Here is a 57,671-nt window from a genome sequence, read left to right as displayed (position 1 = left end):
ATTTAATTTTTCTTCGAAAAGAGATTGGGTTTTCATACCTACTTTTTATCTGGTTCTTTATTATGTAACCACTTATCTGTCAATTCGTAAAAATCATATTTTACCGCAGGTTCTTGGCGTTCTAATACACCGCTCATAAAATTACGCTGTAAAATATCTTCTATTAAGTAATCTTCCTTAACATTCATCGGGTCAAATCCCTCCTTCAATGACAAATCAAACATACTCGCGGTGGTATTATACCAAAATGCAGTCCAGCCACTTTTAAGTTCTTTTAATAAATCAAAGGTTGTTTCACCTGTTTGTCTATGAATAAGCTTAATTAATATTTGTCCTTCTGTTCGAGAGAATTTTTTAAGTTTTTCTGAAAATTCGCCTTCTATATATTTTTGAATCATTTTGGTATAGCGGCGTTTTTCTCCCTTTGTTTTTAATTTTTCTAAGCGCGCATTTAAGGAATCCAATCGGTCTGCCGCCATTTTTGCATACGGATAAACTTTGATAGTTTTCCGTCTTAAAATTAAATATCTAAATCTATCCTCACGACTATCAAACTTTAACTTATTAAGCAGATATACTTCTTTAAGATCGATAGTCTCTCTTGGCACAGAATCGCCTTCAACAATATAATAGTCATACTCAGTTGAATCTTTGACAACAGGATTTCTTTCTTGTGAAAAAACAAGAAAAGGACATAAAAAAATGATATAACGCAGATAACTCATATATACAAAAAACAGCTTTTTTTATTATTCAAAATTAACAATTTAGAGACTTTTAAACTCTTAAAAATTAATAATTATTGTATTTAGTTTTTAAAAGATAGACTTTAGCTTCTATTAAAAAAAATGCGCAAAAAAAATCAAGTTTTTGCGCATTTTTTTGAGAATTAATTGATATCCTAGAATTCTCGTCTGTTATCATCAGACTTGGTGTCAATCAATTTATTATAAGGGTCTACCCCTACTTCTGTTGGCTTTTCATCTACTATAATGCTGAGCTTATTATTAATACTAGTTATTTTATGCTTTTTTAAATACAACACTTTTTCTTTCTTTTTGCCAAGAGAATCCACCTCTTTGGCAAATATACCAATATCAATATAATCTTCTAATGGAACCGATAATTCTGGTTTTTTCATGTTCTCTGTTTGATAACTTAAGGTATCACCCTCTTTTAAACCGTAATATTTTCGTCCTTTTTCATTATTTCTGTACTTGCTCACATTAAATTCCATATCAACTTGGTATTTACCATTGTCTAACTCTTTTGAGCTTACATCAACAATTCTGTTTGAATACAGTGTAATGGTTTCAAACATATCATGAATAACATACTGTAAACTATCTGGCGTTGCTTGCTTAATAAAATTGACCATTTCAACGGAAGTGGTATATGGTGGATCTTGAAATTTTACTTTTTTGACATACTTTTTTAAGGCATTATTTAAGGTGTCTTCACCTATATAATCACTTAATGCATAAAACACAAGAGAGCCTTTTTGGTAACGTATATAGCCTTGTCCATCGTTATACATCAATGGCTTTTCCCGTTTACTTTCAAAGGTACGTTGGGTTAAATAGTCGTCTAATGCTTTCTTTAAAAATTTACGCATCTTGGTTTTTCCTTGTTGATGTTCTAACACTTTTAGGGAAACATACTCTGATAAACTTTCAGACAACATCGTGGCTCCCAATACATCGGCTCCAATAACTTGGTGTGCCCACCACTGATGTGATACTTCGTGTGCAGTTATAGCAAACGGATAATCGACACCGCCTTCATCTGTATCATCTACATCAGCTATAAAACCTACACCCTCAGAATACGGAATGGTATTAGGAAACGATTGCGCAAAACTTCCACCAGTTCTTGGAAATTCAACAATACGTAATTGTTTATGTTGATATGGACTAAAGTTTTTTGAGTTATAATCTAAAGACGCTTTCATACCAGCCATCATTCTATCTAAATTATACTCGTGTCCTTTGTGATAATAAATCTCTAAATTAACATCATGCCATTTGTCTTTTTTAACCTGATATCTAGCCGAATTAAAGGCATAAAAATTTAAAATTTTACTATCCATTTTATAATGAAAATAGTGCCTGTTGTCTTTCGTCCATTCATCTAATAAATAACCAGGAGCGATTGCAATCTGATCTGGAGATGTACTTACGGTCGCTTCAAAATCAATCCAATCAGAATCTTTTGAAATATAAGTATTCCCTAAGGCTGTTGAATCTGTAGGAGCCGGTTTTAAATCATTTTTGGGTAAACCATACTTTTTCCTAACTTCATTATCCTGTAACTCACCACCCGTATTATATCCTAAGGATGGAAACATTTGAAAATTATTTATAAACGTTCCGTTTTCTAAAACTGGTGAATTTTTATTCAACCATGTATTGGTTTTATTATGAACTGTAAAACGCAAAGTTAAAGAGTCACCTGGTTGTAATGCCTCTTTTAATCTGTAAATATTAAATTTATAGACACTGTCTTTGGAAACTAATTCATTAGACTTACTAAACTCAAAAGTACTCGGATAGTCATTGTAATTTAATAACAAACTATCAATAGCCACATCAGATTTATTGACCATAACATAGGTTCCATCTGCATCAAAATTGAGTTGCTTTGGAAATATATTCACATTACAATTTACAGATACAATTCTTGGCTGTATAGCATGTTCATACTTCTTATAGGTTTTTTCAAAAGTAACAGCTTGTTTTTCCTTTTCTTTTGAAGACGTTTGCGTATTAACAATATTGTTTTCATAATATATTAAAGAACCCAAACCAATAAAAGCAGCAAAACATAACATAAAAGCTATCAAAACAAAGCCTTTAAAACGAGAGTTTGCAATAGCTAGTCGTTCTTTAAATGAATGGGGCAACCCTCGAACCCAAAACAAGGCTGAAATGCATAAAAACAGTAACCCATTAAATAGCCAATATAATTTATGGACCACGTAAGGTGTTAGCGTTGAGCCATATCCATTCATATCTGAATATTGAAATCCAGGAGCTTGATTATACTTAAAAATAGACTGCTCAATACCTGCCAATGATAAAAAAGGAATACCAATAGAAATCACTAACAGCACAAACAATCCTAGATATACATTGCCTATAATAATTTGAATAACCAAAGATAACAAGGCCCAAATAACAAAGCCAATAAAATTTAATACATACAATTCATATAAATAATGACCTATTTCAAAATTATAATACCCATGATATATTTGAATTGTCATACCTCCTATCATTATAACCAATAACATGACAACTTGCATTTTTAATAACGCGACAAACTTTGAAACTAATAAGGTCCAATTAGGAATTGGGGTCACATCGATTAAATGATTCATATTATCAAGTTTTCCTCTGTGAACCAACATTCCTGCATATAAAAAAGTTAGAATATTAATGAATATAGAAAACGTATTCCCTGGTATTAGTAGCATTTGCCAGGTAACCGGATAGGTTTTGGTACCAAACAACTCTCCTAATGCCGTAGAAGATATGAGTATAAAAATTAAACCAACTAAAACAATACTAATAAACGGCCAGCTTTTTATAATGTATTTAAAGTCGATATTTGACAGTTTCCAAGTGATTTTTAAATTTTGAATGAAGGAGAAATCAAAATCAACCTTAGGTAATTGAATTCTTGTAATACCTCCAAAATTACTTTTTGTAGACCGCTCTCCTTTTATTTTTTTCCATGAAAACGACAACGCATTTTGAGAAAAGCTAAAGTATTTGTAAACCAATCCGAATACAACAGAAGCAACTCCTAACCATATGAGTCGGTTATAAAGAATAACCCCTTTAACAGGTAACATGAGCTCATTTTGCTCCGCTACCGTCCAATATCTTGTATAATAATTTGCCGCTTGTGACCCAAACGGATCAAGAAGTGCTGAAATTAAGCGATTCTCTGGGTCTGATAGTAAATTCTCTAAAACTCCTTGGATAAGCATCAATAATACAACGATTATAAAACCAGCGGCTATATTTCTTGTATACGTTACCACCGCAAAAACAATAGCTCCAAACAGTAAAATATTAGGAATTATATATACAAAATAAGCCTGTACATACGACATCAAAATAAAAGGACCTACAATATCTTGATTCGTTCCTGGTAACCTAAAACCTATAAATATTCCAAGTCCTATCACTAAAACGATAATTGTGACTATGGTAATACCTGACAAAAATTTAGCAAATAAATAATGTGCTTTTGAAAATGGATACGAATATAAAATAGTGTGCATTTCGGTTTTATAATCTCTATAAATAGAAACGCCGATAATGGAAGGAAATAAAAAGAAAACAAACGTCGTTAGTCCATTAAACAAACCAACAACGCTTGTTGGTGAGTTTACTATTTTTGAAGAACCTGTTGTAACCGTTAAAAAATCAAAAATTCCAGCAGCACTCGCTGAAAAAAACAAAGCCAGCAATAAAAAAATTGCCATGTAAATGTAAAAAGCAGGTTTTTTAAACCAGTATTTTAATTCGTGAATATATATTGTAGAAAACATGTATGTGTGTTTTGATTAGTAAATAATGACTTTAATTAAGCAAGAATAGGTTCTTCTTTTAAAGCAATAAAATACACGTCATCTAACTGAGGAGAAGCCTCTTTAAAATCGGCTGCAGGTTGTTCCATAGCATGAACACGAATGTTTAAAGTATTATCTTGGTTGTAATTAGATGACAACACTTTGTACGCCGTTTCCATAGCTTCCAATTCGTCACGTTCAATCACCTTTGTCCAGATTTGCCCTTTAATTTCTTCTGTTGCCAAAGCAGGCGTTGTGTGTTTTAAAATTTGTCCTCCATTTAAAATAGCCATTTCGTTACACAACTCTTTAACATCATCAACAATATGGGTAGAAAAAATAACCGTACAGTTAGTTCCAACTTCTCGCAATACATTTAAAAACCGATGACGCTCAGCCGGATCCAATCCTGCAGTAGGTTCATCAACAATAATTAATTTTGGATTGTTAAGCAGTAATTGTGCAATACCAAAACGTTGTTTCATACCACCAGAATATCCTGCTACGTCTTTCTTTCTAACATCATATAAATTGGTAATCTCTAAAACCTCTTTAACCAATTTTAACCTGTCTTCTTTTGATTTTACCCCCTTTAAAGTAGCAAAGTAGTCCAGTAATGCTTCGGCCGACATTTTAGGGTATACACCAAATGACTGTGGTAAATACCCCAATATTTTACGGAGAGCCATTTTATCTTCAAGTACATCAATATCACCAAATGTGATTGAACCAGAATCCGGACTTTGCAGCGTCGCTATCGTTCGCATCAACGATGATTTACCAGCGCCATTAGGACCAAGCAATCCAAACATTCCTGCTCCAATTTCTAAATTTAAATTGTCAATAGCTTTAACGCCATTTTTGTAAGTCTTTGTTAAATCTTTAATGATGAGTTTCATAAGGATATTTTATTTTTTAAAGGTCATGTGGTATCGATTTACTCAAATATATTGGTGCTAATTTATCTAAAACAAAAAGATGCCTTCCTTAATGAAAAGCATCTGTATTTTAGGATAATATTTTTTGTTAGTAATTTGATATGACTATTTTAATTAATAATAATTAAGTAGTTAGTGTGAAAATAGTAATTTTTGTTACATTAAACCTTGTTCAATTATTAAAACTGAATAAATCCTCTTATTTTTACATCATAAATCTTTTATAAAACATCCCAAAGAACAGGGAACTAAATAAAATAGTACGTATGTCAAAAAAATCGATATTAAATAAAAAATCAATGGATTTTTTAGAAGCCTATTTAAATAATGCAGCACCTACAGGCTATGAATGGACAGGGCAAAAATTGTGGATGGATTATTTAAAACCTTATGTAGACGAATTTATTACAGACACTTACGGAACAGCCGTTGGTATTATTAATCCTGACGCGAAATACAAAGTAGTTATTGAGGGGCATGCCGATGAAATTTCTTGGTACGTAAATTACATCTCAGACAATGGATTGATTTATGTCATTAGAAATGGCGGAAGTGACCACCAAATTGCACCGAGTAAAGTGGTTAACATTCATACTAAAAAAGGTATTGTAAAAGGGGTTTTTGGTTGGCCAGCGATACATACCAGAGATAAAGCAAAAGAAGAAGCCCCAAAACCTGACAATATTACTATTGATATAGGAGCTAAAGACAAAGATGAAGTTCTTAAAATGGGCGTTCATGTAGGTTGTGTAATTACCTATCCGGATGAATTTCATATTCTTAATGGTGATAAATTTGTATGTCGTGCCTTAGATAACAGAATGGGAGGATTCATGATTGCTGAAGTGGCGCGTCTTCTTAAAGAAAACAAGAAAACATTGCCTTTTGGGTTATACATTACCAATTCTGTTCAAGAAGAAATTGGTTTGCGTGGTGCCGAAATGATAACCAATAGAATAAAACCAAATGTAGCTATAGTAACTGATGTTACGCATGATACGACTACACCAATGATTGAAAGGAAAAAAGAAGGTCATTTAGAAATTGGTTTAGGTCCTGTAGTAGCCTATGCTCCTGCTGTACAACAAAAATTAAGAGATCTTATTACTGATACGGCCGAGACTAACAAGATTCCGTTTCAACGCTCAGCGTTATCGCGTGCCACAGGAACAGATACGGATGCATTTGCTTATAGTAATGGAGGTGTCGCATCTGCTTTAATTTCGTTACCGTTGCGTTATATGCACACCACCGTTGAAATGGTACATAAAGACGATGTTGAAAACGTTATCAAATTAATTTACGAAACCTTGTTAAATATTAAAGACGGAGAAACATTTAGCTATTTTAAATAGTAGTTCGTTCTGGCTTTAATGAATAGTATATTGATTTATAATTATGGTTGATGAATATATTGACATAGTCAATGAAGACGGTACAATTACTGGCAGAAAAACCTTAAAATCTGAAATTCATGCTAAAGGATATTACCATAATACAGCCCATGTTTGGTTGTACACCAAAGATGGTAATATCCTATTAGCACAGCGTTCTGCCTCAAAATCTATTTGTCCGTTGCTTTGGGACGTATCTGTCGCTGGACATGTTGATGCTGGGGAATTAATAATTCATGGTGCTTTAAGAGAAGTTAAAGAAGAAATCGGGTTAACACTTACTCCAAATGATTTACAAAAAATAGGAGTTTTTAAATGTTTTCAATCTTATCCGTCAGGCATAAAAGATAATGAATTCCATCATACTTATATTGCAGAGCTTAATGTGCCGCTTTCCAAACTATCACCCCAAGAGGAAGAAGTTGAAGATTTAAAACTGGTTTCTTTTGACGTATTTCAAGAACTGATAAATAACATAGGAGACAACAATCACTTTGTAGCCAGCAACAAGTCATACTACGAATTTGTATTAAAAAGCATCAAAGAAGTAGTTGAGTAATCGGTTATAAATATGAATTTATTAATCTTTGCATTAGCTCCTGTTCTGGCGATAATCGTCTACATCTATCTTAAAGATAAATACGAGAAAGAACCCAGACGCTTATTGTTTTATAACTTTTTGTTTGGTGCTATTGTAAGTATCATCATTACCACCGTATTATATTTTGTTTTTAATATCATTTTACCACTGCCTGATAAGTACAGTATTTTTCAGCAGTTTATAAAAGCTTTTTTTGTTGTTGGTCTAACTGAAGAATTTAGTAAATACATTATTGTTCGATACTATGCCCAACCAAAATCTGATTTCAACGAGCCTTTTGATGGCATCATCTATGCTGTCATGGTATCCATGGGTTTTGCAGCTATAGAAAATATCACCTATGTTTTTCAAGGCGGAATTCAAACAGCATTATTAAGAGCATTTACTGCGATACCTGCGCATGCTACGTTTGTAATGCTTTAGGGCTGTATAATGTGTGAGTGTTTATTGAGTAAGAAGTAATTAAATGTTTTTTAAAAAATTATTTAATTATCGTTTCTAAGGCTTTTTCTAATAACAAAGTCAAACCATAATCAACACCAACCCTAGTAACTTTATTAATTATATCAATACCTTTATATCTAATTTTTGCAAAACACCAACTTAAAGCATTTTTAATTTGTTTTTGTGTTAATTGGGTAATATTACTATTTAGGTATTTAATTTCTTGGATGATTTCATCATTATCTTCATCACTATCTTCTAATTCAACAACTACTGCATTTAAGAAATTTGTGATTTTTACTTGTTGATTATATTCTAGTGGTTTATCATCATTATCGTCTTCTATGAATTTAAAACTATTGAATATTTCATTTTGATAATGTTTAAGAACATTATTATATGGGTGAATATTTATATTTTGGTAGATTGATACAAGATGTATCCAAGCTTTAATATTATCTTTTATTCTAGTACCAGTTGATTCAGTCGTAAATTTGTTTTCTGAAATTACATTTGAATTTTTAGGGGTATGTGTTATATCATAATATACTTTCCCTTCTTTCAAAACTGGATTTTGAATTGCGTATTTAAATGAAGAATTATAATCAATATCTTCAACCACTATGCATAAATCATCATCAAAAGTTATTCTAACTAAATCGCTATTCAAATTAACTTGACTCCTAATTATTCCAAAAGTTGATTGAATATTATTTAAATACGAATAAGGATAATTTTTAAAATTCATATTTTTCATATGGTTCTATTTATTTAGCCCTAAAGATAATATAAGAAAATACATATGTAAGGGTTTTCTTTTAAACATATTCAACAAGTTTTTAACAATACACCCACAAATTTATTCTACTCATTTGCTTTACTCATGGGCTATTATATGGGGAAAGCTAAATTTTCAAACAACAGAATTTTATTAAATCTTACTGGTTTACTTTTAGCAATCCTATTCCACGGAGCCTATGATTTTTTCTTGTTTATTGATTTTGTTCCGGGTATTGGAATTGGTGCATTTATATCCTTAGCAATTGGCATTATAGTATCTCGTAAAGCTATTAAAAGGCATCAGGAACAAAGTAATTTTAAAATTTCTTAACGGCTTAAACCACAAAACACAATATCCTTCTTGAGTTAAGATATTGATAGTTATAGATTTATAATTATACTATGTTAGTTGTGTTTTAATCTTTATATTTATATCAAACTAAACTTTTATTTCTATGCATTTTAAAGCCACAGTTAACTCAGAAATAGATTTTGACCTTACAGCAAAAGACCTTGAGACGTTAGACATTATTTCAAATTTAGAAAACACGTATCATATTCTTCATCAAAACAAATCGCATCAAGCAGAAATTATACACTCGGATTTCAATGAAAAGCTATATAGCGTCAAAATAAACAATAATTTATATAGTATCAGTATTTCCAATCCTTTAGATCTATTAATTAAAGACATGGGATTTACTTTAAATTCAACAAAACATATTAGTTTAATAAAAGCGCCAATGCCAGGACTTATATTAGATATTAATGTATCGGTAGGTCAAACAGTCAATGAAAATGATGCGCTACTTATTTTAGAAGCTATGAAAATGGAAAATGTTTTAACGTCTCCTAGGCAAGGTATTATTAAATCCATCTCCGTTAAAAAAGGAGATGCTGTAGAAAAAAACACCTTACTAATAGAATTTGAATAGTATGAAAAAAATATTAGTTGCAAATCGTGGAGAGATAGCCATTAGAGTTATGAAAACGGCTGAAAAAATGGGTATTAAAACTGTTGCAGTTTTTTCAACTGCGGATAGACACGCACCTCATGTTAAATTTGCAGATGAAGCCGTTTGTATTGGCGAACCACCATCTACTCAATCGTATTTAAGAGGTGATAAAATTATTGAGGTAGCAAAACAATTGCATGCAGATGCTATTCATCCAGGCTATGGTTTTTTAAGTGAGAATGCCGAGTTTGCGGAATTATGCGAACAAAACAATATCGTATTTATCGGTCCTCGATCAAAAGCTATCAAAATTATGGGTAGTAAACTGGCTGCTAAAGAAGCCGTAAAACATTACAATATTCCTATGGTACCGGGTATAGACGAAGCTATAACAGATATTTCAAAAGCCAAAGAAATAGCCAAAGAAATAGGCTTTCCTATTTTAATAAAAGCATCAGCCGGTGGCGGTGGAAAAGGCATGCGGATTGTTGAAAAAGAAAACGAGTTGGAGTCACAAATGAATCGTGCTATTAGTGAAGCAACATCTGCTTTTGGAGACGGTTCCGTATTCATTGAAAAATATGTAACCTCGCCAAGGCATATTGAAATTCAAATTATGGCTGATAGCTATGGTAATATATTGCATTTTTTTGAACGCGAATGCAGTATTCAAAGACGGCATCAAAAAGTAGTTGAAGAAGCGCCATCATCAATCTTAACACCAGAGCTAAGACATAAAATGGGAGAAGCTGCTGTTTTGGTAGCAAAATCATGTGATTATTTAGGCGCTGGAACGGTTGAGTTTTTATTAGATGCCGATCGCAACTACTATTTTTTAGAAATGAATACCAGACTTCAAGTTGAACATCCCGTTTCAGAAATTATTTCAGGTGTCGATTTAGTTGAACTACAAATACGAGTTGCTCGTGGTGAAGCCTTGCCTATGAAACAAGACGATTTAAAAATTCATGGTCATGCTTTAGAACTGCGAGTATATGCTGAAGATCCTTTAAATGATTTTTTACCAAGTGTTGGTCATCTTGACACTTATAAACTGCCTGTTGGTAAAGGCATTAGGGTTGATAATGGTTATGAAGAAGGTATGGATATTCCTATTTATTACGACCCGATGCTTTCTAAACTTATCACCTATGGCAAATCACGTGAGGAAGCTATTCAATTAATGCTTAAAGCCATAAGTGACTATGATGTTCAAGGTGTTAAAACAACGCTACCCTTTGGCACATATGTTTTTGAACATGAAGCCTTTCGCTCGGGTAATTTTGATACCAACTTTGTGAAAAAACACTATGAGCTAGAAGCAACAAAAGAGCATTTAAAAGTAGAAGAGAAAATAGCTGCTTTAATCGCTTTAAAAAAGTATTTGGAAGACCAGAAATTAGTTCGTTTACCAAATTCATAAGTTTATATATCAGATAAGGAGTCCTTAGAACCTATTAATACACCATTAAATGAAGTCAAAAGAAGACAAAATTAATATGTTGAATGATTACATTGCTCAAGCACATTTGGGTGGTGGACAAGAACGTATTGAAAAACAACATGCTAAGAAAAAACTAACTGCCAGAGAACGCATTGCTTATTTATTAGATGAAGGGTCTTTTGAAGAAATCGGCATTTTAGTAACGCATAGAACGACAGAATTCGGCATGCAAGATGAGATTTATTTTGGGGATGGTGTTGTTACTGGATATGGCACCATCAATACAAGATTAGTCTATATATATGCACAAGATTTTACAGTTTTTGGCGGTTCTCTTTCGGAAACTCATGCAGAGAAAATTTGTAAAATCATGGATTTAGCACTTAAAGTTGGAGCGCCTATTATTGGATTAAATGATTCTGGTGGAGCACGTATTCAAGAAGGTGTTCGTTCATTAGGCGGGTATGCAGAGATTTTCTATAAAAATGTTCAGTCTTCTGGTATTATCCCGCAAATATCTGCTATTATGGGGCCATGTGCTGGAGGTGCCGTGTATTCACCTGCTATGACCGATTTTACGTTAATGGTAGAGCAAAGTAGTTATATGTTTGTAACGGGTCCCAATGTTGTTAAAACAGTAACTAACGAAAATGTTACTTCAGAAGAACTTGGAGGTGCAACAACACATGCCACAAAATCCGGTGTTGCTCATAAAACCTCTGCCAATGATATTGAATGTTTAGAAGACCTTAAAACCCTATTAAGTTATATTCCTCAAAACAATAAAAAAACAACGGAGAATTTACCGTATAAACTGAATGATGAAATAAGAGAGGTTTTATCAAATATTTTACCCGATAATGTTAATAAACCTTATGATATGCATGAGGTTATAAAAGGTATTATTGATGAAGATTCTTTCTATGAAATTCATAAAGATTATGCCGAAAATATTATTGTTGGTTTTAGCAGAATTGCAGGACGAAGTGTGGGTATTATAGCCAATCAACCCATGTTTTTAGCAGGTGTTTTAGATGTAAATAGTTCCAAAAAGGCAGCTCGTTTTACACGTTTTTGTGACAGCTTTAATATTCCGTTATTAGTATTGGTTGATGTTCCTGGTTTTTTACCTGGAACTGATCAAGAATGGAATGGCATTATCGTTCATGGTGCTAAATTATTGTATGCGCTAAGTGAAGCTACAGTACCAAGAGTTACTGTTATTACGCGTAAAGCCTATGGTGGTGCTTACGATGTGATGAATTCTAAACACATTGGAGCTGATTTGAATTTTGCTTGGCCAAGTGCAGAAATTGCTGTAATGGGAGCTAAAGGCGCTAGTGAAATTATTTTTAGAAAAGAAATTGCTTCTGCTGAAAATCCAGATGAAAAATTAGCTGAAAGAGAATCTGAATATGCTGATACCTTTGCTAATCCATATACTGCTGCCAGACGAGGTTTTATTGACGAAGTTATCTTACCAAAAGATACGAGAAGAAAACTTATAAAAGCCTTCTCTATGCTAGAAGATAAAATTATTGAAAAACGCGATAGAAAACATGGAAATATTCCTTTGTAATTTTAATCAAATATAAATTAGCATAATTTGCTATGTTATATCAATTATTTGAGCATTACTCATAAATGAATCTTGCCAACGTTCAAAACGAGTATCAAATTTATTAGAGAAAATAAGATATTGACATCTTTCTATGCTTTCGGGAGTTCTTGAAACATCAGCAAAATTATTGTTCCTAAATAGAAATTCTGCGTCTTCAATAACAAACATTTGAAGCTTATTTAGGTTAATACCGTTTAAATAAAATATTTTATTTAAACGCTTTGGGGTTGCAATAACAATATCGGTTCCTAAGTAAATTTCTTCGCGTTGCAGTTCAATATTATGTTCATCATAAGCACAATAAACCCGCAAATCAGTTCCTTTTTTATATGTATTGAAGAGATCTGCTAAGTCTAATGCAGCTTGCTTATCTTTTACAAAAATCAAAGCTCGCGGCGCATCTTCAAACGCATTTTTTAATTTATTAATGATACTTATTACTATACTTGTGGTTTTTCCTGAATCGTTTGGTGCTATTACAAATAAACTATGACCGCCCTTTATTTTAGAAAGAATTGCTTTTTGAAGTGGTTTTGGCTTCGTAATCGCATTTTGTGTTAAAGCATTTTTAAGTGGCTCTATTAATTTTTTAAAAGGCATAGTTTTTTATATAGAGAACAAAGATAGTCTTTTAAAAATGGCACTTAAAACTTAGAAAACAAAAAAAGCGTTCTGTTAGGAACGCTTTTAAATACTATTAATTAGTTACTCAAATTAAAAGACCAAATCTGATACTAAATCAAATTCGTCATAAATAGCTTTATCTTTTAAATTATCAAAGAAACTGGTAGAACCATATCTTACATCATATTTTGTTCTATCAATTTTTAAAGAAGCAGTGGCTTTACTACCGTAAATTGAAATTTTAAAAGACACTGGGTTTGTTATCCCTTTAATCGTTAAATCTCCAGTAACATCATATGAATTTTTACCTGAAGCTTTCACATCTGTAAACACTAATGACGCAGTAGGATGAGTTGCAACTCCAAAGAAATCATCAGATTTTAAATGACCTTCTAATTTTCCTTTGTATTCACCTTCTAAATCTGTACACACTAAAGATGTCATATCTATTACAAAATTACCTCCAACTAATTTATCCTCACTAAATTCTAATGAACCCGATTCAATACCAATATGACCTTCGTGAGAGCCTGTAACTTTATACCCTTTCCAAACAACTTTACTTTCTTCTGTTTTTACTTCCTTTATCTCTTTTTCAACAGTTGTAAAAGAGAATGCTGCAAATGCAACAATAACTGATGCTGTTTTAAATAAATTTTTCATAATTTTTCTTTTTTTAAATGATTTAAGATTCGTAATACAATTTTTCCTTAATAATTTTTCCGTCTTTCCAATTCTGAACTGCTACCTGAGTAAAGTTTTTAACTCCTAACTCTTTATGTGTATAATCAAAATGCCATTCAACCATTGTGGTTTGTTCTCCAACAGCAAGGTTTAATGGTTTAGCACATCTGAACTCAGTTATGGCAGCGAAAAAATCTTGTTTTCTTTTTCTATTAATTTCTTTCCCAATACATTCTGGATTATCATTTTCTTGAATTACAACATCATCATGATAAAACGCTTCGAAAGCCTCTAAGGAATTTCCTTGAAGAATCATATCATTAATAGTGCTTATTTTTTCAATCAATGTTTTCAAAATACCAGTACTTAATATTATGATACAAAGATCTCGAATAAGTCTAATGAGAAAAATAACGTAGTTTATTAAATGATGTTAATCTAGTTTAACATTTACTGTTCCAAGATGAGTTGGCTCTTTATTTTGCTGAGAAATTCTTTAGTAATACCGAGGTAAGAAGCTATCATATACTGTGGAATACGTTGTTCAATTTTTGGATATTCATTTCTAAAATACAGATACTGTTCCTTTGCAGAAAGACTAAAACTTCTCACAATTCGTTTCTGTGACGCAACTAATCCCTTTTCAACGATTTGCCTGAAGAAGCGTTCTAGTTTTGGTATTCTAATATATAAATCTTCAATAATTTCTTGAGAAAACATAATGAGTTCTGTGTTTTCTAAACATTGCACATTAAAATCTGCTGGCGTTTGGGTTATAAAACTCCCTATGTCTGAGGTCCACCAATCTTCTATAGAAAACATAACAATATGCTCCTGTCCGTCTGAATCCATAAAAAATGTTTTTGTGCAACCCGAAACCACAAAACCTGTGTATTTACAAACATCACCATGTTGTACAATATATTGTCCTTTTAAATACTTTCTATACAACAATTTAGACGAAAGAATATCTTCTTCATCTTTCGATAACGTAATAAAATTGCTCATGTATTTTAAAAGTGGCTCTATATTCATCTTAGAATAAATGGATTAATTGCTGTTGACAAATTTAATAATTAATAAGACTTAATTAGTATTAAAAATATTGAAACCATTACTTTTGCGCCATGCAAACTAAAAACACTTTTGAATATGAATTTATAGCTTTAATGGCCTCTTTAATGGCTATTGTGGCGTTAACTATTGATGCATTATTACCTGCCTTACCTAATATAGGACATTCTCTCGGTGTTACCAAAGAGGTTAACAATCAGCTTCTAATAACTATGATATTTTTAGGAATTGGATGTGGGCAGCTTTTTTTCGGTCCGTTGTCGGACAGCTTTGGAAGAAAACGTATTGTTTTCATAGGGTTTGCTGTATTTTTTATTGCCAGTATTATCTGTGTTACTACCAAAAGTTTTGAGATGATGCTTTTTGGTAGAATTTTGCAAGGTGTCGGGCTGTCCTCTCCGAGAACTATGAGTATTGCTATCGTAAGAGATTCTTATAGTGGAGATTACATGGCTAAAATATTATCTATTGTTGTTATGGTGTTTATTTTAGTGCCCGTAATTGCACCAACATTAGGACAGTTTTTACTTCATTTTTATAATTGGGAATCTATTTTCTATTTTAACTTAATATATTGTTCTATAATTATCTTTTGGTTTTGGAAACGACAACCTGAAACCTTACCCAAAGAAAAACGAATAAAATTTTCATCGCACCTTTTTATTGACGGACTCAAAGAGTTTATAAAATATAAGGATGCTATTGGATTTACCATTATTTCTGGATTTATCACAGGCTCATTTATGGTATATTTAAGTACGTCTCAACAAATCTTTGAAAATCAATATGACTTAGCAGATATGTTTCCCTACATTTTTGCCAGTTTAGCAATTTCCATTGGGTTAGCGACCTATTTAAACAGTGTTTTAGTAGTTAAATATGGTATGATGCAAATGGCATTTGTTTCTGCTATTGCCTATGTAGCAATATCATTATTATATGTGTTTTTGTTTTGGTCTGGCAACAACCCTAGCATATACGTGTTAGTCGGTTTTTTTGCTTTACAGTTTTTTGCCATTGGGTTTTTATTTGGGAATTTAAGAGCCTTAGCCATGGAGCCTTTAGGACATATTGCAGGAATTGGTGCAGCGATTAATGGTTTTGTATCAACTGTTTTAGCAGTTCCTATTGCTAATTACATTGGTAATTTTGTTAAGACTTCTGTTTTACCGTTATTTATTGGGTTTTCTGTTTTTGGGATATTGTCTTTAATAGTATTTATGGTATTAAAGAGAAACACACCTCTTCAAACTGCTTAAATTTAAAGGTAACGCTCTTTTATAATATCCAAATGCCACAACTCATGGCCTAACACAATAAAAGCTGCTGCTCTGGCAGACATATCATTACCACTGGCATTGCCCATTTGTTTTAAATCAATTTCTGTTAAACTTTTTAGTAATACTATAAAACTCTGTCTTGTTATATGATATTCTTCAAGTAATTGTTCTATAGTTTTTTGATTTGCGTTTGATGGTTGTATATAGTCATTTTGCTCAAAACCTGCCAAAGGCGTATGGTCATGTCTTGCGATTCTAAAACAACGATACATAAAAACACGTTCGGTATCTATTATATGCTGAAAGACTTCTTTAATAGTCCATTTATCAGGAGCATATTTATAATTTAATTTATCGTTGGAAATTGCTCTAAAAAATGATGACACCGTATTAAAACCCGTTTCAAACCCTTCAATTAAAACTGTATTTTTCAGTATTTTATTTATATAACCACTGTAAAAGGTTGCATACTCTACTGTTTGCATATCTTGTATAACCATAACTTATATTTTTGCTTGATAGGTATATAAATCATAATAACGTCCTTCTTTTGCTATTAATTGATCATGATTTCCTTGTTCAACAATTTTTCCCGCTTCAATCACTAAAATCTGGTCTGCTTTTCTAATAGTGCTCAACCTATGTGCAATGACTATGGTGGTTCTATCTTTTATTAATTGAGTTAAACTTTTTTGAATTAAAGATTCACTTTGAGTATCTAAATTGGAAGTTGCCTCATCTAAAATAATAATTTTAGGATTTGCTAAAATAGCTCTTGCAATAGCTAAACGTTGACGTTGTCCACCTGATAATTTAACGCCTCGTTCACCTATTAACGTATCTAAACCATCATCAAAACGATCTGTAAATTCGTTTACATAGGCTGCTTTAACAGCATTTTGTAAGTCTTCTTCTGAAGCATCAGGTCTGGGAAACATAATATTTTCCCTTATAGTTCCTTCAAATAAAAACTCATCTTGTAAAACAACACCTAAATACTTTCTATAACTACTTAAATTCACTTTTGATAAATCCTTATTGTCAATGGTAATGATACCAGATTTAGGATTCAAAAACGTTGCTGACAACCCAGCAATGGTAGATTTACCCGAACCTGAACTTCCTACTAGAGCAGTCACAGATCCTGCTGGTGCTTTAAAACTTATATTGTGCAAGACATTTTTACCTGTTTCATAAGCAAACGATACATCGTTAAATGTTATCTCCCCTTTAATGCTTTCTAAATTTATGATTCGCTCTTCATTATCTTCCTCAGCAGTCATATTCATTAACTCTTCGGTTCGGTCTAAACCTGCTAATGCTTCAGTTAATTGGCTTCCTATATTACTCATTTGAACAATGGGAGCTATCATAAAACCAAGTATCAAAGTAAAGAATAAAAAGTCTCCCGTAGTCATTTCACTTTGCATCATATAATAGCCACCAATTCCCATAATACCCGTGGTCGCTATTCCAATCAAAAAAGTTGAGGAACTGGTCATAAATGCTGTAGCTGTCAAGCTTTTTTTAACGTTTTGAAATAACTTTTCAACGCCTGCTTCAAACACGGCACTCTCTTGCGCTTCTGCATTAAAAGCTTTTATAACCCTTACTCCTGCCAATGTTTCGGTAAGTCGTCCCTTAACTTCGGCATTGATTTTTCCTCTATTTCTAAAAATAGGCCGAATATATTTAAACGCTCTTAACGCGATATACCCAAATATTGAAAGCGGCACAAATACAAAAAGCGTCATCCATGGATTTAGCTTTATCAAAATTATTAAAGAAACAATCGCTGTAAATGAACCACCTACTAATTGTACCAAGCCAGTTCCTATCAAGTTTCTTACGCCTTCTACATCACTCATAATACGAGAGACCAAGGCTCCCGATTTAGTATTATCAAAAAAGCTAATGGGCAAAGACAGTACTTTTTTTTGCACTTTAGCTCTCAATTCACTTATTAAAAATTGTGCTTGTACACTTAATATACGGGTTAATAAAAATGATGAAACTGCCTGTACAGAAATCGCGGCTATGACTATGCCTATTAAATAATATAACTGAGTATGATCTTTATTTGGCACGACCTCGTCTAACAATACTTTACTTTGCCATGGCAATATTAAACCTGCCAAACTTCTAATAATAATTAAAATTAGACCAATAAATACCAAATTTTTCCGTGGCCAGATAATAGTTTTAAAAGCCTGAGCCATGGTTACTTTTTGCTTAGATTTATTTTTTGAATCGTTTTTTAAATGTTGCATGAATTTTTTTTTGAAAGAATAGGGGTCAAAAATAACCAATTTTAGCAGGAGCACTATTAATAAAAATAAAAACCACTTTTAAAAAAAGTGGTTTTATTATTAAATGTGTATTACAACTTGCTAAGTTCTTTTTGCTTTTTTAGCTAGTTTTGCTGCTTTTTTCTCTTTTGGAGTTAAAACTGCCTCTTTTTTTACATTTTTCTTAGAGTCTAATGATTTTGCCATAATTGATGCTTTTAAATTCTATGCATAAGATAAACAAAAACTAGATAGGGATTAAAAAAACTTCTTAATTACTTTTTTTATTAAAAGTGATACTCCAAATACCTCTTATCTCATTTTCTTTATAACCTGTAGCTAAATCATTGGGGTAAAGTTTTGATATTCTGTCTTGAACCTCAGGACGTATATCGTCTTTTGTTCCATGACATTTCAAACACATAGTGTTTGTTGGAATTGGAAAATAAAAATGCACGCTATTAGCCTCTTCAATAACTATAGGTTTCGGTTCTTTTTTTGCTAAGGCATTAGCTTTAAATGCTGCTATGTATTTTAATTCTTCTTCGTTGGCTTTATTATTGGGGTTTCTGTTTTTATCGGACACTCTTTTGATATTTGCATCGAATTTAACAGACATACTATCTGTTAAAGGCATTGCTTGTATATTGCAAAACGCTAAAGCCGCTTCAGTTCCTTCCTTTTGAATGGTTCCCATTAAGTTTTTTCCTAATACTTTTTTTGTTTCCAAAGCATATTCCAATCCTATATCTGTATACGTTTTAACCTCATCTTTATTTTGATCTTTAAGTTGGTATCCCATTTGATTATAGTTTGAATTCCCGTGACCTTCCCAATGCGACTTAAACCATTCTGGCTCATCTATTTGATAATCATACATGAAAGCTGCTATTTTCTCAATGGTCTCTTTTGGAAACACTTGTTTTGGCATCACACCGAATTTTTTCACAGCACCAAACATCAACGCTTTTTCTACCGTTGGATTTTCTACAAAATGTCCTACGGCTTGTATAAACTCATCTCTTGAATAGCCTTCCATGTTAATATATCTTGCCTTAATTGCAGCCATAGGAGGAGCAATACGACCCGTTACTTCTGGAGCAATTGGACTATGACATAAATAACAGTTTTTCTCTAGTAATTCTTTACTTTCTCTTGCGTCGTAACTATTTTTTTTTAAAATCACTATCTCTTTTTCAGATGTAGTATTATCTGATTTTTTCCCTTTGCAAGCAGTAACCATTACTACAATAACTAATAAAAATACTATTCTCATCTATTAAATTTTTCTCAAAAATAGAGTCTTAGATTAACGTACTTAGTAACCTTAGTTACAAAGAACTATTATTTTTAAAATGTTATTAAACACTTTAATGTGATACCTTTAATTTAGTATTTTTATTGCTATAATTAAATAGTACTTTTTAAAATGAAAATAATAGGAATTGGAAAAAACTATGTAAGCGATAAAACTGAAATAAAAGGGCTTAAAACAGGAGCTCAAACCATATTTACAAAACCAGAATCATCATTAGTTACAGGTAATAAAAATATTGTGTATCCTAAAGTTACCAAGCAACTTGCTTATGAAGTTGAATTGGTTATAAAAATTGGTAAACAAGGAAAGGATATTGAATTTGAAGATGCTGCATCGTACATTTCAGAGATTGCAGTTGGTATTGATTATACTGCCAAAGATGTACTAAGTGCTAGTAGAGAAACTAAAGGGCCATGGGCATTGGCTAAAGGATTTGATGGTGCTTCTCCCATTTCTAATTTCAAACCAGTTTCAAATTTCCAAGATTTAAATAATATTAATTTTGACCTTGTTATTAATGGAGAGAAAAAGCAAGTTGGTAATACCAGTTTTATGATTTATAACTTTAATGAAATCATTTCTTTTGTGTCTTCTTTTATGACCTTAGAACCTGGAGACCTCATCTTTACAGGAACTCCCGCATCAGGAACTGGTTTAAATGTAAAAGGTGATCACTTACAAGCATCTATTGAAGGTGAGTTGTTATTGGATTTTAAAATAGTTTAATCGTAAAAACTATAGATATTTAGTACTCTCAAGGTTTAAAACACCTTTAAAACGTATTGGGTTAATATAAAAAAAGCACCATAAGAAATGGTGCTTTTTTTAACTTTATTTTAAACTTATTTACAAAGCATTATCAATAATTTCCTGCACAACTTCAGGATTTAGTAAGGTAGATGTATCACCTAAATTACTCATATCTTTACAAGCAATTTTTCTTAAAATACGACGCATAATTTTTCCACTTCGTGTTTTGGGTAGTCCGCTTGTAAACTGAATTTTATCAAGTTTTGCAATCGGTCCGATATGTTCTGTAATAATTTGATTAATCTCATTGCGTACATTATCATGAACCCTTCCTTCTCCAGTTTCTTTCAAAATAACATACCCGTAAAGCGCATTTCCTTTAATATCATGAGGGAAGCCAACAATAGCAGATTCGGCAACGGCTGGATGCTCGTTAATTGCATCTTCAATAGGTGCTGTTCCTAAATTATGACCAGAAACAATAATAACATCGTCTACGCGACCAGTTATTCTGTAATAGCCTACTTCGTCACGTAAAGCACCATCACCAGTAAAATATTTATTTTCATATGCTGAAAAATAAGTATCCTTATACCTTTGATGGTCACCCCAAATCGTGCGTGCTATAGACGGCCACGGAAACTTAATACACAAACGCCCTTCAACCAAATTCCCTTTTAACTCTGCTCCTTCTTCATCCATTAAAGCTGGTTGAATACCTGGAAATGGTAAAGTTGCATACGTTGGTTTTGTAGGTGTTGCAAATGGTATTGGAGTAATCATAATACCGCCTGTTTCAGTCTGCCACCACGTATCAACAATAGGACTGCGCCTTTTTCCAATCGCATCATTATACCAGTGCCATGCTTCTTCATTAATCGGTTCTCCTACAGACCCTAATACTTTTAAAGATGACAAATCATGTTCTTCAGTAAATGAAATATTTTGTTTTGCTAATGCACGAATAGCCGTTGGTGCTGTATAAAATTGGTTGACTTTATGTTTGGCTACAATTTCCCAGAAGCGTCCAAAATCTGGATAATGTGGCACTCCTTCAAACATAACTGTGGTAGCGCCATTTGCTAAGGGACCATAAACGATATAACTATGCCCTGTAATCCAACCAATATCTGCCGTACACCAATACACATCGTCTTCTTTATACTGAAACACATTTTTAAACGTGTAAGCTGTGTACACCATATAACCCGCGGTAGAATGCACCATGCCTTTTGGTTTTCCTGTTGAGCCGGACGTATACAAAATAAATAACGGGTCTTCAGCATCCATGATTTCTGGCTCACAATCTGCAGAAGCTTTGTCTAATAGTGGTTGCAACCAAACATCGCGTCCGTCTTTCATGGTTACTTCTGAATTAATTCTGTTCACCACCAACACATTTTCAACACATGGACATTGCTCTAAAGCTTCATCAACAATACCTTTTAAATCTATGGTTTTTGAACCACGATATGACCCGTCTGCAGCAAGCACCAATTTACAGTCGCTATCATTAATACGCGTTGCTAACGCTGTTGAAGAAAAACCAGCAAACACTACCGAATGAATCGCTCCAATTCTGGCACAAGCAAGTAATGAAACCGCTAATTCAGGAATCATAGGTAGATAAATACAAACACGATCGCCTTTTGAAATACCCTGAGCTTTTAACACATTCGCCATCTTACAAACACGATTGTGCAATTCGTTATATGTGATATATTGTGCAGTTTCATCAGGATTATTGGGTTCGAAAATAATCGCCGTTTTATTACCTTTTGTTCTTAAATGCCTATCAATACAGTTTTCGGTAATATTTAATTTAGCCCCTTCAAACCACTTTATTTCAGGTTTTGAAAAATCCCAACTCAACACATTATTCCATTTTTTGCGCCACATGAAATGTTCTTCGGCAACCTCTTCCCAAAAATTCTCTGGATCTCTAACAGATTTCCTATAAACTTGATAATATTCTTCTAAATGTTTAATGTGATAGTTACTCATGATTTTATTTAATTTGGTTTAATTTTTTGTTGATATGATTATAAGTTGTTAATATGATTGCAGTATTAGTAAATATGTTTCAGAAAAAAAATGAAGTTATCAAAATAGTAACAATAAATCAAATATAAAATATTTAATCACTCCCTTTTTTTCAAATCCTATTTTAATTCTTTGTATTCACTTCAAAAACACTTTACACAAAAAATTTATTACCCACTATTTTATAACTTAGCAGTATGAAAAACTCTATTGCAGATCGTGTTTTTGATTTTTTAAAAAAATATCCTCCTTTTAATCTTTTAAAAAATGATGACTTGTTAGAAATATCAAAACAAGTATCTATTATATATCTAGAAAAAGGAGATACTGTATTTAAAAAAGGTGATGATTTTAATACTGATTTTTATTTGGTTAGAAATGGAGCGGTGACATTATTTCATACTAATAGCAACAATGAACAAGAGGTCTTAAACATTTGTGATGCTGGTGATGTTTTTGGTGTTAGACCGCTCATTACCAAGGAAAATTACAAATTAACAGCTACTGCTAATGAAGAATCAATAATTTACGCCGTCCCTATTGATATTTTTCAAACGGTAACAAGTGATAACGCCAGTGTTTATAAATACTTAATTACAGCGTTTGCAACGAATGCTTACGATCCATACACGGCAGAGGAAACCGGAAAAATTTTTGTTGATTATTTACCCCATACCTCTCAGGACATGGTCAATTTTCAATCTGCTAATTATACTAAAAGGCCTATAACTTGTAATATTGATTCAACCTTAAAAGATGCTGCTATTAAAATGAGTACTCACAAAATAGGATGTATTATTGTTACCAACGAGCATGAATATCCTATGGGTATCATTACAAATAGTGATATTAAAAATAAAATTGCTACCGGCTTATTTCCCATAGAGACATCAGTAAGTTATATTATGAGTTCTCCTGTAATAACGGCTAAAAAAGGCCTAACTGTCGCCGATGGGCAATTGCAAATGATAAAACACAATATCGGTCATTTATGCATTACAAAAGATGGCACAGCAAATTCCAGACTTATTGGTGTTTTAACACATCACGATATTTTGGTGTCACTAGGAAACAATCCATCCGTAATATTAAAAGCCATCAAGCGAGCTAAACGAACCAGAAAACTTAGAACAGCACGATTAAAAGCCAATAACTTATTAAAAAGTTACCTAGAGCAAAACATTCCACTATCTCATATCATAAAAATTATTTCTCAAATTAACGACACTGTGACTGCTCAAGCCATAGTAATAGCTTTAAAAAAAATGCCTACACCACCTCCTGTATCTTTTTCGTGGATGGCAATAGGAAGTCAGGGACGAAAAGAACAATTACTTTTTACAGATCAAGATAATGCCATTGTTTTTAATGATGTTTCAGAAAGTAAGTACAAAGAAACGCAAGACTATTTTCTAAAACTTGCCAAATTAGTTACTAAGTCTTTAAATAAAATAGGGTTTGAATATTGTGAAGCAGATATGATGGCTAGCAATCCAGAGTGGTGCAAGTCTTTAAGCGAATGGAAATTACAATTTAAAGATTGGATTTTAAATCCTGATGAAAAAGCAATACTCCTGTCATCTATATTTTTTGATTATAGTCATGTATATGGGGATGAAAAATTAATTGACGACTTATCAGATTCCATTTTTGAAAACTTAAATAAAACCTTATCATTTATAAAATTTCTAGGCATAGAGGCTGTAAAAAGTCCATCACCTCTTGGTTTTTTTAAACAATTTTTAGTGGAACAGGATGGCGAACAAAAAGATCTTTTCAATATAAAAAGTAGAGCTATGATGCCATTAATTGATGCAGCAAGATTACTTATCTTGAATAATAAAATAAAAGGCATCAACAACACCTCTGAACGTTATGAAAAATTAGCAGAAATAGATCCTAATAATAAAGAACTATATGAATCTTGTTCGTATGCGTTTAAGGCGCTCTTAAAGTTTAAAACAAAACAAGGCATCTTGCTTAATAATTCTGGAAAATTTATCGAGTTGAAAACATTAACCAAAGAAGAACAATTAAAACTGCGTCGCTGCTTTAAACCAATACACGAAATTCAAGAAAGCCTGAAATTACGCTTTGATTTAAAAAATTTTATATAAATGAAGCTATCGTGGTTCAATAAAAAGACACCTACATATCCGGATTTTTGGAACGACTATCTTGATTGTTTTAATGACACTAAAAAAGGTGATATCCAGAATACACGTTTTATTGCTTTAGATACTGAAACTACTGGTTTTAATATCAAAGAAGATCGGATTTTATCCATTGGAGCCGTTTCTTTTATTGAAAAAAAAATCCAAGTAAACAATAGCCTAGAGCTCTATTTGGAGCAAGATATTTTTAAACCAGAAACCGTTGAAATACATGGTTTAATGAAAAAAGGCTTACTAGAAAAAGTTACTGAATTAGAAGCCATAAAACTATTTTTATCCTACATAAAAAATGCTGTTTTAATAGCTCATCATGCCAATTTTGATAAAAATATGATTAATGAAATGCTTTTAAGACATGGTTTGGATGAACTAAAAAACGAATTTATAGACACTGGAATTTTGTATAAAAAATCTAAACACATTATTTATCAGAGTACACTAAAACCCATCTCCTTAGACGACTTATCAAAAGAACTAAATGTTCCTTTAGTAGATCGTCATACCGCTACTGGAGATGCTCTTATAACAGCCCTTGTTTTCTTAAAAATCTTAGCTCGTTTAGATAAACGCAAACACCTTAAATGGGACTATTTATTGAACAAATAGTTTTTAAAAAGAGTGCCTTATGATTCAATTCTTTTCTTATACCCATTAAATTCTTTGATAACTCGAGGCGCCAATATAAGCGTTGAAACCATAGTTGGAATAGCCATTAAAGCAAACACGCCATCTATCAAGTTTAGCATCATACTAAATGGTGTCATAACAGCTAAAATAATACTAAGTATATACACATAATTAAAATAATGCTTTTTATCATCGCCTATTAAAAAGGATAAACATTTAGAGCCATAGTAGGAATACGAAAACAACGAGGATACACTAAAAATTAGTACACAGACCATTAACAAATACTTTCCGTAAACGGGCATAGCAGCGTCAAAAGCAGATGCTGTTAAACTTACACCGTTATCAGAAGTTGTTTGCCATACACCGGTTACTAAAATAGCCAAAGCCGTTAGTGTACAAACTATAAGCGTATCAATAGCTGGCCCTAACATAGCTACTAATCCTTCACGCACAGGCTCATCAGTTTTTGCTGCTCCATGTGCCATGGGGGCTGTACCAATACCTGCTTCATTTGAAAAAGCACCACGACGAATCCCTAGCAAAACCAAAGCTCCTAAAATACCACCAAAAAACGGATCGCCTCTAAAATTTTCAGCAGAAAATGCATCAGTAAAAATCATAGCAAAATATTTAGGAACTTCACTATAGTTAGTAATTAAAATAATTATCACCAAAACAAAATATAATATCACCATGGTAGGCACCATTTTAGAAGCTGCATTACTAATACTTTTTAAGCCTCCAATAATGATGATTGATGTTGAAACAACCAAGACAACTGCAATAATCACATTAGTTGTAAAACCTACTTCTACACCATTTGGTGTTAAAACAATATCGTTAATTGCCTGTGTTAATTGATTAACATTAACAACAGGTAGTACCCCTATCATCCCAAAAAAACTAAACATGATGGCTAGTGGTTTCCAAGACTTACCCAATCCTTCAACTATAAAATACATGGGGCCTCCTTGCAAAACACCTGCACTATCTTTTCCTCTGTACATAATAGCTAAAGTAGATGTGAAAAATTTAGTAGACATTCCAACAATAGCACTCACCCACATCCAAAACATGGCTCCTGGACCTCCTACAGAGATAGCCACAGCAACTCCAGCGATATTTCCCATACCTATGGTAGATGATAAGGCTGTCGACAACGCTTTAAAATGACTAATTTGACCTGGATCATCAGGATCATCAAATTTACCTCTAAGTACCTGTATGGCATGACCTATATATCTAAAGGGCAAAAACCTAGATAACACCAAAAGGTATAATCCTCCCCCAATTAACAATATTACTAAAGGTAAACCCCATGCATACGATGAGAATTTTTCAATGAATTGTTCCATGTATTGTTTAAATTTTCAATATTATTCTATAAATATATTATTTTAGCTGAATGTAGCTTTAATTTTTAAAATTAAAATTTATCACAACAAACGCACACTCCTTGAATTCTAACCGGTTATATTTTATAGATGCTGTTAGAGCATTTGCTATTTTAATGATGTTACAAGGGCATTTTATTGATACACTTATCGATCCTGTTTACCGAGATAAAACGAATACCATTTATATCATTTGGTCTTATTTTAGAGGAATAACAGCACCCGTTTTTTTTACCATTTCTGGCTTAGTCTTTACCTATTTACTGTTACGTGCTCATGCCAAAGGCAATGACCGTCCAAGGATAAAAAAAGGATTGTTCAGAGGGCTTTTACTTATAATAATTGGGTACAGTCTTCGTGTAAATATTTTAAGTTGGTTTGACGGCTATTTTAGTCCCTACTTTTTAGTGATTGACGTATTACAATGTATTGGACTATCACTTATTATTTTAGTCTGTCTTCATATCCTTTTTAAGCATTATAGTTACCTATTTTCTGTGGTACTTTTTTCAATTGGCTGTTTATGTTTTGTAACAGAACCTTTATATAGAGATTTAGTTATAGACAATCTGCCTCTCATTATTGCTAACTATATGACCCAAGCAAACGGTTCTGTATTCACTATTTTACCATGGTTTGGATATTCTGCATTTGGAGCCTTTTTATCTACCGTGTTTTTTAGACATGCGCACCGCAATCTATTTAAAATATTTACTATCATTACCTTTTTTATTGTTGGTTTATTATTGATGTATTGCTCTACATGGTTTTTGTTAGAACTATATGAATTTACTGGTATAGAATTATTAAAATTAAGTGCCGACTACAATTACCTGTTTACACGTTTGGGTAATGTGCTCATCTTATTTGGTATATTTTACACCTTTGAAAGATTTTTAAAACAATCTATTATAGCTAGGATTGGTGAAAAAACCCTATCCATTTATGTAATCCATTTTATTATTCTTTTCGGAAGTTTTACAGGCTACGGATTAAAACGGTTTTACAATCAATCTTTAAATCCTATGGAAGCCATCATAGGTGCTTTACTATTTATTGTTGGAGTATGTATCATTTCCTTTTTCTATGCCCGAACCAACCATTTTGTTTATAATCTGGCACGGAAATTAGTGGATTTAGTAAAAAAATAATCATCAGAACAAATTTATATCCCAAAGGATATGTATTTCTTTAAACATCAATAACAAAAAAAACCTTATCATATGATAAAGTCTTTTTGTTTATAATTACAATCTTATTCTACTTTAAATACTCTAAAACATTCGCTTCAATCCGCTCTTGAATATTAGATACATCAGCTTTTACAAAGGTTTCTCCTGTAATATTTTCATATAATTCTATATAACGGCCTGAAACGGTTTCAATATAGTCATCACTCATAAAAGGAACGGTCTGTCCTTCCAACCCTTGAAAATTATTGCTAATCAGCCATTGGCGTACAAATTCTTTTGATAATTGCTTTTGTGCTTCGCCTCTATCTTGTCTGTCTTGATAGCCATCGGCATAAAAATAGCGTGACGAATCTGGTGTGTGTATTTCGTCTATCAAAACAATTTTTCCATCTTTGGTTTTACCAAATTCGTATTTGGTATCTACCAAAATAAGACCTCGTGATGCAGCAATTTCTGATCCTCGCTGGAATAATTTACGTGTATAATCTTCTAAAACTGAATAATCGTCTTCTGAAACAATACTACGTTTAAGAATTCCTTCACGAGATATATCTTCATCATGATCTCCCATTTCAGCTTTGGTTGCTGGTGTTATAATAGGTTCTGGAAACTTATCGTTTTCTTTCATGCCTTCTGGCAAAGCAACTCCACAAAGTATTCTTTTCCCAGATTTATATTCTCTTGCTGCATGACCAGACATATACCCTCGAATAACCATTTCTACTTTAAAAGGCTCACATAAATGACCAACGGCTACGTTAGGATCTGGTGTGGCTGTTAACCAATTAGGAACTAAATCTTCTGTAGCTGCCATCATTTTGGTGGCAATCTGGTTTAGTATTTGTCCTTTATAGGGAATACCTTTTGGCATAACAACATCAAACGCAGAAAGCCTGTCGGTTGCAATCATAACCAACTCTTTATCGTTAATATTATAGACTTCTCTAACTTTTCCTTTGTAGACACTTTTTTGTCCAGGAAACTTAAAATTGGTGTCAATGATAGTATTGCTCATTACTCTCTATTTTCTATACTTTTATAAGCTTCAATAACCTTTTTAACCAGTTTATGACGAATGACATCCTTATCATCTAAAAATATCATCCCAACACCTTCTACATTCTTTAAAATCAATAAAGCCTCTTTTAAACCAGAAATAGTACGTCTTGGTAAATCTATTTGACCTGGATCTCCTGTTAATAAAAACTTGGCGTTTTTCCCCATTCGGGTTAAAAACATTTTCATTTGGTTATGCGTTGTATTTTGACCTTCATCTAAAATTACAAACGCATTATCTAAAGTTCTACCGCGCATAAAGGCTAATGGTGCAATTTGTATGGTACCGTTTTCAATATACATCGCTAGTTTTTCAGCCGGTATCATATCGCGTAAAGCATCATATAAAGGTTGCATATACGGATCTAATTTTTCTTTTAAATCACCTGGCAAGAACCCTAAATTTTCACCTGCTTCAACCGCTGGTCTTGTTAATATAATACGCTTAACTTCTTTGTTTTTTAAGGCTTGAACAGCTAAAGCAACCCCTGTATAGGTTTTACCAGTTCCTGCAGGACCAATTGCAAAAACCATATCATTTTTACGCATAAGCTCAACCATTTTACGTTGGTTGGCTGTTTGCGCTTTTATAAGCCTTCCAGACACTCCATGAACAATAACTTCTCCACTTTGTTTTGACGTAGAATAATCATCACTACTTTGGCTGGTTAAAACACGCTCAATAGTGTTCTCATCTAGTTTATTATATTTCGCAAAATGCTTTAAGAGCATGGTAATTCGTCTGTCAAACTCTTCTAAAAGCTCTTCATCTCCAAATGCTTTTACTTTATTACCTCTTGCTACAATCTTTAATTTAGGAAAGTATTTTTTTAATAGTTCAATGTTAACATTGTGTTCTCCGAAAAATTCTTTTGGAGTAATTTCTTCAAGTTCAATAATAATTTCGTTCAAAGGCGTACTTTTTTTGTTTTAAAAATCGTCTAACATAAACCTAAATAAAATTTATTCAGATGAAATGATTTATTAGCTTTGTAAAACTCAAAAATACATAATTTTGATTGAGGTCTCATTAAAAACATATCAACAATTTTAAGCATGGCAATTATAACACTAACAACTGATTTTGGAGAAAAAGATCACTTTGCTGGTGCTACTAAAGGAGCTATTTATAGTGAAATGCCAGAAATTCGAATTGTTGATATCTCACATTCTATTTCGCCTTTTAACACTTCTGAAGCAGCATATATTATTCAAAATGCCTATCGAAGTTTTCCGAAAGGTACCATTCATGTCATTGGGATAGATTCTGAATTAAATGCAGAAAACAAACACATTGCCCTAAAACTAGACGATCACTACTTTATTTGTGCCAACAATGGTATTATGAGTATGATTTGCTCTGAAATTGTGCCAGAAAAAATTGTTGAAATTAACATTCATGATAAAATTCAAACTAGTTTTCCTGTTTTAGATGTGTTTGTTAAAGTTGCCTGCCATATTGCACGAGGCGGCACCCTTGAAGTTATTGGAAAAACTATTACCCAAATAAAACCAATTAAAAATATTGTGCCCTATGTTAATGAAGACAAATCACAAATTATTGGTAGCGTACTTTATATTGACAACTACGGAAATGTAGTGACTAACATTAAAAAATCGTTTTTTGAAGCCATCCAAAAAGGACGATCTTTCGAAATTTCTGCTAGAAGTTATAAGTTTAAAACTATTTATAAAAAATATAGCGATTTTGTTAATTTTGAAATACCCGAAGACAAACGCCATGACGAAGGCAGAGGTTTAGTGGTTTTTAATTCTGGTAGTTTTTTAGAAATAGCGGTTTACAAAAGTAATAGCGCTACTGTTGGCAGTGCTTCTACACTCATGGGCTTAAATTTAATGGATACCGTGAGTATTAATTTTTTAAAAGACTAATTTAAGATGTTTATAAGAATTGTAAAAATGTCTTTTTCTGAAAACCATATTGACGATTTTCTTACTAATTTTGAACTGAATAAAAACAAAATTAGAAATTTTAAAGGGTGTAACTTATTAGAACTTTACAGAGATAAAAAAGATTCTAATATATTTTTCACCTATAGTTATTGGGAATCTGAAGCAGATTTAGAGACCTACAGACAATCAGACTTATTTAAAGCTGTTTGGTCTAAAACAAAACCATTATTTAATGCAAAACCTGAGGCTTGGAGTGTCGATAAGATTGCTTCAGTTAATTAATAAACAGTTATTGCGAGACAAATTTATAAATTTGTTGTGGCAATCTCATAAATTGAAAAACATTATTTTGTCATTACCTCTTCGTAATGACCCCTTAAAAAAACATAAATGCTAGCAATTTTAAGAAAAGAAATAAATTCATTCTTCTCCTCACCAATTGGATATTTAGTAATTGCCATTTTTTTATTGCTCAATGGACTATTCTTATGGGTTTTTAAAGGTGACTTTAATATTTTAGATTATGGATTTGCAGATTTATCATCGTTCTTTTTAATCGCTCCTTGGATTTTAATGTTTTTAATTCCAGCAGTAACTATGCGCAGTTTTTCTGATGAAAAAAAGCAAGGTACGCTTGAGTTATTAATGACCAAACCCATTTCAAAACTGAACATTGTTTTAGGTAAATATTTTGGAGCCCTCATTCTTATCATTATTGCCCTTTTACCAACCTTACTTTACGTGTATACAGTATATCAGTTAGGAAATCCTATTGGAAACCTTGATATTGGGAGCACTCTTGGTTCTTATTTTGGTTTATTGTTTTTAATAACATCCTATACCGCTATTGGTATATTTTCTTCAACTATCTCTGAAAACCAAATAATTGCTTTTTTAATTGCTATCACTATTTGTTTTGTATTTTACATTGGTTTTGATGGGCTTGCAGATATTACATCCAGTACCTTTTTAGAAGAGTTAGGAATGAGTTATCATTTTAAAAGTATGAGTCGTGGTGTTTTAGATAGCAGAGATATCATTTACTTTTTAAGTATTACCATTTTTTTTGTGATGATAACCAAACTAAATTTTAACAAATAACGCCTTATGATTATTACCCCGGCTTTTATCATCCTTTTATGCATCGTTTTTATCTTACTTTGGTTTTTTGCCGGTACTATAGATAAACGCAAATGGGTGCGATTTTTAATAAGTTTGGTGTTAACACCCATCTTCTATTTTTATGTGTTTTATCCGTTTATCAATATATTTAGCAGTTATCATCACCAAAAATATTTTGACTCAGACGCCTGGAAAGAAAAACCTGCACTGCGTTATGAAATGAGTGATGAAATAATAAGAGACAGCTTGTTTATTGGAAAAACAAAAAAAGAACTGGAAGACAAATTAGGAAAAAGTGAGTGGTATGGTTGGGATGACTCCATAAAAGCAAATTCGCCTGAAAAATGGAATTATAATTTAGGGTTTAAGCCAGGTGCTTTTAACAATATGCAGGAATGTCTTGAATTTAATTTTAAACAAGATACCGTAAATAGCATAACTCAATATCAATTAGAAAAGACTTTTGATGAAAAATAGCAAACAAATCATCATTTTAATTATTTCATTAATTGCAATAAACTACCTAAGTAGCTTAGCTTTTAAACGTTTTGATTTAACGCATGATAAACGGTACACATTAAGTCAAGCCTCTTTAAACGTTATTAAAGATGTTAATTCGCCCATTGTTATTGATGTGTTCTTAACTGGTGATGATTTTCCTTCGGAATTTAGGCGTCTACAACGAGAAACCAAACAATTACTTGAAGAATTTGAAGCTAATAACAACCATATTTCTTTCCATTTTATCAATCCGTTAGAAGATGAAGCTAATAGCGATAAAACTATTCAACAATTAAGTCAACGAGGCTTAACACCTATGCAGCTAAGCGTTCAAGAAAATGGAAAGACGTCTCAAGAAGTTATTTTCCCCTGGGCTTTGGCTAGTTATAATGGCAAAACCGTTACGGTTTCCTTAGTGAAAAATAAAATTGGGGTCTCACAGCAAGAATTAGTCACCAACTCTGTTCAGCATTTAGAATATGCCTTTGCTGATGCCTTTAGTAAATTAACAAAACCCAAGCGAAGAAAAATAGCTATTCTTAAAGGTAATGGCGAGCTAGACGATATTCATATTTTCGATTTTGTAAAAAAACTTGGAGAGTATTATAAAATAGCACCTTTCACATTGGATAGTGTTGCCAACAACGCTCCTAAAACACTCAAAGAATTAAATCAATTTGACCTTATTATTTCCGCAAAACCAACGGAAGCTTTTACTGAAAAAGAAAAACTAGTTCTCGATCAGTATACAATGAATGGTGGCAAAAGTTTATGGCTTATTGACGATGTTATTGCTGAAAAAGATAGTTTATACAATGACTACGGAAAAACATATGCCGCAGGTAGAGATTTAAATCTTACCGATTTCTTTTTTAAATACGGTGTACGTATTAATAGATTATTAGTAAGCACTTTATATTCGGCGCCTATAACCTTGGCCATTGGAGAAGGTAGTAATTCGCAATTTCAAAATTTACGATGGCCTTATTCTCCTTTAGCATCTTCAAACAGTCGTCATCCTATAGTCAATAATATAAATTTAGTAATATTTGATTTTGCGACTCAAATAGATACTTTAAAAAATTCTGTTAAAAAGACTATTTTATTAGAAAGTGCACCATTAACTAAGCTAGAAGGAACACCAAGAGAAATTAGCTTAGATATTGTTACAAAAGAGCAAAATCCGGCGCTTTTTAACAAAGGCAATCAAACATTAGCTGTTTTATTAGAAGGTAAATTTACATCGGTCTACCATAACCGTATAAAGCCTTTTAAGATTGCTGATGAAAAAGACGAAAGTGTTCCAACAAAAATGATTATAATTTCAGATGGGGATATTATAAAAAATGATGTGGTTAGAAACAAACCACAAGAATTAGGTTTTGATAGGTGGACCGGAAAAACCTATGGTAACAAGGAATTTTTATTGAACGCTGTAAATTATTTACTTGATGATGATGGACTTATAAACATTCGTTCCAAAGAAATTGAAGTTGCTTTTTTAGATCAACAAAAAATAGCTGATCAAAAAACGACATGGCAACTCTTAAACATCTTATTACCACTAGTCTTACTGCTTATTTTTGGATTTATATTTAACTACATACGAAAGAAAAAATTCACGCATTAAATGTTAATAAGTTTGTTTCCAATATTAGTCTGTATCCAATATATTTGTAAGTAGTATTTTTTTTAACTAAAAAAGATTATAAATACGCAAAACATTCATATTTCCTATGGTATTTTAATATGAATTCACATAAAATGAATGCGACATTTGTAAACTAAAACATAAATAACCAAATGAAATTTATAGTATCCAGTACCTATTTATTAAAACAATTACAAGTGTTGGGTGGTGTTATTAACAACTCTAACACCTTACCTATTCTAGATAATTTTTTGTTTGAACTAGATGATACCAAACTTACCGTTTCTGCTAGTGATTTAGAAACTACAATGGTTTCTGTGCTTAATGTTGAAAGTGAAAGCAAAGGAAATGTTGCTTTACCTGCAAGATTATTGCTTGACACGTTAAAAACGTTTCCTGAACAGCCTTTAACATTTAAAATTGAAGACAATAATACAGTTGAAATCAGTTCAAATCATGGTAAATATGCTTTAGCCTATGCCAATGGTGAAGAGTTTCCTAAATCTGTTGCTCTTGAAGACCCAAGTAAAACAGTCGTTACTGGTGATGTTTTAGCAACCGCCATTAGTAAAACTATTTTTGCAGCAGGAAATGACGATTTACGTCCTGTAATGAGTGGCGTATTTTTTCAATTTTCTCCAGAAGGATTAACGTTTGTTGCTACTGATGCTCACAAATTGGTTAAATACACAAGAGAAGATTTAAAAGCTTCTCAAAGTGCTGAATTTATTATGCCTAAAAAACCTTTAAATCTTTTAAAAGGTATTTTAGCTGGAAGTGAAGAAGAAGTTGCTATAGAGTATAACGATTCTAATGCAAAATTTACTTTTGAAAATTCGCAATTAATTTGCCGTTTAATCGATGGTAAATATCCAAATTACGAAGCTGTTATTCCAAAAGAAAATCCTAATAAATTAATGATAGACAGAACTCAGTTTTTAAATTCTGTTCGTCGTGTTAGTATTTTCTCAAATAAAACCACACACCAAATACGTTTAAAAATTGCAGGTGCAGAATTAAATATTTCTGCAGAAGATATTGATTATAGCAATAAAGCAGAAGAACGCTTAACTTGTGATTATCAAGGAGACGATATGCAAATAGGATTTAATTCTCGATTTTTAACGGAGATGCTTAATAACTTAAATGCAGATGAAGTTAGATTGGAAATGAGCTTACCAAACAGAGCTGGTATTTTAACACCTATTGATGGACTGGATGAAGGTGAATTAATAACCATGTTAGTAATGCCGGTTATGCTAAATACTTAAACTATCTAAACTATTTTATACATTTTAAAACGCTCACCAAAATTGGTGAGCGTTTTATTTTTCTCTAACTTAATTAGTGATATTTATTTGATAAAATGAATAGACATTGGATAGTCTGGAGTTTCTCCATTACTAGCCTTTATAGCATTAATAATAGGAAAAATAATAGATATAACTCCAAGAACAATAAATCCTAAAATTCCTAAGCCCAATAATAATATTAGTGGAATACAAATAATGGCATAAATAATTAAACTCAATTGAAAATTTACAATACGCTTTCCTTGTTCGTCCATATTATAAACTTTCTCTTTTTGAGTAGCCCAAATTATCAAAGGAATTAATAAGCCTCCAAAGCCTGTTAAAGCTGTTGCCAACTGACTTAAGTGCGTAATAACTAATAGTTGATTGTCTTGTCTCATGATGGTTATGTGTTTTTAATTGATGTACTTATAAGACGAGTTACCCTCAAAAATGTTACAAAAATCATGTATTCTCCATCACTAAAAAAGGAATGTCTATATTAAAAGCTAATGTTTCTTCGGGATGCTGATTAAATAAACGCTCTAAAAATGAGTGCTTCTTTCTCATTAAAGCTATTAATTTAATATCATTTGCATGGATATATCCTGAAACAGTTTTATAAAAATCCTTACTATAAGAGTCAATATTTTCGTATGTTATTACATTACTAAAATGTTTTTTAAGAAAGAGCTTATTTTCCTTTTTTTGATTGGTTGCTCCCTCAAAATCATCAAAATGAAGCACATTTAATTTTGACTTATGAAGAACCAATAAATCTTTAAGCGGTTTTAATTCTTCAACATTATGTAGTGTTAGATTATTTGTAGAAAATACTATTCTATCTAAATTAGTAAATAAACAACCATCTGGAATAGCGAGTACAGGTGCAATACAACGTTGCATTACATGTACCGTATTACTTCCAAAAACAACTCTTTCTAAGCCTGAAGCTCCTTTAGTTCCCATCACAATAAGATCTATTTGCTTATTGATACTTATTTGATTTATAGAATCAATAAAATTGTCATAATCAACAACAGATTGAAATGAATGTTTTTCGTTTTTATATTTTTTTTCAATTTTAGCAATTAAATTAGTGAGTGACTTCTTTGACACTTCTACAATTGTTTGATAAATTGTAGCAGAGGATGCCATAGCCATCATATCATCTGAAATAAAAGAGGATGCCTTTTGGACGTTCAATACATAAAAAGTGCAAGGAACATCTTTAAACAATTCCATAGCATATTTAATAGCGTTTTCAGAATTCTTAGAGAAATCTGTTGGTAGTAGTATCGATTTCATCTATTTAAAGTTTTTAATTATTACTAAAAATAGTGTTTGAAAAGCACTAAAACTATGACAAATGTTAGTTGTTTTTAACTTAATTATCAAAACATAAAATTAGCATAATAACATAAAGCATCGTATTTTTCGGCACAATAAGTGGTACTATATGCACTATAAAAAACACATAAATTATACATGAAAAAACTAGTCGTTTTTTTACTTTGTTTAGCATCCTTTTCTAATAAGGCTCAAAAAAATGCTATTGCAGCAGGTGAGAAACTAACTTATACAGCATCCTACAACATGTCTGGTATTTTAACTGACATTGCTGAAGTAACTATGGAAACTAGTGATGCTAAAACTTCGAAAGCGACACTTTTAAGGCTTAAATGTACGGCTACAACCTACAGTAAATGGGATAGCTTTTTCAAAATTGTCGATTTATACGAAAGCTATGTAAACCCTAAAAATTTAACACCTTACCTATACAAACGCGATATTAACGAAGGGAGTTACTACAAATTCATGAAGTATACATTCAACCACAAAACAAATACTATAAATTCTATTCAACGTAAAAAAAATAAAAAGGAAGAACAAAAGAGTTTTTCAATTAACACAGGTACTAAAGACATCGTTTCTACTTTATATAACATTAGACTTTTTGATTACAAAAACATGAGTGTTGGCTCAAAAAAAAGTTTTACAATTGTTTTTGATATAGAGGAAATTAAAGCTCAAATAACATTTCTTGGTAAAGAAACCATTTCTACTAATATTGGAAAAAAGGAATGTTACAAACTATCTATAAGCTCAAGTGAAAATGTCCTTCAAGGGAAAAATAACAATCTTTTGTGGTTAACGGCAGATGAAAACAAGATTATTGTATATGGTAAGTTTAAAATTCCTGTAGGAACTGGCGAACTTAAAATTAAATCTGCACAAGGCCTTAAAAATTAAATATATTAAAAAATGAAAAGAATATTTACAATTCTTGCTTTAATAGCGGCAATTTTATCAATAATATTAGCTGTTCTTCCTGTTTCAAATTTAGCCATTTTTCCTGCTGTAGTAGCTTTATTGTTTGGATTAATAGCTTTCTATCTTTCCAAAAAAACTGGAAGTGTTAAGAAAATTATTCAATTTATCTTTCTTCTAACTATTATGTCACTAGCGCTAACAACCTATAAGGCAGTATTTTCTAAAAAAGAAGTAACCAATACACAGGAATTAAAAAAATTAGAAAAAGAGTCAAAAGAAAATGCTATTGAAGACTTAGAAGAACTTGATTTAGATGATATTAGCACTGAATAACTAAGGTTTTTTTTCTTTTTTTTATCTATATTTGATTTTTAAAAGGTTCCCCAAATGAAAACCTATCTAATTATTTCTGCCTTAACCTTGGTTGGATCATGTGCCACAACAAAATATACAACCAAAATCCAAAACCTAAAAGACAACATTCATTTAGTTGATAGTGCATCAGTGATTAAATACGCCAATACTATTACTCCAAAAGAATTAAAGGAACATATATTAATAATAGCGTCTGATTCATTTAAAGGTCGTAAAACAGGAGAATTAGGTCAAAAACTAACCTCAGACTATCTTAAGTCGTATTATCAAAGTGAGCATATTAAATCTCCATTAGGTAACAACACATACTACCAAATTATACCCGAATCATTTTTACCGAAAGATATAAAAGCGTCTGAAAATGTTTTAGCTTATATTCAAGGCAGTGAAAAACCAGATGAAGTTGTTATTATTTCAGCACATTATGATCATTTAGGTATTACTAAAGAAGGAGAAATTAATAATGGTGCCGATGATAATGGTTCTGGAACATCAGCCGTTATGGAAATTGCTGAAGCATTTAAGCTTGCCAAAAACGACGGATTTAGTCCTAAAAGAAGCATTCTATTTCTTCATGTTACAGCAGAAGAAATTGGTAAGTATGGTTCAGAGTATTATACTCTATACCCTGTATTTACCTTGAAAAACACCATCGCTGATCTAAATATTGATATGATTGGTAGAGTTGATAATTGTCATACTGACAATAGAAACTACATTTATTTAATTGGATCTAATAAACTAAGTAATGAGCTTCACTATATTTCTGAAAAAGTTAATGACACCTATTTTAATATCAATTTAGATTATAAATATAATACTGAAGAAGATAGTAATCATTACTTTTACAGGTCTGATCACTATAACTTTGCAAAACATGAAGTACCTATCATCTTTTATTTTAATGGTGAACATGAAGACTATCACCAGCCAACTGATACGGTCGACAAAATAGATTTTAATTTACTTGCAAAACGATCTCAATTAATTTTTGCTACTGCTTGGCAACTCGCAAATCAAGAAAATCGAATTACCATAGACTTTGATAATCAAGAAATATTTTAAAAAATGAAAAAAATACTAACGCTCTTTATCTGTTTTTGTTCTCTTACTTCCTGCCATTCTCAAAATAATATCTTAGATTCTGAAGATATTTCAGCATATGCAAAAACAATTAAGGCTTCCGAATTAAAAGAAGCTCTTTATACGTATGCGTCAGACGAGTTTGAAGGTAGAAAAACGGGAGAACCCGGACAAAAAAAGGCGGTTGATTATTTAAGAAATCAGTATGTAAGTATGGGAATCCCTTCGCCTATTTCTGAAGGTGATTATTTTCAAGACATCCCAGAATCATTTTTTTCTAATGGCATTAACGCATCTGAAAATGTTCTGGCCTACATAAAAGGAAGTGAAAAACCTGATGAAGTTGTTATTATTTCTGCTCATTTAGATCATATTGGAATTTCAAAAAATGGCGACATAAATAATGGTGCTGATGACGATGGCTCTGGTACTGTAGCTCTTTTAAAAATCGCTAAAGCCTTTAAAACAGCCGTTGATGATGGCCACAGACCGAAACGTTCGGTATTATTCTTGCATGTTACAGGTGAAGAATTAGGCCTTTATGGCTCTAGATATTATACCGATGTTGATCCTGTTTTTCCGCTTTCAAATACCGTTGCTGACTTGAATATTGACATGATAGGACGTGTAGACACTAAACATGAAACAGATAGAAATTATCTTTATTTAATTGGTTCAGATAAATTAAGCACAGAACTCCATGATATTTCTGAAGCTGTAAACAACACCTATTTTAATATGGAATTTGATTACACTTATAATGATGACAATGACCCTAATCGCTTTTATTACAGGTCTGATCACTATAATTTTGCTAAAAACAACATTCCTGTTATTTTTTATTTTAACGGTACACATGCTGATTATCATAAGCCAACAGATACGCCTGATAAAATTGAATATGACCTATTGGAAACCCGAACACGGTTAATATTTTATACAGCCTGGGAGGTGGCCAATAGGGAAAAAAGAATTGTTGTTGACAACCTTAAAAGTTAAAAAGGCATTCTACTTTAATATAAATATGTTAACTGTTAATTAACAAATTTAATTTCAAGTATCACATTAAAGTGTTCTTAAAATTTGTACCTTTATTAGGAAGACAATAAAGAAATTTACAATGACAGATTCTAATTATATAAAAGTATTTACAGGAAACTTCATCAATGTTCAACGCATTAGTGATAAACTAAAATCTATTGGCATAAATGCTGTTATCAAGGATGAAACAGAATCAGCACGTCTAGCTGGTTTTGGCTCTTCAATTCCTGGTCTTCAAGAACTCTATGTCAATAAAGACGAACTTGATAGAGCAGTTTTAGTTGTTGAAGAAATCACTTCAGAATCACGAAACTAATTAAGCAGTAACTGCATACATTTTATCGCGTAATTCTTTAATTTTTTTGTCTTGCATATACTCATCAAACGTGGTATATCTGTCAATAATACCATTAGGCGTTAACTCAACAACTCTATTAGCTACTGTTTGAGCAAACTCATGATCATGTGTTGTAAACAATATGGTTCCTTTAAAGTTTTTTAAAGAATTATTAAATGCAGTAATACTCTCCAAATCTAAATGGTTTGTTGGTTCGTCAAGCATTAGAACATTCGCTCTAACCATCATCATTCTACTTAACATACAACGCACTTTTTCACCTCCAGAAAGGACATTTGATTTTTTTAGTGCCTCTTCGCCACTAAAAATCATTTTCCCTAGAAATCCTCTAATATAAACTTCTTCTCGCTCTTCTTCAGTTGTAGCCCATTGACGCAACCAATCAACTAAAGTTAAATTATTTTCAAAAAATTCACTGTTATCAAGCGGTAGATAAGACTGTGTAGTTGTAACGCCCCAATCAAATTTTCCGGCATCTGCTTTTTCTTTTCCATTTATGATTTGATAAAATGCTGTAGTTGCCCTAGAATCTCTAGAAAAAACAACAACTTTATCTCCTTTTGCTAAGTTTAAATCAATGTTTTTGAACAATACGTCTCCATCAGTAGAAGCTGCAAGTTTTTCAATATTTAATATTTGATCACCAGCTTCTCTTTCACGTTCAAAAATGATAGCTGGATACCGACGACTTGTACGTCTAATATCGCCAATATTTAGCTTTTCAATCATCTTCTTTCTACTGGTAGCCTGCTTACTTTTTGCAACGTTGGCAGAAAAACGACGAATAAATTCTTCTAGCTCTTTTTTCTTCTCTTCAGCTTTTTTGTTTTGTTGTGCATGTTGACGTGCTGCTAATTGAGACGATTCATACCAAAACGTGTAGTTACCAGAATAGTGGTTTATTTTACCAAAATCTATATCGGAAATATGTGTACAAACAGCATCTAAAAAGTGTCTGTCGTGAGACACAACGATCACACAGTTTTCATAATTTGCTAAGAAATTCTCTAACCAAGAAATAGTTTCATAATCTAAATCATTGGTAGGCTCATCCATAATTAGCACATCTGGATTTCCAAAAAGTGCCTGTGCTAATAACACACGTACTTTCTGCTTTCCATCTAAATCTGCCATTAATGTATAATGAAATTCTTCTTTGATACCAAGATTTGATAACATAGCAGCAGCATCACTATCTGCATTCCAACCATTCATTTCTTCAAATTCTACTTGAAGTTCTCCTATCCTATCGGCATTTTCATCAGAGTAATCTGCATACAAAGCATCAATTTCTGTCTTAATTTTAAATAATGGCTTATTTCCCATTAAAACAGTTTCTAAAACCGTATGTTCATCATAAAGATTATGATTTTGTTCTAACACAGACATACGTTTGCCAGCTTCTAGCGATACATGACCAGATGTTGGATCTTGTTTTCCTGAAATAATTTTTAAAAAAGTAGATTTACCAGAACCGTTAGCTCCAATAATACCGTAACAGTTACCATTATTAAAAGTGGTGTTCACTTCATCAAAAAGAATACGTTTTCCAAATTGAACAGAAAGATTAGAAACTGATAACATAATGTAATTTTAAAATTTGTGCAAAAGTAGAAAAATTAAACCGTAAGACGCAACATCGCTAAGTTATTTTAAAACGCTTATTTTCCTCTAAGTTTTAACATTTAACAGCGTATTAACAAGACATTTTAAATACAAGACATAAATTTGTATTACAATGGTTTTAAGTACTAAAGGCCATATAGAAGGGATTTTATGAGACAATATGTTTATTTTATAATTGTTGCATTATCATTATTTGCCTGCAAAAATGATAATGACCAAAGTGATTATGCGTATTTAGGTGGTGAAATTATTAATCCAAATAACAATTTTATTGTGCTATCTAGAGCTGATCAGGTGATTGATACTATTAGCTTAGATTCTCACAATAGATTTGTTTACAAACTAAAAAATCTTAATCCCGGCATGTATACGTTTAGACATGGTAGCGAGGTTCAGACCGTATTTTTAGAACCTCTAGACAGTATTATGTTTAGACTTAATACTTTTGATTTTGATGAATCGTTAGTTTATACTGGAGAAGGTGCTAAAAAAAATAATTATCTAATCAATGAATTTTTACAAAATGAGATTGATGAACATAAAATTTTTAAACTTTGCCAATTAAATCCAGAAGCGTTTGAAAAACAAATAGATTCTATTAAAAATAATAAAACAGAGAAGTTAAATAGATTTAAAAATAAGTATAAAACCTCTCCGTTATTCAACAAAATTGCACAGTCAAATATTGATTACAGCTATTATTCTAGCAAAGAAATTTATCCTTTTGTAAATTACAATTCCAATAAGCGTAATCTGTTAAAATCCTTACCAAAAGATTTCTATAGCTACAGGAAAAATATTGAATACAACAATGAATTATATAATACTAGCTACCTGAATTACAATTCGTTTTTAAGATCCAGTTTTAATAACATAGCACTTGAAAAACATTTAAATCACTCAAAAGAAGACTGTTTTAATAATACCTCTTTATGTTACAATCTTGACAAACTTAATATTGTTGATAGCTTGGTAGTTAATACATCTATAAAAAATGAGCTTCTCTACTATTTTACCATTTCGTTTTTAACAAAAAATAAAAATATCGATAATGATAATGTTATTTTAAAATCATTTTTAAATAAAAGTACGGATGATAAAAACAAAGAAATCATAACTAATCTTGTTCATTCGCTAAATAACTTAAAACCTGGAGGTACTTTTCCTAACATTGATTTGGTAAATACTGAAAATGGTGAATTAAAAATTAAATCAGTTATATCAAAACCTACAGTAATTTATTTTTGGTCGAATAAATTTTACGACCACTTTAAGAAAACACATCATAAAGCTTCTGAACTTAAAATTAAATATCCAGAAATGCATTTTATTGCTATAAACATTGATGATATTAATTTAAACTCTTGGCGAAATACCTTAAAACGGAATAACTTTTCTTTAAGAAACGAGTATCAATTTGAAAAGCCAGAAGAGTCTATGAATATTTTGGCTGTTTATCCGATAACTAAAGTTTTCATTATTGATAAAGATAATTCTATTGTTAATAGCAACACGAATATGTTTGCAAGCAATTTTGAAGAGCAATTACTTGGGCTACTTAATAGATAATTAAACAAAAAAGCCTCAATTTAAAAATTGAGGCTTTTTTAATATCTTATAGAAAATTTAATTTCCTTTTTTGTAATCTTCTAAAAACTTAGCTAAACCTATATCAGTCAAAGGATGTTTTAATAAGCCCTCAATAGAACTTAAAGGTCCTGTCATAACATCGGCGCCTAGTTTAGCACAATCAATAACATGCATAGTATGACGAACAGAAGCCGCCAAAATTTGAGTTTCAAATGCATAGTTATCATAGATATGTCTAATTTCAGAAATTAAGTTTAACCCATCGGTTGAAATATCGTCTAAACGTCCAATAAATGGCGATACGTAGGTTGCTCCTGCTTTAGCCGCTAATAAGGCCTGTCCTGGAGAAAATACTAGTGTTACATTAGTTCTTATACCTTTTTCTGAAAAATATTTACAAGCCTTAATACCATCTTTAATCATAGGTAACTTAACAACTATCTGATCGTGTAATTCAGCTAAAGCTTCTCCTTCGCGAATCATTCCATCAAAATCTGTTGCAATCACTTCTGCACTCACATCGCCATCTACAATATTACAAATGTCAACATAGTGTTTCATAATATTATCATGACCTGTGATTCCTTCTTTAGCCATTAACGATGGGTTTGTAGTTACACCATCAAGAACTCCAAGATCCTGAGCTTCTTTAATTTGGTCTAGATTTGCGGTATCAATAAAAAATTTCATTTTATACTTGTTTTAAGTTTGTTTTAAATTCTTTTGGCAAATTTACAATAATAAGAGTCTTCTAAATAATAGATTTTTAACTTATTATCATAAAAATTGACTTTTTATAACTTGTAATGATTCATCAAAAGTTTTTCGTAAACAGTGTCTGGTAAGATTCGCTTTAAAACGATAGAAAACTTCTGCATAAAAGCACCCACTTTATAATGCACTTTTGGGTTTTTAGTATTCATAATTTTGAAAATAGCTTTGGCCATCATATTCGGGTCACTGCCGCTATCAACATGTGCATTCATTAAATCTAACGTATTTCCGTAAGGCTTTAAATATGGCGACACTTCGTTTAACGGCACATGATATCTTCCTGCGGCAATATTAGTGGCAAAATCTCCGGGAGCAACATTCGTCATGTTAATATTAAAACCTTTCAACTCCATTCTAAAAGCTTCGGTTACTAACTCTAAAGCTCCTTTGCTTGCGCTATAAATAGCTCGATATGGTAATCCCATATAACCAGCAATAGACGTTATATTAATAATTAAACCTGAATTCTGAATTCGCATTTGTGGCAAAACAGTCTTGATAACATTAATGGGGCCATAAAAATTTGTTTCAAAATTGGCTTTAATTTCTGCTTCTGGTGTTTCTTCAATAGGCCCGGTTATTCCTGCGCCTGCATTATTTATCACTACATCTATTTTACCCTCTTTCTCAATAATTGTACTAACCGTTTTTTCGATGGTTTTTACATCCTTAACATCTAAGGGTAACAACGAAAATTGACTATCTGGGTAGTTTTCTGGATTTCTACTAGTTCCGTAAACAATAAACCCTTTTTGAGTTAAAAATTCACCTATAGATTTTCCTATACCTGAAGATCCACCAGTAATTAAAACAACTTTAGACATGTTTGAGAATTAACAATTAAAAATGTAAAATTAACAATGAATTTGAGAATTGCACTCAAAAAGAAAATTTTTGCGCAAAAATTGATGAAAATTAATTGATTGAAGCTTAACGATAAGGATTTCTAATTTCGTAAAAAGGCATAAAAAAAGGCAAGCTACCTACATCACACCGCTACGACCATTTACCTTTGCTTCGTTCCCGACCTGGAGGATTCAACAGGAGCTGGTTGTGTAGGACTTGCCGAGTGCAAAGATACAATCTTTTAAAATTTTCACAATGATTTTTTAAACTGATTTTAAATAAATATCTTGCTTAAAATTTACAATAACAATGAAATTTTACAAATACCTCACTATCATATTTTTAAGTCTTATCATTATAGGATGTGGCTCTAATAACGGACAAAAAAAAAGCGATTTTAAATTAAACACCAACTCAAAAAACAATACCTTTTCTAATAGTGATACCTTAAGGCTATCTTTAGAAAACCCAAAAAACCATACAATTGATTCCATATCGTATTCTTTAGATGGTAGAAAAATTGGAGTATCAACAGCATTAAATAATTTTAAATTAGGAAAACAAACGATTGTTGCTACTGTTTATTTTAATTCGGAACAGCAATCAATTAACGAGAACATCATTATTTTAAATAATGAACAACCCAAGATCTATACCTATAAAATAATTAATGAATATCCACATGATATTACATCATATACTCAAGGTTTAGAATTTTTTAATGATACTTTATACGAAAGCACGGGGCAATACAAAGAATCTAAACTTAGAAAAGTTGATTATAAAACTGGTGAAATTTTAAAAAATGTAAATCTTGCTGATGAGTATTTTGGAGAAGGTCTTACCATTTTAAATAACAAAATATACCAATTAACATGGAGAAAAGGTATTGGATTTATCTATGATGTTAATACGTTTAAAAAACTTAATAATTTTAAATACGGAACCAGCAAAGAAGGTTGGGGTCTATGCCATAATAACAATATCATTTATAAAAGTGATGGTACCGAAAAAATATGGACTTTAAACCCAGAAACGCTTGTTGAACAAGACTATATACAAGTATACACCAATAAAGGAAAAATTACAGAGATTAATGAAATGGAATATATTGATGGTGAAATTTACGCCAACAGATATCAAAAAGATGGCGTGGCTATTATAAACCCTAAAAATGGTGCTGTAATTGCTGTGATTGATTTTTCTCCATTAAAAAAACTAGTTACTCAACACAAAGGTTTAGACGTTTTAAATGGGATAGCTTATAACCCTAAAACAAAAACCATCTTTGTAACTGGCAAACGTTGGGATAAATTATTTGAAGTTGAGATTGTTGAAAATTAAATACATACTTTATATACAAAATTAATAGAAAAAGCTCTTGAAAAAATCAAGAGCTTTTTAATTGCTAATCATTCAATGTTTCTTTTTAGGCGTATAAAACTGTTTACTTTATGTTTCATTAAACAATTACAATTTATCATGTTTATTAAGAACCTATTTAATATTCAAAATATAAGATTTACCATGCCTTTTTAAAACATCATTTTTACCTTATTTGTTTGTTATTTTATCACTTGTAAAATCTATATGCACCTTTTACAAATAGAAACCCTTGAAATAAGTTTGTTGAAATTAAAATTGAGAAGATTAAAAATTACTTTTGTCTTGATTGATACCGAAAAAACTGTCTTGAAAAAGGAATGATAAGAAGACCAATAGCAACAAAAATATAAAAGGCGTTTTTTAAACCAAAAGCATGAGCTAAATACCCGATGACTGGTGGCCCAATAAACATGCCTAGTATTCCGTAGGTTGTAATGATTGAAATAGCCATACCTGGTGAATACTTATTTGAGGTTCCTGCTAATGCAAACGTCATTGGAAAAATGGCAGCTGTTCCAAACCCTACCAAACAAAATCCTAACAATGAAGTCCAAAAGAACGGAAATAAAATTGCTGTTAAAATTCCTGTAATAATGATAAAAGAACTTAAAATGTATGTTTGTTGCATCCCTATTTTTTGAATAATATTATCTGAAAAAAATCTAGAAATTGCCATACACACCATAAAAGAAAGGTAACCATATGTAAACACCTCTTCTTTAATAACTTCTTTAAAGTATACGCCACTCCAGTCAAACATGCCTCCTTCACAAATAGCTGCTAAAAAAATAATTAATCCTAAATACAAAATAAAAGGATCTGGCTTTCCAAAAATTATCTTATTTCCTGTTGTAGATTTATCATTCTTTAAAGTAAACCTATAGACTATTAACGCTGTTATTAATGTTAATAATGAAACGGACAGTAAGTGGGCATGTATTGAGACTCCCATTTTTACCATTAAAGTTGAAAATGCCACGCCTACTAAACCTCCAGTACTCCAAAGGCCATGAAAAGATCCTACAATACGCTTCTCAAATTTTTTCTGTAACGTTATTGACTGCGTATTAATAGCAATATTTAGAATTCGCATACAAAATGAAAAAAGACAAATAGCTACTACTAGTAAAAAAGGAGTTGTTGCAAAACCAATTAAGGTTAGTGCTACAGAAAAGAAAACAAAAGAAATGATTAGTGGTGTTCTACTGTCAAATTTTGATACTAACCAACCCGAAATAGGCAACCCTATTAAAGAACTAATTGGCATTGCTAAAAGAATTGTACCAAGCTGCGCATCATTAAAATTAAAAAATGTTTTGATAGTAGGTATTCGTGAAGCCCATGTAGCAAAACTAGCACCGGTTAGAAAAAAATAAACGCCTAAAGCAATTCTCTGCTTAACTTTTAATTCCATAGTAGATTAAATAACCAATATAAAGCCTGCAAATTTACAAAAACCTTAAGTGTCAACTTGTTTTTGTAGTCGCTATTAATGTGATTTTTAATTTTTTAAAATGTATTCTTTATAAAAGACAAGGCAAGCTAAACTAGCTTGCCTTTCTAAATTGAATAATAAGTATCTTATTTATAAAGTTCTTGGTAATATTGTTCTGCCATTCTATGACTTGAAAATTCTGGAATAACATCATCAATTCCTTGAAATACAATTTTTTGCCATTCCTTTGGTTTATCATAATACGTTGGAAGTACTTTGTTTTCAAGAATATCATACAAATTATCAGCATCTATCTTATCTTGCTCCCAAACAGGCATATTATGGTCTAATTCTGGTAACACAAAACAGTTCTCACCATTTTTTTCAAATTCAGGAATCCATCCGTCATTTATTGAAACATTCACAGAACCATTCATAGCAGCCGTCATTCCACTTGTTCCTGAAGCTTCTCGTGTTATTCTAGGTGTGTTTAACCAAACATCCGATCCTTCTTTGAGCATCTTAGATAAATCTATTTCATATCCTATTAAAACAGCTAAATTTGAAGCCGTTTTAGAATGATTTACTAAATGATTAAATATATCAATCGCATAAAAATCTTTTGGATAAGGTTTTCCTGCCCAAATGATTTGTACTGGATATTTAGAATTTGAAATTAACTTCTTGAAGCGTTCTAAATCGTACAATAATAAATCTGCACGCTTATAACCGGCAAAACGCCTTGCCCAAACGATGGTTAATACATTTGGATCAAATAGTTTTTCAGTTTGATTCAAAACTTCGTCAAACAGTTCTTTTTTAAGTTCTAACTTTCTTTTTAGATAAGCTTTACTACTCCTTTTCTTCCAAGCATTTTTAATCTCTCCATCTTGCCAGAAGTTTTGATTTTGAGCATTGGTAATAGGAATGACTTCGCAAATATCACTAAAATCCTTCCACATATCATTAGCAACAACTGCATGTAATTTTGACACAGCATTTGCTTTCTTTGCCATTCTTAAAGCAGAAACTGTATAATTAATCATACCGTTATTTACTGTTTCCTTTGCTAGCTCCTCATGAGAAAGCTTTCTACCAAAAAAACCACAGCGATTTAAATGCTCTCCTTCTCGCTCTTCATTACCAGCTTTCTCTGGTGTATGCGTTGTAAAAACAAATTGCTTACGTTTAACACCTTGATCTCTTAAATAATAAAAAGCCGGTAACCCGTGCCCTTCGTTTAAATGATAGATGTCTGCACCTCCTAGAGCTTCAACTACTTTTGCTCCTCCAATACCAAGGACAATACTTTGAGACACTCTAGTTACTTCATTGGCATCGTATAAATGATTGGTAATGGTTCTTGATAAAAAATCATTACTATCTATATCTGTGCTTAATAAATAAATAGGGACAGAACCAAAAATTTCTGGTTTTAACACATAAGCTCTAACTCTAACATTAGGATTGTCATGTAATTCTACAGAAACTTCAATGCCTGTATCTTCTAAAAAGTTATATGATTTTTCTATAAAATCTGTACGAAGTGTTTGGTCTTCATTTCTAGCTTGATCATAATATCCATATTTCCATAGCATTCCAATTCCAATCACATTTTGTTTAAGTTCATGAGCAGAACGCATATGAGAACCTGCTAAAAAGCCCAATCCGCCGGAATAAATTTTCAATGCTTGATGGATACCAAATTCCATACTAAAATAAGCTACTTTTTTATCGTACTTCTTTGCTGGCTTGTATGGATGGTTCCATTTATTATTATCATTTACCATATTTTATTTTTTTAAGTTGCAAACTTATCAATTATTAGCCAATAAATTTCATGATTTAAATCATAAGCCTTTATATTTATAAAAAAAATAACATAAATAACCCATTGCTTTTTTGATTTTGTTAACATGATAAAATGTTAATCAAATAAACAACGGGCTATTAAGAGAATACTTTTGCTTTCTATGAATTTGAAATAAAAATCTATGAAACAACTTTTGTTCCTACACTTTTACCATCAATAATATCAATAATAGTATTGTCTCGCTTTCCATTTGCTATAAATGTAGGAATGCTATTTGAAGCTGCTTGTTTTGCATAGTCTAATTTAGACCCCATGCCTCCTCTACCTTCTGCTTCACCTTTATGGCTCTCCTTAATATACTTGTCTACATTGTCGTCTGAACTAACTTCCTCGATAAGACTACTACTATCTAAATCTGGATGCCCATCATACAACCCATCAATGTCTGTTAAAATAATAAGTTTGTCGGCATTAATTAGTTGAGCAACTAAACTAGCTAACTCGTCATTATCAGAAAACATGGACATGGTAACTGAAACGGCATCATCTTCATTTAAAATAGGAATAACGCCTTCAGACAATAATCCTTCATAACAATTTATCATATTTTCTCTATGAACTCCTGGGCTAAAATCTCTTTTAGTTGGAAGCACTTGAGCGCACTTCATACCATAATCCATAAAAATATTGTAATACAAGCGCATCATTCTAGGTTGTCCAATGGCAGAATATACTTGTCTTCTTTGCGTTTTATCTTTTATTTTTGATCGTCCTAAGACTTCTTTTCCAGCAATAACAGAACCAGAAGACACGAGAATTGTAATAATATCACGCTCATAGAGTTCAGCAATCTGTCTTACCAATCGTCTTAAAACAGGTCTTACTATTCGTTTATCTTTGTTGGTCATAACATTAGTACCAACTTTAATCACTATTTTTTCTTTGTATTTTTCCATCTTATTTTCCTAATTCAACAGCTCTGTTAAATGCTGCAAATGCGGCTTCTTTTATTAATTCATTTACATTATTATCTTCCATTGAGTCAAGAGCGGCTCGTGTGGTACCACCTTTTGATGCTACCATATCCATCCATTTATTAGGCGAATGATCTGCTTGATTAAATAATTCTACTGCCCCTGTAAACGTTTCACTTACTAGTACCTTTGAAATATTTTTTGAAAATCCCATTTGAAGCGCAGCTTCCATCATACTTTGCATAAAGTAGAATACGTATGCTGGTCCACTACCCGAAATACCTGTTGAAGCATCAATAAAGTTTTCATTGCTTACTAAAATAGATTTTCCAGTAGTATCTAATAGATTTTCAACTAATATAAGTTCTACTTTTGACACTGCTTCTGAGGCTATATATGAGGTTAATCCTCTACCTATCTGAGCTGGTAAATTTGGCATAGCTCTTACAACTTTATCAAGACCTGTTAAGTCTTTCATATAATCAATAGTAATACCAGCCATTATTGATATAATAATTTGCTCTTTATTTACTAAAGGTGCTATTGCTTTAAATAATTCTTCTGAATGATAGGGTTTAACAGCTATAAAAACAATGTCTGCAAATGGAACACAGTCCTTTAAATCTTTATAGACATCAAAGTGAGAAATCTCATTTAATTCTTTAATTTTTTCTTCGGAAGTGTCTAAAATCATGATATTTCTTTTTTTAAGAAGTTTTGATTTAGACATACCTTGAGCATAGGTAAGCCCCATGTTACCTGCTCCAATTACTAATACTTTCATTAAATTGTTTTAAAAAATTGATAGAAATTACCTTGAATAGATAATATTTTAATCTTTGTAAGCTTTTTATGTTTTGTTGATTACCGAGCTATTGAGCAATCCTCGCAATCTTTTATTGCACCGTAATAAGTTTCACGGTATTTATGCAATGTTTTAACTGGTAAACCAAGTAAATACTTTCTGATATAAGTAACATTTGTACTTAATTCACCCATCTTAATACTATAACGCTTTTCTAATTTAGTTTTTCTTTTAATTTTTATAAGTTTCATGAAAATTGTGTTTGCCGATAAGGTTAAAAAACAACCGCTATACTGAAAGGATTTTATGTTAAAATAATGTTAATTTTTGTAAAAAAAGACATAACTACAACGTTATATTAATACTTAACACTCTAAAATACAATTATTTACAAAATTTTAATTTTTGTACTTTAAAAATTTCGAAACTTATATGTAGGTAAAATATTTTAACAAAAAATGGCATTAATGTATGGGACTTTGTGTACACGGACAATTACTGATTGATTGTAAAAAGTCGAAACCAATAGTAACCACATGGGTACCAGAATTAAAACCTGACAAATCGTTAGTCGTTATTTGGTACGAGTACCCAAAATAAAAATTAGACTTTTTAAACCCGGCCATAGGGCCTACATTTAAAGGTTTAAAAAATTGATCATTAAGAAAACGGTAAGATACGCCTGCCCAGAAATAATCTTCATTTCTATTATATTTTCTGTATTTTATATTAACATCTGTACTAGACCGTTTATCACTGCTAAACATTTGATAATACACAGAAGGTTCTATTTCTACCCTACTTCCTTTAGACCCCTTAATTTTATAACCTGAATAGATTTGGTAATTCAATAGCAAACTTGGTTCTAAAACTCTAAAATCTGCAACCTTTTTATCTAAAATATTACTTGCATTAAAACTTAAGTAAAACCCTTTATTCCTATACAACATACCTACATCAAAGTTATTATTTGAAGTCGCTCTATTATCAGTTACAAAAGGATCTAAAATGGGTATTTCGTATGTTGTATCAAACTTATTGACATCAATTTTAAAATTATTAATATTATACGAAATACCAAATGACAAGTATTGTTTAGAATAATAGTCTAAAATAATATGATGAGCAAACGAAAACTTAACGCCTGTTTGCTTAGTATATCCGTTGCTATCGTTATACAAAGATATTCCTACACCAGATCGGTCTGCAATTCTAAAATCAACATACAACGACTGATTATCTGGAGCATCCTTAATACCTACCCATTGTGTTAACCCATTAGCCCTTATTCTTAAATTATCGCCTATTCCAGCATATGTTGGAGACACCACAAAATCATTATCTGCCAGGTATTGAGTAAATACAGGCAAATTAAGCTCTTGGCTATAACCTTTGGCTATAACAATGAGAAACAGATATATAACTAGTCTTTGCATGTGTGTGTGTTTAAGGTTTGAGGGCATAATTGCTAATTTTATTTATCTGTAAAGAGTGAAATGTCCAACAAATTCACGATCATCATTTTTATCATTTAATTTTATTACGTACCAATAGTCTCCAGTTGGTAATGGTGTTCCATTATAGGTACCATCCCATGTTTGTCCTAGACGTTTTGTGGCAATTTTTCGACCATATCTATCAAAAATTGAATACTCAAGATCTTTATATGTTATGGTACATCCTGGAGCCCAATCATCTGTAACACCATCTCCATTCGGTGTAAAATAGTTTGGAATACAAATATCTATGTATTCAAAATACCTTGTGATTTCAGTTGTACAACCATCACTATCTGTTACCGAAACTGTGTAGTCTCCAGACTGATAAATAACAAATGTATTTGAACTACCGTTGGATTCGCCATTTAACGCGTATTCATATATTCCTGAACCACCAGTAGCTGTAACTACAATTTGATTTATCTGGGTATCATCTATAGTCATTGCTAATGGATCTATTTGATCAATAACAAACGGTGCAGTTGATTTTATACAACCATTCGTGTGTCTTGCATCAATAACATGTGTTCCTGGAGCTACATCAATAAATATATTACTAGCCTGATATGGACCTCCATCAAGGGAGTAATCTACATCTGAAGGATTGGTAATACTGGCATCTATAGTTACCGTAACGGTATTAGAAGACATATTATTTACACATCCATATTCAACAACTGCCTCTGGATCTATTATAACAGATTCTGGGAATGTGATATTCCATTCAGACTCACAACCTTGGCCATCTATTACATAAACCACATGATCACCTCCTGCTAATCCGGTAAAATCGAATTGTGTTTGAGCTAAGTTTCCTGTTGTATACGCAGCATTAATATCGTCTAAAGCAACACTATAAGGTGCGGTTCCTCCAGTAATATCAATACTAAACTCACCACTCAAATCACCTGTACAAACTTCTGGAATTAATGATCCCGGAACGATGTTAACCATCAGTGGGTTTGGTTCATTAATTGTGAAATTAAATACGATGTAACAACCTAATTCGTCTTGAACAATTACATCATAAGTTCCTGGCGCAAGATGATCAAAGGTTGGTGTATCAAAAAATTGATTTAATTGCGGTGAAATAGCATACTTAATAACTCCTGTTCCACCTGAAGCATTTATTTCTAATACTCCATTGTCAGACCCATTACAAGTAACATCGAATGACGTATGACTTTCTGTTAGTGGCGACGCTGGTTCTGTTATAGCTATTACAGTCGATACTGTATTACAATCTCCACTATCTACTTGCACCTGATAATTTCCAGCAAAAAGATTGGTGAAAACACCTGGTGTATTTTGTACGGCTCCGGGAATAGGATTTCCTAAATTATCTTGTAATGTGTACACATAACTACCCAGACCACCTTGAGCAGTTGCTACAATGACACCTGTATTATCTCCAGCACAGTTAATAAATGCATTGGTAGCGTCTACAGAAACCACTAATGGTGGAAGCGGATCTATTTTTATTTGATTTGACACACTAGCATAACAACCATTAGCATCTCGTACATAATACATATACGTTCCTGGAGTCACATTAATTGTAGTTGATGATACAAATGATCCTAAAACTGTTGTAAATGCAGCCGTATCACTATACTCATAATTTCCTGTTCCTCCTGTAGCACTTAATGTAAGTGTTGTACCTGTTAAACATGTTTGAGATGTTGATTTTACTAATAATGATTGTATTTGAGCTGGTTCTGCTATTACAATATTAGCAGATGTAAATGCGCAGTTATAGCCATCGGTTATATCTACTGTATAAGTACCAGCTCCTAATCCTGTAAATACAGGTGACAACTGAGGTCCTGACGTACTAGGATTTGGTAAAATTGTATTCAGTGTATAGGTATAATTACTTCCTTGACCTCCTGCTACTCCGCTCACTGTGATACTCGCATTAGTGTCTCCAAAGCATGATAATAAATTTGTGCTTGGAGTTACCGTTGCTGATATTGGTATTGGTATTGCTAATGTAACAACATCTGAAGCAATACAGCCTCTAGAATCTCTTGCACTAACTACATAATCTCCTGCTGTTAAACCACTAAAATTAGACACATTACTAAACGGAGTAATAATAGTACCAGAAGTTAGTTCCAATTGATATTCATAACCACCTGGCCAGCCTCCCGTTGCTGTTGCTGAAATAGAGCCATCATTGTTACCGCTTACACAGGTAATTTCTGTATGGGTTTCAAAAATAGCTAAAGCTGCTGTTGGCGCTGTAATTGTAAAGTTTTTACTTACTGAACAATACGGTGCATTTGTTAAAGTTGCATTTATAGTATAGGTTCCAGATGCTAATCCTGATATGGACACAGGACCTGCATTTGTTGATGTTCCAGAAGTAACTAGGTTACTTAAAGCATCAGTAACAGTATAATCAAATATACCTGCCTCGTCTGTTGGCGTAGGCACTCTATCAATAAACGTCACATTAACACTACCATCCGAATCATTAAAGCAAGTAACATCAACAACTGAATCTATTGTAAGATCAAACGTATTTGGATCACTTATATAATGTACTTTTTGTAAACTACATCCTGTATCTAAATTGGTAACAGTAATTATATAATTTCCTATTGGCAATGCCGTAAAAATACCTGTTGTATTCGTTTGAGTAGGTAAAATGGCAGCAAAATCTTCTAATGTATATTCTAAATTTGTTGGTGTACCACCAATACTGCTTACCGAAACAGTAATATCTTCATCATTTGTACACGTAATGTCATTATCAATAGTTACATTGATTGTATCTAGTTGAATATAAGGTGCTATGGTAGCAGTTGTTGTACCTGAACATCCATTATCGTCATAAACATTAATTGTATATGTGCCTCCTAATAAATCCGATTCAGTGTATACATTATTATTGCTAAACTGAACAACAGTTCCATTCTTTATAAATTCATAATTGGCGTATGTACCGGATCCACCCGTTACAGTATTAACGGTAATAGTTGCAAAATTGGTTGTGTTTGTACCTGTTGAACAAGCATAATCAACCACTATAGGTGCTGAAATTACTATAGGATTTGGCTTATTTACCGTTACATCTTGTGATAATGTACATCCTCTACCAGAGGTTACTAAAACTGTATAGGTTCCAGCAGCCAATCCAGAAAAAGAATTTGAAGTTTGAGTAGCTACCGTAGTAGGTCCTGCTGTAATCTCATAGGTATAAACCGGATTATCGTTGCTTGCTGGTAAATTTACAGTAATACCGCCATCACTTCCGCCATTACAACTTACATCAGACGATGTCGCTGTAAAAGTTACAGGAGTGGCTGTTGGTAAATTCACTATTACATCTTTTGTACATAAAGTTGTTGTATCTTCTATAGTAACTGTATAATTAGTTGCTGATGACAAACCTGAGAATACATTACCTGTTTGCGTTATAGATGCAGAAGGAGTTATGCTATATGCATAGTTTCCTGAACCTCCTGAACCTGTTACAGTAATTACACCATCTCCTTCAGAACAACTTGGTAACGTAGTTATTGCAGGCGTTACATCTAATGCAGGATAAATAATTACATCTGTTAGCATTAAAGTTGTACAACCATTTGCGTCTTTAAGGGTTACATTATAAGTTCCTGGTGTTGACACTGTAAATGTTGGATTTGATTGAAAACCGGTTCCTATTGAATAGGTGAAAGGTCCGACTCCAGTAGGACTTGTTACTGTAAACGTGTAAGGATCTCCAGTTAAATTACATTGATTTGATGCTACTGCTGGAACCGTTACCGTTGGTAATGGGTCTGTATCAATAACAACATCTATTTGGGTTGTACATCCGTTAGCATCCATCACCCAAACATCCCAATCTGTATTGGTTGTTGGATCTAATACCGCACTAGCACTTGATGTATAATCCGTAGCTATTGGTCCTACACCATTTTCTACAAATGCATAGGTGTAATTTGGTGTACCCCCACCTGCTGTTACACTTACTTGAGCTCCAAAATTACAATTCGCATTGATATTGGTTGTTTCCACAAGTGTTAATGGCGTTGG

The 57,671-nt window shown here is 32.0% G+C and carries 53 protein-coding genes and 1 other RNA gene (1 of these 54 running past the window's edge); 25 read left to right on the top strand and 29 right to left on the bottom strand.

Features of this window, described 5'->3' with window-relative positions; genetic code table 11:
• The 4 genes from trhA to G5V56_RS03155 all read right to left on the bottom strand — a co-directional run.
• A protein-coding gene (gene trhA / locus G5V56_RS03170) for a PAQR family membrane homeostasis protein TrhA (protein WP_166961315.1) crosses the window boundary here: on the bottom strand, positions 1 to 36 show its 5' portion. It extends 588 nt beyond the left edge of the window; the window shows 36 of its 624 coding nt (coding positions 1–36); it begins with the start codon at positions 34 to 36; the stop codon falls past the left edge of the window.
• Between the two features lie 2 nt (positions 37 to 38).
• A complete protein-coding gene (locus G5V56_RS03165) occupies positions 39 to 725 on the bottom strand; it encodes a DUF4294 domain-containing protein (RefSeq protein WP_166961312.1) in 687 nt (228 codons plus the stop codon).
• A 176-nt stretch (positions 726 to 901) separates the two neighbouring features.
• Entirely contained in the window at positions 902 to 4,561 is a 3,660-nt protein-coding gene (locus G5V56_RS03160) for an ABC transporter permease/M1 family aminopeptidase (protein WP_166961309.1), read from the bottom strand.
• Between the two features lie 35 nt (positions 4,562 to 4,596).
• Positions 4,597 to 5,481, bottom strand: coding sequence for an ABC transporter ATP-binding protein (locus G5V56_RS03155; RefSeq protein ID WP_166961306.1), 885 nt, complete (start codon positions 5,479 to 5,481; stop codon positions 4,597 to 4,599).
• Positions 5,482 to 5,786: 305 nt separating this feature from the next.
• Between G5V56_RS03155 and G5V56_RS03150 the strand changes: the two genes are divergently transcribed.
• From G5V56_RS03150 to G5V56_RS03140, 3 genes are read left to right on the top strand one after another with little or no spacing between them, the layout of a single operon-like run.
• Positions 5,787 to 6,875 (top strand): M42 family metallopeptidase, encoded by a 1,089-nt coding sequence (locus tag G5V56_RS03150; protein WP_166961303.1) that lies wholly within the window; start codon positions 5,787 to 5,789, stop codon positions 6,873 to 6,875.
• Positions 6,876 to 6,918: 43 nt separating this feature from the next.
• Positions 6,919 to 7,473 (top strand): NUDIX hydrolase, encoded by a 555-nt coding sequence (locus G5V56_RS03145; protein WP_166961300.1) that lies wholly within the window; start codon positions 6,919 to 6,921, stop codon positions 7,471 to 7,473.
• A gap of 12 nt (positions 7,474 to 7,485) precedes the next feature.
• Positions 7,486 to 7,938 carry a PrsW family intramembrane metalloprotease gene (locus tag G5V56_RS03140; RefSeq protein ID WP_166961297.1) on the top strand — a complete coding sequence of 151 codons (453 nt, stop codon included), beginning with the start codon at positions 7,486 to 7,488 and terminating at the stop codon, positions 7,936 to 7,938.
• 58 nt (positions 7,939 to 7,996) lie between these two features.
• Here G5V56_RS03140 and G5V56_RS03135 read toward each other — a convergent pair whose 3' ends face one another.
• Entirely contained in the window at positions 7,997 to 8,716 is a 720-nt protein-coding gene (locus G5V56_RS03135; protein WP_166961294.1) for a hypothetical protein, read from the bottom strand.
• A gap of 69 nt (positions 8,717 to 8,785) precedes the next feature.
• Here G5V56_RS03135 and G5V56_RS03130 point away from each other — a divergent pair, with 69 nt between their 5' ends.
• The 4 genes from G5V56_RS03130 (at position 8,786) to G5V56_RS03115 (ending at position 12,718) form a co-directional block, all read left to right on the top strand.
• On the top strand, positions 8,786 to 9,070 hold the full coding sequence (locus G5V56_RS03130) for a PrsW family glutamic-type intramembrane protease (RefSeq protein ID WP_317166394.1): 285 nt from the start codon (positions 8,786 to 8,788) through the stop codon (positions 9,068 to 9,070).
• 124 nt (positions 9,071 to 9,194) lie between these two features.
• Positions 9,195 to 9,674, top strand: coding sequence for an acetyl-CoA carboxylase biotin carboxyl carrier protein subunit (locus G5V56_RS03125; protein ID WP_166961288.1), 480 nt, complete (start codon positions 9,195 to 9,197; stop codon positions 9,672 to 9,674).
• A gap of 1 nt (position 9,675) precedes the next feature.
• A complete protein-coding gene (gene accC, locus G5V56_RS03120; RefSeq protein ID WP_166961285.1) occupies positions 9,676 to 11,118 on the top strand; it encodes an acetyl-CoA carboxylase biotin carboxylase subunit in 1,443 nt (480 codons plus the stop codon).
• Between the two features lie 49 nt (positions 11,119 to 11,167).
• Positions 11,168 to 12,718: an acyl-CoA carboxylase subunit beta gene (locus G5V56_RS03115; RefSeq protein WP_166961282.1), complete on the top strand. Its 1,551-nt coding sequence runs from the start codon at positions 11,168 to 11,170 to the stop codon at positions 12,716 to 12,718.
• Between the two features lie 30 nt (positions 12,719 to 12,748).
• Here the strand turns inward: G5V56_RS03115 and G5V56_RS03110 are convergent, their stop codons facing one another.
• The 4 genes from G5V56_RS03110 to G5V56_RS03095 all read right to left on the bottom strand — a co-directional run bounded on the left by G5V56_RS03110 (position 12,749) and on the right by G5V56_RS03095 (position 15,076).
• Positions 12,749 to 13,360, bottom strand: a complete 612-nt coding sequence (locus tag G5V56_RS03110) for a DEAD/DEAH box helicase (RefSeq protein WP_166961279.1) — start codon at positions 13,358 to 13,360, stop codon at positions 12,749 to 12,751.
• 114 nt (positions 13,361 to 13,474) lie between these two features.
• A complete protein-coding gene (locus tag G5V56_RS03105) occupies positions 13,475 to 14,047 on the bottom strand; it encodes a YceI family protein (protein WP_166961239.1) in 573 nt (190 codons plus the stop codon).
• A 22-nt stretch (positions 14,048 to 14,069) separates the two neighbouring features.
• The gene (locus G5V56_RS03100) at positions 14,070 to 14,423 is read right to left on the bottom strand and encodes a nuclear transport factor 2 family protein (RefSeq protein WP_206285864.1); all 354 of its coding nucleotides are present in this window, start codon (positions 14,421 to 14,423) and stop codon (positions 14,070 to 14,072) included.
• A 95-nt stretch (positions 14,424 to 14,518) separates the two neighbouring features.
• Positions 14,519 to 15,076, bottom strand: a complete 558-nt coding sequence (locus G5V56_RS03095) for a Crp/Fnr family transcriptional regulator (protein ID WP_240911203.1) — start codon at positions 15,074 to 15,076, stop codon at positions 14,519 to 14,521.
• Positions 15,077 to 15,195: 119 nt separating this feature from the next.
• Between G5V56_RS03095 and G5V56_RS03090 the strand changes: the two genes are divergently transcribed.
• Positions 15,196 to 16,401, top strand: a complete 1,206-nt coding sequence (locus G5V56_RS03090; protein WP_166961233.1) for a multidrug effflux MFS transporter — start codon at positions 15,196 to 15,198, stop codon at positions 16,399 to 16,401.
• A gap of 2 nt (positions 16,402 to 16,403) precedes the next feature.
• On the opposite strand, the gene G5V56_RS03085 is transcribed toward G5V56_RS03090, so the two are convergent.
• The 3 genes from G5V56_RS03085 to G5V56_RS03075 all read right to left on the bottom strand — a co-directional run bounded on the left by G5V56_RS03085 (position 16,404) and on the right by G5V56_RS03075 (position 19,986).
• The gene (locus G5V56_RS03085) at positions 16,404 to 16,922 is read right to left on the bottom strand and encodes a DinB family protein (RefSeq protein ID WP_166961230.1); all 519 of its coding nucleotides are present in this window, start codon (positions 16,920 to 16,922) and stop codon (positions 16,404 to 16,406) included.
• Between the two features lie 3 nt (positions 16,923 to 16,925).
• Entirely contained in the window at positions 16,926 to 18,692 is a 1,767-nt protein-coding gene (locus G5V56_RS03080) for an ABC transporter ATP-binding protein (RefSeq protein ID WP_166961227.1), read from the bottom strand.
• A gap of 289 nt (positions 18,693 to 18,981) precedes the next feature.
• Complete coding sequence (locus G5V56_RS03075; RefSeq protein ID WP_166961224.1) at positions 18,982 to 19,986, bottom strand: c-type heme family protein; 1,005 nt, start codon at positions 19,984 to 19,986, stop codon at positions 18,982 to 18,984.
• Between the two features lie 153 nt (positions 19,987 to 20,139).
• Between G5V56_RS03075 and G5V56_RS03070 the strand changes: the two genes are divergently transcribed.
• Entirely contained in the window at positions 20,140 to 20,754 is a 615-nt protein-coding gene (locus G5V56_RS03070) for a fumarylacetoacetate hydrolase family protein (protein ID WP_166961221.1), read from the top strand.
• A 120-nt stretch (positions 20,755 to 20,874) separates the two neighbouring features.
• Here the strand turns inward: G5V56_RS03070 and acs are convergent, their stop codons facing one another.
• Positions 20,875 to 22,782: an acetate--CoA ligase gene (acs, locus tag G5V56_RS03065; protein ID WP_166961218.1), complete on the bottom strand. Its 1,908-nt coding sequence runs from the start codon at positions 22,780 to 22,782 to the stop codon at positions 20,875 to 20,877.
• Positions 22,783 to 23,018: 236 nt separating this feature from the next.
• Here acs and G5V56_RS03060 point away from each other — a divergent pair, with 236 nt between their 5' ends.
• On the top strand, positions 23,019 to 24,938 hold the full coding sequence (locus G5V56_RS03060) for a DUF294 nucleotidyltransferase-like domain-containing protein (protein ID WP_166961215.1): 1,920 nt from the start codon (positions 23,019 to 23,021) through the stop codon (positions 24,936 to 24,938).
• Complete coding sequence (locus tag G5V56_RS03055) at positions 24,939 to 25,601, top strand: 3'-5' exonuclease (RefSeq protein WP_166961212.1); 663 nt, start codon at positions 24,939 to 24,941, stop codon at positions 25,599 to 25,601.
• A gap of 17 nt (positions 25,602 to 25,618) precedes the next feature.
• On the opposite strand, the gene G5V56_RS03050 is transcribed toward G5V56_RS03055, so the two are convergent.
• Positions 25,619 to 26,980: an alanine/glycine:cation symporter family protein gene (locus G5V56_RS03050; protein ID WP_166961209.1), complete on the bottom strand. Its 1,362-nt coding sequence runs from the start codon at positions 26,978 to 26,980 to the stop codon at positions 25,619 to 25,621.
• A 101-nt stretch (positions 26,981 to 27,081) separates the two neighbouring features.
• Between G5V56_RS03050 and G5V56_RS03045 the strand changes: the two genes are divergently transcribed.
• Positions 27,082 to 28,170 (top strand): heparan-alpha-glucosaminide N-acetyltransferase domain-containing protein, encoded by a 1,089-nt coding sequence (locus G5V56_RS03045; RefSeq protein WP_166961206.1) that lies wholly within the window; start codon positions 27,082 to 27,084, stop codon positions 28,168 to 28,170.
• Between the two features lie 109 nt (positions 28,171 to 28,279).
• On the opposite strand, the gene G5V56_RS03040 is transcribed toward G5V56_RS03045, so the two are convergent.
• Together G5V56_RS03040 and G5V56_RS03035 are read right to left on the bottom strand one after the other, a co-directional pair.
• A complete protein-coding gene (locus tag G5V56_RS03040) occupies positions 28,280 to 29,227 on the bottom strand; it encodes a phosphoribosylaminoimidazolesuccinocarboxamide synthase (RefSeq protein WP_166961203.1) in 948 nt (315 codons plus the stop codon).
• Complete coding sequence (locus G5V56_RS03035; protein WP_166961200.1) at positions 29,227 to 30,180, bottom strand: PhoH family protein; 954 nt, start codon at positions 30,178 to 30,180, stop codon at positions 29,227 to 29,229. Before G5V56_RS03035 ends, G5V56_RS03040 begins: the two co-directional genes overlap by 1 nt.
• 144 nt (positions 30,181 to 30,324) lie before the next feature.
• Between G5V56_RS03035 and G5V56_RS03030 the strand changes: the two genes are divergently transcribed.
• The 6 genes from G5V56_RS03030 (at position 30,325) to dnaN (ending at position 35,727) form a co-directional block, all read left to right on the top strand.
• Positions 30,325 to 31,161, top strand: a complete 837-nt coding sequence (locus tag G5V56_RS03030; RefSeq protein ID WP_166961196.1) for an SAM hydrolase/SAM-dependent halogenase family protein — start codon at positions 30,325 to 30,327, stop codon at positions 31,159 to 31,161.
• Between the two features lie 6 nt (positions 31,162 to 31,167).
• Entirely contained in the window at positions 31,168 to 31,464 is a 297-nt protein-coding gene (locus tag G5V56_RS03025) for a putative quinol monooxygenase (RefSeq protein WP_166961193.1), read from the top strand.
• A 108-nt stretch (positions 31,465 to 31,572) separates the two neighbouring features.
• Positions 31,573 to 32,283, top strand: coding sequence for a gliding motility-associated ABC transporter permease subunit GldF (gldF, locus tag G5V56_RS03020; protein WP_166961191.1), 711 nt, complete (start codon positions 31,573 to 31,575; stop codon positions 32,281 to 32,283).
• 6 nt (positions 32,284 to 32,289) lie between these two features.
• Positions 32,290 to 32,781 carry a YibE/F family protein gene (locus G5V56_RS03015; RefSeq protein ID WP_166961189.1) on the top strand — a complete coding sequence of 164 codons (492 nt, stop codon included), beginning with the start codon at positions 32,290 to 32,292 and terminating at the stop codon, positions 32,779 to 32,781.
• Positions 32,771 to 34,435 (top strand): gliding motility-associated ABC transporter substrate-binding protein GldG, encoded by a 1,665-nt coding sequence (gene gldG / locus G5V56_RS03010; RefSeq protein ID WP_166961187.1) that lies wholly within the window; start codon positions 32,771 to 32,773, stop codon positions 34,433 to 34,435. Before G5V56_RS03015 ends, gldG begins: the two co-directional genes overlap by 11 nt.
• Positions 34,436 to 34,608: 173 nt before the next feature.
• Positions 34,609 to 35,727 (top strand): DNA polymerase III subunit beta, encoded by a 1,119-nt coding sequence (dnaN, locus tag G5V56_RS03005; RefSeq protein WP_166961185.1) that lies wholly within the window; start codon positions 34,609 to 34,611, stop codon positions 35,725 to 35,727.
• An 83-nt stretch (positions 35,728 to 35,810) separates the two neighbouring features.
• Here the strand turns inward: dnaN and G5V56_RS03000 are convergent, their stop codons facing one another.
• The gene (locus G5V56_RS03000) at positions 35,811 to 36,149 is read right to left on the bottom strand and encodes a DUF4870 domain-containing protein (RefSeq protein WP_166961183.1); all 339 of its coding nucleotides are present in this window, start codon (positions 36,147 to 36,149) and stop codon (positions 35,811 to 35,813) included.
• A gap of 64 nt (positions 36,150 to 36,213) precedes the next feature.
• Positions 36,214 to 37,056 carry a universal stress protein gene (locus G5V56_RS02995; RefSeq protein ID WP_166961181.1) on the bottom strand — a complete coding sequence of 281 codons (843 nt, stop codon included), beginning with the start codon at positions 37,054 to 37,056 and terminating at the stop codon, positions 36,214 to 36,216.
• A gap of 180 nt (positions 37,057 to 37,236) precedes the next feature.
• Here G5V56_RS02995 and G5V56_RS02990 point away from each other — a divergent pair, with 180 nt between their 5' ends.
• The 5 genes from G5V56_RS02990 to G5V56_RS02970 all read left to right on the top strand — a co-directional run bounded on the left by G5V56_RS02990 (position 37,237) and on the right by G5V56_RS02970 (position 40,837).
• Positions 37,237 to 38,001 (top strand): DUF3108 domain-containing protein, encoded by a 765-nt coding sequence (locus tag G5V56_RS02990; protein ID WP_166961179.1) that lies wholly within the window; start codon positions 37,237 to 37,239, stop codon positions 37,999 to 38,001.
• A 12-nt stretch (positions 38,002 to 38,013) separates the two neighbouring features.
• Entirely contained in the window at positions 38,014 to 38,355 is a 342-nt protein-coding gene (locus tag G5V56_RS02985; RefSeq protein WP_166961177.1) for an FUSC family protein, read from the top strand.
• Positions 38,356 to 38,409: 54 nt separating this feature from the next.
• The gene (locus tag G5V56_RS02980; RefSeq protein ID WP_166961175.1) at positions 38,410 to 39,462 is read left to right on the top strand and encodes a M28 family metallopeptidase; all 1,053 of its coding nucleotides are present in this window, start codon (positions 38,410 to 38,412) and stop codon (positions 39,460 to 39,462) included.
• 3 nt (positions 39,463 to 39,465) lie between these two features.
• On the top strand, positions 39,466 to 40,479 hold the full coding sequence (locus tag G5V56_RS02975; RefSeq protein WP_166961173.1) for a M28 family metallopeptidase: 1,014 nt from the start codon (positions 39,466 to 39,468) through the stop codon (positions 40,477 to 40,479).
• 121 nt (positions 40,480 to 40,600) lie between these two features.
• On the top strand, positions 40,601 to 40,837 hold the full coding sequence (locus G5V56_RS02970) for a putative signal transducing protein (RefSeq protein WP_166961170.1): 237 nt from the start codon (positions 40,601 to 40,603) through the stop codon (positions 40,835 to 40,837).
• Here the strand turns inward: G5V56_RS02970 and G5V56_RS02965 are convergent, their stop codons facing one another.
• Complete coding sequence (locus tag G5V56_RS02965; protein ID WP_166961168.1) at positions 40,838 to 42,463, bottom strand: ABC-F family ATP-binding cassette domain-containing protein; 1,626 nt, start codon at positions 42,461 to 42,463, stop codon at positions 40,838 to 40,840.
• 192 nt (positions 42,464 to 42,655) lie between these two features.
• Between G5V56_RS02965 and G5V56_RS02960 the strand changes: the two genes are divergently transcribed.
• Positions 42,656 to 44,074, top strand: coding sequence for a TlpA family protein disulfide reductase (locus G5V56_RS02960; RefSeq protein WP_166961166.1), 1,419 nt, complete (start codon positions 42,656 to 42,658; stop codon positions 44,072 to 44,074).
• 57 nt (positions 44,075 to 44,131) lie between these two features.
• Here G5V56_RS02960 and fsa read toward each other — a convergent pair whose 3' ends face one another.
• The 3 genes from fsa to ffs all read right to left on the bottom strand — a co-directional run bounded on the left by fsa (position 44,132) and on the right by ffs (position 45,937).
• Positions 44,132 to 44,785 carry a fructose-6-phosphate aldolase gene (gene fsa, locus G5V56_RS02955; protein ID WP_166961164.1) on the bottom strand — a complete coding sequence of 218 codons (654 nt, stop codon included), beginning with the start codon at positions 44,783 to 44,785 and terminating at the stop codon, positions 44,132 to 44,134.
• A 104-nt stretch (positions 44,786 to 44,889) separates the two neighbouring features.
• A complete protein-coding gene (locus tag G5V56_RS02950) occupies positions 44,890 to 45,693 on the bottom strand; it encodes an SDR family oxidoreductase (RefSeq protein WP_166961161.1) in 804 nt (267 codons plus the stop codon).
• Positions 45,694 to 45,838: 145 nt separating this feature from the next.
• Positions 45,839 to 45,937, bottom strand: an RNA gene (ffs, locus tag G5V56_RS02945) — signal recognition particle sRNA small type.
• Between the two features lie 87 nt (positions 45,938 to 46,024).
• Between ffs and G5V56_RS02940 the strand changes: the two genes are divergently transcribed.
• Positions 46,025 to 47,059 (top strand): glutaminyl-peptide cyclotransferase, encoded by a 1,035-nt coding sequence (locus G5V56_RS02940; RefSeq protein ID WP_166961158.1) that lies wholly within the window; start codon positions 46,025 to 46,027, stop codon positions 47,057 to 47,059.
• Positions 47,060 to 47,372: 313 nt separating this feature from the next.
• On the opposite strand, the gene G5V56_RS02935 is transcribed toward G5V56_RS02940, so the two are convergent.
• The 7 genes from G5V56_RS02935 to G5V56_RS02905 form a co-directional block, all read right to left on the bottom strand.
• Complete coding sequence (locus G5V56_RS02935; RefSeq protein WP_166961153.1) at positions 47,373 to 48,515, bottom strand: MFS transporter; 1,143 nt, start codon at positions 48,513 to 48,515, stop codon at positions 47,373 to 47,375.
• Between the two features lie 167 nt (positions 48,516 to 48,682).
• Complete coding sequence (gene glgP, locus G5V56_RS02930; RefSeq protein ID WP_166961150.1) at positions 48,683 to 50,326, bottom strand: alpha-glucan family phosphorylase; 1,644 nt, start codon at positions 50,324 to 50,326, stop codon at positions 48,683 to 48,685.
• Between the two features lie 202 nt (positions 50,327 to 50,528).
• Complete coding sequence (gene proB / locus G5V56_RS02925; protein WP_166961147.1) at positions 50,529 to 51,305, bottom strand: glutamate 5-kinase; 777 nt, start codon at positions 51,303 to 51,305, stop codon at positions 50,529 to 50,531.
• A gap of 1 nt (position 51,306) precedes the next feature.
• Positions 51,307 to 52,107, bottom strand: a complete 801-nt coding sequence (proC, locus tag G5V56_RS02920; RefSeq protein ID WP_166961144.1) for a pyrroline-5-carboxylate reductase — start codon at positions 52,105 to 52,107, stop codon at positions 51,307 to 51,309.
• Between the two features lie 80 nt (positions 52,108 to 52,187).
• Positions 52,188 to 52,379: a hypothetical protein gene (locus G5V56_RS02915; protein ID WP_166961142.1), complete on the bottom strand. Its 192-nt coding sequence runs from the start codon at positions 52,377 to 52,379 to the stop codon at positions 52,188 to 52,190.
• 213 nt (positions 52,380 to 52,592) lie between these two features.
• Positions 52,593 to 53,564, bottom strand: a complete 972-nt coding sequence (locus G5V56_RS02910) for a PorP/SprF family type IX secretion system membrane protein (RefSeq protein WP_166961139.1) — start codon at positions 53,562 to 53,564, stop codon at positions 52,593 to 52,595.
• A gap of 42 nt (positions 53,565 to 53,606) precedes the next feature.
• A partial coding sequence (locus tag G5V56_RS02905) for a T9SS type B sorting domain-containing protein (protein ID WP_166961136.1) occupies positions 53,607 to 57,671 on the bottom strand: 4,065 nt, incomplete at its 5' end.

The sequence above is a fragment of the Yeosuana marina genome (assembly GCF_011762485.1).
Taxonomy (GTDB): Bacteria; Bacteroidota; Bacteroidia; order Flavobacteriales; family Flavobacteriaceae; genus Yeosuana; species Yeosuana marina.
This window is presented reverse-complemented; position numbering and strand designations above follow the sequence as displayed.

Coding starts and splice junctions, on each gene's coding strand:
- G5V56_RS03155 (WP_166961306.1), bottom strand. CDS start 5,481: ATGAAACTCATCATTAAAGATTTAACAAAGACTTACAAAAATGGCGTT.
- G5V56_RS03150 (WP_166961303.1), top strand. CDS start 5,787: ATGTCAAAAAAATCGATATTAAATAAAAAATCAATGGATTTTTTAGAA.
- G5V56_RS03105 (WP_166961239.1), bottom strand. CDS start 14,047: ATGAAAAATTTATTTAAAACAGCATCAGTTATTGTTGCATTTGCAGCA.
- G5V56_RS03090 (WP_166961233.1), top strand. CDS start 15,196: ATGCAAACTAAAAACACTTTTGAATATGAATTTATAGCTTTAATGGCC.
- G5V56_RS03140 (WP_166961297.1), top strand. CDS start 7,486: ATGAATTTATTAATCTTTGCATTAGCTCCTGTTCTGGCGATAATCGTC.
- G5V56_RS02985 (WP_166961177.1), top strand. CDS start 38,014: ATGAAAAGAATATTTACAATTCTTGCTTTAATAGCGGCAATTTTATCA.
- gldG (WP_166961187.1), top strand. CDS start 32,771: ATGAAAAATAGCAAACAAATCATCATTTTAATTATTTCATTAATTGCA.
- G5V56_RS02935 (WP_166961153.1), bottom strand. CDS start 48,515: ATGGAATTAAAAGTTAAGCAGAGAATTGCTTTAGGCGTTTATTTTTTT.
- accC (WP_166961285.1), top strand. CDS start 9,676: ATGAAAAAAATATTAGTTGCAAATCGTGGAGAGATAGCCATTAGAGTT.
- G5V56_RS03025 (WP_166961193.1), top strand. CDS start 31,168: ATGTTTATAAGAATTGTAAAAATGTCTTTTTCTGAAAACCATATTGAC.
- G5V56_RS03115 (WP_166961282.1), top strand. CDS start 11,168: ATGAAGTCAAAAGAAGACAAAATTAATATGTTGAATGATTACATTGCT.
- G5V56_RS03165 (WP_166961312.1), bottom strand. CDS start 725: ATGAGTTATCTGCGTTATATCATTTTTTTATGTCCTTTTCTTGTTTTT.
- G5V56_RS02975 (WP_166961173.1), top strand. CDS start 39,466: ATGAAAAAAATACTAACGCTCTTTATCTGTTTTTGTTCTCTTACTTCC.
- G5V56_RS03085 (WP_166961230.1), bottom strand. CDS start 16,922: ATGGTTATACAAGATATGCAAACAGTAGAGTATGCAACCTTTTACAGT.
- G5V56_RS02980 (WP_166961175.1), top strand. CDS start 38,410: ATGAAAACCTATCTAATTATTTCTGCCTTAACCTTGGTTGGATCATGT.
- proC (WP_166961144.1), bottom strand. CDS start 52,107: ATGAAAGTATTAGTAATTGGAGCAGGTAACATGGGGCTTACCTATGCT.
- dnaN (WP_166961185.1), top strand. CDS start 34,609: ATGAAATTTATAGTATCCAGTACCTATTTATTAAAACAATTACAAGTG.
- proB (WP_166961147.1), bottom strand. CDS start 51,305: ATGGAAAAATACAAAGAAAAAATAGTGATTAAAGTTGGTACTAATGTT.
- G5V56_RS03070 (WP_166961221.1), top strand. CDS start 20,140: ATGAAAATAATAGGAATTGGAAAAAACTATGTAAGCGATAAAACTGAA.
- G5V56_RS02950 (WP_166961161.1), bottom strand. CDS start 45,693: ATGTCTAAAGTTGTTTTAATTACTGGTGGATCTTCAGGTATAGGAAAA.
- G5V56_RS02970 (WP_166961170.1), top strand. CDS start 40,601: ATGACAGATTCTAATTATATAAAAGTATTTACAGGAAACTTCATCAAT.
- G5V56_RS03030 (WP_166961196.1), top strand. CDS start 30,325: ATGGCAATTATAACACTAACAACTGATTTTGGAGAAAAAGATCACTTT.
- G5V56_RS03145 (WP_166961300.1), top strand. CDS start 6,919: ATGGTTGATGAATATATTGACATAGTCAATGAAGACGGTACAATTACT.
- glgP (WP_166961150.1), bottom strand. CDS start 50,326: ATGGTAAATGATAATAATAAATGGAACCATCCATACAAGCCAGCAAAG.
- G5V56_RS02960 (WP_166961166.1), top strand. CDS start 42,656: ATGAGACAATATGTTTATTTTATAATTGTTGCATTATCATTATTTGCC.
- G5V56_RS02915 (WP_166961142.1), bottom strand. CDS start 52,379: ATGAAACTTATAAAAATTAAAAGAAAAACTAAATTAGAAAAGCGTTAT.
- fsa (WP_166961164.1), bottom strand. CDS start 44,785: ATGAAATTTTTTATTGATACCGCAAATCTAGACCAAATTAAAGAAGCT.
- G5V56_RS03050 (WP_166961209.1), bottom strand. CDS start 26,980: ATGGAACAATTCATTGAAAAATTCTCATCGTATGCATGGGGTTTACCT.
- G5V56_RS02910 (WP_166961139.1), bottom strand. CDS start 53,564: ATGCAAAGACTAGTTATATATCTGTTTCTCATTGTTATAGCCAAAGGT.
- G5V56_RS03040 (WP_166961203.1), bottom strand. CDS start 29,227: ATGAGCAATACTATCATTGACACCAATTTTAAGTTTCCTGGACAAAAA.
- G5V56_RS03055 (WP_166961212.1), top strand. CDS start 24,939: ATGAAGCTATCGTGGTTCAATAAAAAGACACCTACATATCCGGATTTT.
- G5V56_RS02940 (WP_166961158.1), top strand. CDS start 46,025: ATGAAATTTTACAAATACCTCACTATCATATTTTTAAGTCTTATCATT.
- G5V56_RS03160 (WP_166961309.1), bottom strand. CDS start 4,561: ATGTTTTCTACAATATATATTCACGAATTAAAATACTGGTTTAAAAAA.
- acs (WP_166961218.1), bottom strand. CDS start 22,782: ATGAGTAACTATCACATTAAACATTTAGAAGAATATTATCAAGTTTAT.
- G5V56_RS02965 (WP_166961168.1), bottom strand. CDS start 42,463: ATGTTATCAGTTTCTAATCTTTCTGTTCAATTTGGAAAACGTATTCTT.
- G5V56_RS03060 (WP_166961215.1), top strand. CDS start 23,019: ATGAAAAACTCTATTGCAGATCGTGTTTTTGATTTTTTAAAAAAATAT.
- G5V56_RS03135 (WP_166961294.1), bottom strand. CDS start 8,716: ATGAAAAATATGAATTTTAAAAATTATCCTTATTCGTATTTAAATAAT.
- gldF (WP_166961191.1), top strand. CDS start 31,573: ATGCTAGCAATTTTAAGAAAAGAAATAAATTCATTCTTCTCCTCACCA.
- G5V56_RS03125 (WP_166961288.1), top strand. CDS start 9,195: ATGCATTTTAAAGCCACAGTTAACTCAGAAATAGATTTTGACCTTACA.
- G5V56_RS02990 (WP_166961179.1), top strand. CDS start 37,237: ATGAAAAAACTAGTCGTTTTTTTACTTTGTTTAGCATCCTTTTCTAAT.
- G5V56_RS03095 (WP_240911203.1), bottom strand. CDS start 15,076: ATGAGCAATTTTATTACGTTATCGAAAGATGAAGAAGATATTCTTTCG.
- G5V56_RS03080 (WP_166961227.1), bottom strand. CDS start 18,692: ATGCAACATTTAAAAAACGATTCAAAAAATAAATCTAAGCAAAAAGTA.
- G5V56_RS03075 (WP_166961224.1), bottom strand. CDS start 19,986: ATGAGAATAGTATTTTTATTAGTTATTGTAGTAATGGTTACTGCTTGC.
- G5V56_RS03015 (WP_166961189.1), top strand. CDS start 32,290: ATGATTATTACCCCGGCTTTTATCATCCTTTTATGCATCGTTTTTATC.
- G5V56_RS02995 (WP_166961181.1), bottom strand. CDS start 37,056: ATGAAATCGATACTACTACCAACAGATTTCTCTAAGAATTCTGAAAAC.
- G5V56_RS03000 (WP_166961183.1), bottom strand. CDS start 36,149: ATGAGACAAGACAATCAACTATTAGTTATTACGCACTTAAGTCAGTTG.
- G5V56_RS03110 (WP_166961279.1), bottom strand. CDS start 13,360: ATGCCTTTTAAAAAATTAATAGAGCCACTTAAAAATGCTTTAACACAA.